The organism is Halorientalis marina, assembly GCF_023028345.1.
Taxonomy (GTDB): domain Archaea; phylum Halobacteriota; class Halobacteria; order Halobacteriales; family Haloarculaceae; genus Halorientalis; species Halorientalis marina.
In genome coordinates this window covers 3,251,865-3,306,734 of sequence record NZ_CP095487.1, presented here as the reverse complement: position 1 = coordinate 3,306,734, position 54,870 = coordinate 3,251,865, and the positions used below count along the sequence as shown (strand labels likewise).

58 protein-coding genes (1 of these 58 cut by a window edge) are annotated in these 54,870 nt (G+C 68.1%); 32 read left to right on the top strand and 26 right to left on the bottom strand.

Annotated features, from left to right (window positions below):
• Positions 1 to 8 carry the final stretch of an NADPH-dependent FMN reductase gene (locus MUG96_RS17080; RefSeq protein ID WP_246984685.1) on the top strand. Its footprint begins 571 nt before the window's first position, so only the last 8 of its 579 coding nucleotides appear in the window; the start codon falls outside the window, past its left edge; the stop codon is at positions 6 to 8.
• Between the two features lie 15 nt (positions 9 to 23).
• On the opposite strand, the gene MUG96_RS17075 is transcribed toward MUG96_RS17080, so the two are convergent.
• From MUG96_RS17075 to MUG96_RS17065, 3 genes are read right to left on the bottom strand one after another with little or no spacing between them, the layout of a single operon-like run.
• Complete coding sequence (locus tag MUG96_RS17075) at positions 24 to 935, bottom strand: DUF7351 domain-containing protein (protein WP_246984682.1); 912 nt, start codon at positions 933 to 935, stop codon at positions 24 to 26.
• 25 nt (positions 936 to 960) lie between these two features.
• Positions 961 to 1,785: a class I SAM-dependent methyltransferase gene (locus MUG96_RS17070; RefSeq protein WP_246984680.1), complete on the bottom strand. Its 825-nt coding sequence runs from the start codon at positions 1,783 to 1,785 to the stop codon at positions 961 to 963.
• 1 nt (position 1,786) lies between these two features.
• On the bottom strand, positions 1,787 to 3,064 hold the full coding sequence (locus MUG96_RS17065; protein ID WP_246984679.1) for an adenosylhomocysteinase: 1,278 nt from the start codon (positions 3,062 to 3,064) through the stop codon (positions 1,787 to 1,789).
• 108 nt (positions 3,065 to 3,172) lie between these two features.
• Between MUG96_RS17065 and MUG96_RS17060 the strand changes: the two genes are divergently transcribed.
• The gene (locus tag MUG96_RS17060) at positions 3,173 to 4,111 is read left to right on the top strand and encodes a type IV pilin N-terminal domain-containing protein (protein ID WP_246984677.1); all 939 of its coding nucleotides are present in this window, start codon (positions 3,173 to 3,175) and stop codon (positions 4,109 to 4,111) included.
• 9 nt (positions 4,112 to 4,120) lie between these two features.
• Here the strand turns inward: MUG96_RS17060 and MUG96_RS17055 are convergent, their stop codons facing one another.
• Both MUG96_RS17055 and MUG96_RS17050 read right to left on the bottom strand, forming a co-directional pair.
• On the bottom strand, positions 4,121 to 4,849 hold the full coding sequence (locus MUG96_RS17055; protein WP_246984675.1) for a hypothetical protein: 729 nt from the start codon (positions 4,847 to 4,849) through the stop codon (positions 4,121 to 4,123).
• Positions 4,850 to 5,036: 187 nt separating this feature from the next.
• Positions 5,037 to 6,341, bottom strand: coding sequence for an amidohydrolase (locus MUG96_RS17050; protein ID WP_246984673.1), 1,305 nt, complete (start codon positions 6,339 to 6,341; stop codon positions 5,037 to 5,039).
• A gap of 129 nt (positions 6,342 to 6,470) precedes the next feature.
• On the opposite strand from MUG96_RS17050, the gene hisG reads away from it, so the two are divergent.
• A complete protein-coding gene (hisG, locus tag MUG96_RS17045; RefSeq protein ID WP_246984671.1) occupies positions 6,471 to 7,319 on the top strand; it encodes an ATP phosphoribosyltransferase in 849 nt (282 codons plus the stop codon).
• A 205-nt stretch (positions 7,320 to 7,524) separates the two neighbouring features.
• On the opposite strand, the gene MUG96_RS17040 is transcribed toward hisG, so the two are convergent.
• Positions 7,525 to 7,911: a DUF7473 family protein gene (locus tag MUG96_RS17040; RefSeq protein ID WP_246984669.1), complete on the bottom strand. Its 387-nt coding sequence runs from the start codon at positions 7,909 to 7,911 to the stop codon at positions 7,525 to 7,527.
• Between the two features lie 55 nt (positions 7,912 to 7,966).
• Positions 7,967 to 8,530 (bottom strand): TATA-box-binding protein, encoded by a 564-nt coding sequence (locus MUG96_RS17035; protein ID WP_246984668.1) that lies wholly within the window; start codon positions 8,528 to 8,530, stop codon positions 7,967 to 7,969.
• A 163-nt stretch (positions 8,531 to 8,693) separates the two neighbouring features.
• On the opposite strand from MUG96_RS17035, the gene MUG96_RS17030 reads away from it, so the two are divergent.
• Together MUG96_RS17030 and MUG96_RS17025 are read left to right on the top strand one after the other, a co-directional pair.
• Positions 8,694 to 9,731, top strand: a complete 1,038-nt coding sequence (locus MUG96_RS17030; RefSeq protein ID WP_246984667.1) for a class I SAM-dependent methyltransferase — start codon at positions 8,694 to 8,696, stop codon at positions 9,729 to 9,731.
• A gap of 77 nt (positions 9,732 to 9,808) precedes the next feature.
• Positions 9,809 to 11,269 (top strand): ATPase domain-containing protein, encoded by a 1,461-nt coding sequence (locus MUG96_RS17025; RefSeq protein ID WP_246984666.1) that lies wholly within the window; start codon positions 9,809 to 9,811, stop codon positions 11,267 to 11,269.
• Between the two features lie 58 nt (positions 11,270 to 11,327).
• Here the strand turns inward: MUG96_RS17025 and MUG96_RS17020 are convergent, their stop codons facing one another.
• Together MUG96_RS17020 and MUG96_RS17015 are read right to left on the bottom strand one after the other, a co-directional pair.
• Positions 11,328 to 12,338, bottom strand: coding sequence for an AAA family ATPase (locus MUG96_RS17020; RefSeq protein WP_246984665.1), 1,011 nt, complete (start codon positions 12,336 to 12,338; stop codon positions 11,328 to 11,330).
• 94 nt (positions 12,339 to 12,432) lie between these two features.
• The gene (locus MUG96_RS17015) at positions 12,433 to 13,089 is read right to left on the bottom strand and encodes a DUF4382 domain-containing protein (RefSeq protein WP_246984664.1); all 657 of its coding nucleotides are present in this window, start codon (positions 13,087 to 13,089) and stop codon (positions 12,433 to 12,435) included.
• Positions 13,090 to 13,217: 128 nt separating this feature from the next.
• Here MUG96_RS17015 and rnz point away from each other — a divergent pair, with 128 nt between their 5' ends.
• Positions 13,218 to 14,147 carry a ribonuclease Z gene (gene rnz / locus MUG96_RS17010; protein WP_246984663.1) on the top strand — a complete coding sequence of 310 codons (930 nt, stop codon included), beginning with the start codon at positions 13,218 to 13,220 and terminating at the stop codon, positions 14,145 to 14,147.
• Positions 14,148 to 14,157: 10 nt separating this feature from the next.
• Here the strand turns inward: rnz and MUG96_RS17005 are convergent, their stop codons facing one another.
• Positions 14,158 to 15,615, bottom strand: coding sequence for a DUF7282 domain-containing protein (locus tag MUG96_RS17005; protein WP_246984661.1), 1,458 nt, complete (start codon positions 15,613 to 15,615; stop codon positions 14,158 to 14,160).
• Between the two features lie 81 nt (positions 15,616 to 15,696).
• Here MUG96_RS17005 and MUG96_RS17000 point away from each other — a divergent pair, with 81 nt between their 5' ends.
• Positions 15,697 to 16,113, top strand: a complete 417-nt coding sequence (locus tag MUG96_RS17000) for an HIT family protein (protein ID WP_246984659.1) — start codon at positions 15,697 to 15,699, stop codon at positions 16,111 to 16,113.
• Position 16,114: 1 nt separating this feature from the next.
• Here the strand turns inward: MUG96_RS17000 and MUG96_RS16995 are convergent, their stop codons facing one another.
• Positions 16,115 to 16,513 (bottom strand): hypothetical protein, encoded by a 399-nt coding sequence (locus MUG96_RS16995; RefSeq protein WP_246984657.1) that lies wholly within the window; start codon positions 16,511 to 16,513, stop codon positions 16,115 to 16,117.
• A 155-nt stretch (positions 16,514 to 16,668) separates the two neighbouring features.
• Here MUG96_RS16995 and MUG96_RS16990 point away from each other — a divergent pair, with 155 nt between their 5' ends.
• On the top strand, positions 16,669 to 18,651 hold the full coding sequence (locus MUG96_RS16990) for a DUF460 domain-containing protein (RefSeq protein WP_373221905.1): 1,983 nt from the start codon (positions 16,669 to 16,671) through the stop codon (positions 18,649 to 18,651).
• On the opposite strand, the gene MUG96_RS16985 is transcribed toward MUG96_RS16990, so the two are convergent.
• The 3 genes from MUG96_RS16985 to MUG96_RS16975 all read right to left on the bottom strand — a co-directional run bounded on the left by MUG96_RS16985 (position 18,648) and on the right by MUG96_RS16975 (position 20,863).
• Entirely contained in the window at positions 18,648 to 18,839 is a 192-nt protein-coding gene (locus MUG96_RS16985; RefSeq protein ID WP_246984654.1) for a DUF7470 family protein, read from the bottom strand. The genes MUG96_RS16990 and MUG96_RS16985 overlap by 4 nt on opposite strands.
• A 232-nt stretch (positions 18,840 to 19,071) precedes the next feature.
• Positions 19,072 to 19,503 (bottom strand): SCP2 sterol-binding domain-containing protein, encoded by a 432-nt coding sequence (locus MUG96_RS16980; RefSeq protein WP_246984652.1) that lies wholly within the window; start codon positions 19,501 to 19,503, stop codon positions 19,072 to 19,074.
• A 292-nt stretch (positions 19,504 to 19,795) separates the two neighbouring features.
• Positions 19,796 to 20,863 carry a zinc-dependent alcohol dehydrogenase family protein gene (locus tag MUG96_RS16975; RefSeq protein ID WP_246984651.1) on the bottom strand — a complete coding sequence of 356 codons (1,068 nt, stop codon included), beginning with the start codon at positions 20,861 to 20,863 and terminating at the stop codon, positions 19,796 to 19,798.
• A gap of 331 nt (positions 20,864 to 21,194) precedes the next feature.
• Between MUG96_RS16975 and proC the strand changes: the two genes are divergently transcribed.
• From proC to MUG96_RS16955, 4 genes are all read left to right on the top strand, one after another.
• Complete coding sequence (gene proC / locus MUG96_RS16970; RefSeq protein WP_246984648.1) at positions 21,195 to 21,971, top strand: pyrroline-5-carboxylate reductase; 777 nt, start codon at positions 21,195 to 21,197, stop codon at positions 21,969 to 21,971.
• Positions 21,964 to 22,800, top strand: a complete 837-nt coding sequence (gene proB, locus MUG96_RS16965; RefSeq protein ID WP_246984646.1) for a glutamate 5-kinase — start codon at positions 21,964 to 21,966, stop codon at positions 22,798 to 22,800. Before proC ends, proB begins: the two co-directional genes overlap by 8 nt.
• Positions 22,793 to 24,124, top strand: coding sequence for a glutamate-5-semialdehyde dehydrogenase (locus MUG96_RS16960; RefSeq protein ID WP_246984644.1), 1,332 nt, complete (start codon positions 22,793 to 22,795; stop codon positions 24,122 to 24,124). The genes proB and MUG96_RS16960 overlap by 8 nt, the downstream gene beginning before the upstream one ends.
• Before the next feature lie 98 nt (positions 24,125 to 24,222).
• Positions 24,223 to 25,803, top strand: a complete 1,581-nt coding sequence (locus MUG96_RS16955; protein ID WP_246984642.1) for an aldehyde dehydrogenase family protein — start codon at positions 24,223 to 24,225, stop codon at positions 25,801 to 25,803.
• A 32-nt stretch (positions 25,804 to 25,835) separates the two neighbouring features.
• Here the strand turns inward: MUG96_RS16955 and MUG96_RS16950 are convergent, their stop codons facing one another.
• On the bottom strand, positions 25,836 to 26,303 hold the full coding sequence (locus MUG96_RS16950; RefSeq protein ID WP_246984640.1) for an NUDIX hydrolase: 468 nt from the start codon (positions 26,301 to 26,303) through the stop codon (positions 25,836 to 25,838).
• 270 nt (positions 26,304 to 26,573) lie between these two features.
• On the opposite strand from MUG96_RS16950, the gene eif1A reads away from it, so the two are divergent.
• The 3 genes from eif1A to MUG96_RS16935 all read left to right on the top strand — a co-directional run bounded on the left by eif1A (position 26,574) and on the right by MUG96_RS16935 (position 28,755).
• On the top strand, positions 26,574 to 26,861 hold the full coding sequence (gene eif1A, locus MUG96_RS16945; protein ID WP_246984638.1) for a translation initiation factor eIF-1A: 288 nt from the start codon (positions 26,574 to 26,576) through the stop codon (positions 26,859 to 26,861).
• 91 nt (positions 26,862 to 26,952) lie between these two features.
• Complete coding sequence (gene rio1 / locus MUG96_RS16940; RefSeq protein WP_246984637.1) at positions 26,953 to 27,852, top strand: serine/threonine-protein kinase Rio1; 900 nt, start codon at positions 26,953 to 26,955, stop codon at positions 27,850 to 27,852.
• Between the two features lie 354 nt (positions 27,853 to 28,206).
• Entirely contained in the window at positions 28,207 to 28,755 is a 549-nt protein-coding gene (locus MUG96_RS16935) for a KH domain-containing protein (protein ID WP_246984636.1), read from the top strand.
• 9 nt (positions 28,756 to 28,764) lie between these two features.
• Here MUG96_RS16935 and MUG96_RS16930 read toward each other — a convergent pair whose 3' ends face one another.
• Complete coding sequence (locus MUG96_RS16930) at positions 28,765 to 29,295, bottom strand: hypothetical protein (protein ID WP_246984635.1); 531 nt, start codon at positions 29,293 to 29,295, stop codon at positions 28,765 to 28,767.
• Between the two features lie 218 nt (positions 29,296 to 29,513).
• On the opposite strand from MUG96_RS16930, the gene thsA reads away from it, so the two are divergent.
• The 5 genes from thsA to MUG96_RS16905 all read left to right on the top strand — a co-directional run bounded on the left by thsA (position 29,514) and on the right by MUG96_RS16905 (position 36,676).
• Complete coding sequence (gene thsA, locus MUG96_RS16925; RefSeq protein ID WP_246988702.1) at positions 29,514 to 31,205, top strand: thermosome subunit alpha; 1,692 nt, start codon at positions 29,514 to 29,516, stop codon at positions 31,203 to 31,205.
• Between the two features lie 344 nt (positions 31,206 to 31,549).
• Positions 31,550 to 31,966 carry a hypothetical protein gene (locus MUG96_RS16920; RefSeq protein WP_246984634.1) on the top strand — a complete coding sequence of 139 codons (417 nt, stop codon included), beginning with the start codon at positions 31,550 to 31,552 and terminating at the stop codon, positions 31,964 to 31,966.
• 223 nt (positions 31,967 to 32,189) lie between these two features.
• The gene (locus MUG96_RS16915) at positions 32,190 to 34,883 is read left to right on the top strand and encodes an alkaline phosphatase PhoX (protein ID WP_246984633.1); all 2,694 of its coding nucleotides are present in this window, start codon (positions 32,190 to 32,192) and stop codon (positions 34,881 to 34,883) included.
• A gap of 68 nt (positions 34,884 to 34,951) precedes the next feature.
• Positions 34,952 to 35,680: a PGF-CTERM sorting domain-containing protein gene (locus tag MUG96_RS16910; RefSeq protein WP_246984632.1), complete on the top strand. Its 729-nt coding sequence runs from the start codon at positions 34,952 to 34,954 to the stop codon at positions 35,678 to 35,680.
• Positions 35,681 to 35,728: 48 nt separating this feature from the next.
• A complete protein-coding gene (locus MUG96_RS16905) occupies positions 35,729 to 36,676 on the top strand; it encodes an AEC family transporter (RefSeq protein ID WP_246984630.1) in 948 nt (315 codons plus the stop codon).
• On the opposite strand, the gene MUG96_RS16900 is transcribed toward MUG96_RS16905, so the two are convergent.
• From MUG96_RS16900 to lrp, 4 genes are all read right to left on the bottom strand, one after another.
• A complete protein-coding gene (locus MUG96_RS16900; RefSeq protein WP_246984628.1) occupies positions 36,673 to 38,175 on the bottom strand; it encodes an MATE family efflux transporter in 1,503 nt (500 codons plus the stop codon). The two genes, MUG96_RS16905 and MUG96_RS16900, sit on opposite strands and share 4 nt — an antisense overlap.
• Positions 38,172 to 38,801 (bottom strand): TetR/AcrR family transcriptional regulator, encoded by a 630-nt coding sequence (locus tag MUG96_RS16895; RefSeq protein WP_246984626.1) that lies wholly within the window; start codon positions 38,799 to 38,801, stop codon positions 38,172 to 38,174. The genes MUG96_RS16900 and MUG96_RS16895 overlap by 4 nt, the downstream gene beginning before the upstream one ends.
• 151 nt (positions 38,802 to 38,952) lie before the next feature.
• Positions 38,953 to 39,432 carry a hypothetical protein gene (locus MUG96_RS16890; protein ID WP_246984624.1) on the bottom strand — a complete coding sequence of 160 codons (480 nt, stop codon included), beginning with the start codon at positions 39,430 to 39,432 and terminating at the stop codon, positions 38,953 to 38,955.
• 175 nt (positions 39,433 to 39,607) lie between these two features.
• Complete coding sequence (gene lrp / locus MUG96_RS16885) at positions 39,608 to 40,066, bottom strand: HTH-type transcriptional regulator Lrp (protein ID WP_246984622.1); 459 nt, start codon at positions 40,064 to 40,066, stop codon at positions 39,608 to 39,610.
• A gap of 126 nt (positions 40,067 to 40,192) precedes the next feature.
• Here lrp and glnA point away from each other — a divergent pair, with 126 nt between their 5' ends.
• The gene (gene glnA / locus MUG96_RS16880; protein ID WP_246984620.1) at positions 40,193 to 41,563 is read left to right on the top strand and encodes a type I glutamate--ammonia ligase; all 1,371 of its coding nucleotides are present in this window, start codon (positions 40,193 to 40,195) and stop codon (positions 41,561 to 41,563) included.
• A gap of 12 nt (positions 41,564 to 41,575) precedes the next feature.
• Here the strand turns inward: glnA and MUG96_RS16875 are convergent, their stop codons facing one another.
• A complete protein-coding gene (locus MUG96_RS16875; protein ID WP_246984618.1) occupies positions 41,576 to 42,466 on the bottom strand; it encodes a phosphatase PAP2 family protein in 891 nt (296 codons plus the stop codon).
• 3 nt (positions 42,467 to 42,469) lie between these two features.
• Entirely contained in the window at positions 42,470 to 43,729 is a 1,260-nt protein-coding gene (locus MUG96_RS16870; RefSeq protein ID WP_246984617.1) for a YihY/virulence factor BrkB family protein, read from the bottom strand.
• 124 nt (positions 43,730 to 43,853) lie between these two features.
• Here MUG96_RS16870 and MUG96_RS16865 point away from each other — a divergent pair, with 124 nt between their 5' ends.
• Positions 43,854 to 44,273, top strand: a complete 420-nt coding sequence (locus tag MUG96_RS16865) for a hypothetical protein (RefSeq protein WP_246984614.1) — start codon at positions 43,854 to 43,856, stop codon at positions 44,271 to 44,273.
• Here the strand turns inward: MUG96_RS16865 and MUG96_RS16860 are convergent, their stop codons facing one another.
• Entirely contained in the window at positions 44,274 to 45,374 is a 1,101-nt protein-coding gene (locus MUG96_RS16860; RefSeq protein WP_246984612.1) for a tRNA (guanine(26)-N(2))-dimethyltransferase, read from the bottom strand. It abuts the gene before it with no gap.
• A 162-nt stretch (positions 45,375 to 45,536) separates the two neighbouring features.
• Between MUG96_RS16860 and MUG96_RS16855 the strand changes: the two genes are divergently transcribed.
• Entirely contained in the window at positions 45,537 to 45,881 is a 345-nt protein-coding gene (locus MUG96_RS16855; protein WP_246984610.1) for a hypothetical protein, read from the top strand.
• A gap of 326 nt (positions 45,882 to 46,207) precedes the next feature.
• Here MUG96_RS16855 and MUG96_RS16850 read toward each other — a convergent pair whose 3' ends face one another.
• Positions 46,208 to 47,260, bottom strand: coding sequence for an aldo/keto reductase (locus MUG96_RS16850; protein WP_246984608.1), 1,053 nt, complete (start codon positions 47,258 to 47,260; stop codon positions 46,208 to 46,210).
• A 100-nt stretch (positions 47,261 to 47,360) separates the two neighbouring features.
• On the opposite strand from MUG96_RS16850, the gene MUG96_RS16845 reads away from it, so the two are divergent.
• A complete protein-coding gene (locus MUG96_RS16845) occupies positions 47,361 to 47,543 on the top strand; it encodes a hypothetical protein (protein WP_246984606.1) in 183 nt (60 codons plus the stop codon).
• 1 nt (position 47,544) lies between these two features.
• On the opposite strand, the gene MUG96_RS16840 is transcribed toward MUG96_RS16845, so the two are convergent.
• Positions 47,545 to 48,585: a CPBP family intramembrane glutamic endopeptidase gene (locus MUG96_RS16840; RefSeq protein WP_246984604.1), complete on the bottom strand. Its 1,041-nt coding sequence runs from the start codon at positions 48,583 to 48,585 to the stop codon at positions 47,545 to 47,547.
• Positions 48,586 to 48,734: 149 nt separating this feature from the next.
• On the opposite strand from MUG96_RS16840, the gene MUG96_RS16835 reads away from it, so the two are divergent.
• The 8 genes from MUG96_RS16835 to MUG96_RS16800 all read left to right on the top strand — a co-directional run bounded on the left by MUG96_RS16835 (position 48,735) and on the right by MUG96_RS16800 (position 53,468).
• On the top strand, positions 48,735 to 49,646 hold the full coding sequence (locus tag MUG96_RS16835; protein ID WP_246984602.1) for an acyltransferase: 912 nt from the start codon (positions 48,735 to 48,737) through the stop codon (positions 49,644 to 49,646).
• 102 nt (positions 49,647 to 49,748) lie between these two features.
• Positions 49,749 to 50,018 (top strand): DUF7577 domain-containing protein, encoded by a 270-nt coding sequence (locus MUG96_RS16830; protein WP_246984600.1) that lies wholly within the window; start codon positions 49,749 to 49,751, stop codon positions 50,016 to 50,018.
• Between the two features lie 36 nt (positions 50,019 to 50,054).
• Entirely contained in the window at positions 50,055 to 50,771 is a 717-nt protein-coding gene (locus MUG96_RS16825; RefSeq protein ID WP_246984597.1) for an Nmad3 family putative nucleotide modification protein, read from the top strand.
• A gap of 138 nt (positions 50,772 to 50,909) precedes the next feature.
• The gene (locus MUG96_RS16820; RefSeq protein WP_246984595.1) at positions 50,910 to 51,596 is read left to right on the top strand and encodes an RAD55 family ATPase; all 687 of its coding nucleotides are present in this window, start codon (positions 50,910 to 50,912) and stop codon (positions 51,594 to 51,596) included.
• Positions 51,593 to 52,021 carry a DUF8057 family protein gene (locus MUG96_RS16815; protein WP_246984593.1) on the top strand — a complete coding sequence of 143 codons (429 nt, stop codon included), beginning with the start codon at positions 51,593 to 51,595 and terminating at the stop codon, positions 52,019 to 52,021. Before MUG96_RS16820 ends, MUG96_RS16815 begins: the two co-directional genes overlap by 4 nt.
• Positions 52,022 to 52,194: 173 nt before the next feature.
• The gene (locus MUG96_RS16810; RefSeq protein WP_246984591.1) at positions 52,195 to 52,473 is read left to right on the top strand and encodes a hypothetical protein; all 279 of its coding nucleotides are present in this window, start codon (positions 52,195 to 52,197) and stop codon (positions 52,471 to 52,473) included.
• Positions 52,474 to 52,545: 72 nt separating this feature from the next.
• Positions 52,546 to 52,974 (top strand): universal stress protein, encoded by a 429-nt coding sequence (locus MUG96_RS16805; protein ID WP_246984589.1) that lies wholly within the window; start codon positions 52,546 to 52,548, stop codon positions 52,972 to 52,974.
• A gap of 71 nt (positions 52,975 to 53,045) precedes the next feature.
• Positions 53,046 to 53,468, top strand: coding sequence for a CBS domain-containing protein (locus MUG96_RS16800; protein ID WP_246984587.1), 423 nt, complete (start codon positions 53,046 to 53,048; stop codon positions 53,466 to 53,468).
• Between the two features lie 231 nt (positions 53,469 to 53,699).
• Here the strand turns inward: MUG96_RS16800 and MUG96_RS16795 are convergent, their stop codons facing one another.
• Positions 53,700 to 54,818, bottom strand: coding sequence for a transposase (locus MUG96_RS16795; protein WP_246984586.1), 1,119 nt, complete (start codon positions 54,816 to 54,818; stop codon positions 53,700 to 53,702).
• Between the last annotated feature and the right edge of the window lie 52 nt (positions 54,819 to 54,870).

Below are 54,870 nucleotides of genomic sequence, written 5' to 3'. Positions count from 1 at the left end.
GCGACTGAGGGGCCCGGGGGCGTTTACCCCACGAGTCCCTCGACCTCGGCGATGCTCGCGGTCTCGTCGACGGTCGCAGCCAGCTTTTCCGCGGGCGTCGCGGTCACCACGACACGTTTCGGGTCCGTCTCGGCGAGGGTCACCCGGTCGGCATCGACGACGAACGGGAGGTCCCAGAGGTGGCGGTCGCGCACGTCGAACCCTCGGCGAAAGAGCGAGCCGACGACGCCGGGGTGTCCGAGGAGGACGACGCCGACGGGGACGTAACTGTAGAAACTGCAGTGCTGACAGTCCACGGCGGCGACGACTGGCTGGTCGCTCGCGTAGTGGTCGTCGTAGCGGTCGAGTGCCTGCAACGTCGTCGCCTCGTCGACCAGCGCCACCTCGGTCGGGCCGGCACAGACCAGACAGACGCCGTCGGTCCCGGAGCGCCAGTAGCGCCGCGTCCGACGGTCGAACGCCCGGACGATAGCGGCCTCGTCGTCCCGTTCGGCGAACCCACCGGGGTCGAACGGGTACCCCAGCATCGTCTCCTCACAGTCCCGACAGCGGACCCGGCCGATGAACTCCCGGTAGGTGAACACGAGGTCGCCGTCACAGTCGCGGCAGGCCCCTGCGACCGCGATCTCGGTGTCTTCGATTTCGCGGTCGAACACGCCGCTCTGGACGGCATCGATCAGTCGGTGGCCGGGATACAGCAGTTCGTACCGGTCCTCGACGTGGGTGACGAACCGCCCCTCCAGTTTCGAGAGGTGGTAATTGAACTTGCCGGCGTCCCGGACGCCGACGGCCCGCCGCAGGTCGGAGAAGGGGAGCGCGTGATTTTCGGCCCGCCAGAGCGCCCTGAGGATGCCGAGACGAATCTCGTGGGCGGCGACGAGAAGTGCGTCTGCCGGATCACGCCCGGCGGTGGTCTCGTCGGCGTCGTCGGTCATGGCCGCCCCTTCGTGGTCGACCGACTTAGTTCTCGGTCGCGTCGGCGACCGCCTCGAACCGCAACCGTCGGTAGTCCGCCGTCCACGTTTCGCTCTCGGCGTCGTACAGCTCCTCGCGGAGGCGGTCCGCCACGCCGTCGACCACGGCAGTCCGCTCGACGTCGGGCAGGTCGGCCAGCAGGCTGTCGCCGAACATCCCGAGCCAGTTTCGCAGGCCGTCCGGCCCGTCGAGGTCGGTCGGCCGGTCGAACAGCCGTGCCAGCCGGACCTCGAACCCCGCGTTTTCCAGCCGTGTCGCGTACTCGCCGACGCTCGGGAAGTACCAGGGGTGGTCCCGGTCGTGCCCCCGTTCGGCGAGTTCGGCCAGCGTCGCCGTCACGACGCGGTCGACGTTCCCGACACCGCCCATCTCGGCGACGAAGCGGCCACCGGGCCGGAGGGCGTCGGCGACCTGGGCCAGCACGTCGGCCTGGTCGCTCCCGGGAACCCAGTGGAGCGCGGCGTTCGAGAGGACCGCATCGAAGGGGTCCTCGGTCCCGAACGTTCGGGCGTCCGCCTGGCGGAACGTGGGCGCGTCGTGCTCCTCGCGGGCGGCCGCGACCATCTCCGCGGACCGGTCGATGCCCACGACGGCACCGTCGTTCCCGACGGCGGCGGCGACCTCGGCGGTCAGGTGGCCGGTCCCACAGCCCAGGTCCAGCACCCGCTCCCCCGGTTTCGGGTCGAGCCGGTCGACGAGCGACCGGCCGTACTCGTGGACGAAGCCGTGGTCCGCGTCGTAGTCGGCCGCGTCCCAGCGGTTCGCGGTCTCCCGCCGGTTCGTGGCCTCGTCCCGTCCGTCGTCGCTCATCTCACGTGCCGTGCTGCCAGGTGCCCATGTACTCGGCCTGGTCGTCGGTGAGGTCGTCGTAGGCGACGCCCTCGGCGTCGAGTTTGATTTCGGCGACCTCGCGGTCGAGTTCGTCGGGCACGTCGTGGACGCCGGGCCCGTACTCGTCGCCGGATTCGACGAGTTCGCGGACACAGACGGCCTGTACGCCGAAGGACTGGTCCATCACCTCGACGGGGTGGCCGAGCGCGATGGGGGTCGCGAGGTTGACGAGGCGCCCCTCCGCCAGGACGTTCAGTTCGCGGCCGTCGGCCATCTCGTAGGCCCGGACGCCGTCGCGGGCCTCGAAGGTGTCGACGGCCAGGTCCGCGAGCGCGTCGAGGTCGACCTCCACGTCGAAGTGGCCGGCGTTGGCGAGCAACACCCCGTCTTTCATTACTTCGAAGTCCTCGCGGGTGATGACGTCGCGGTTGCCGGTGGTCGTGACGAACACGTCGCCCTCCTTCGCGGCCTCCTGCATGGGCATGACCTCGTAGCCCTCCATGTGGGCCTCAAGGGCGCGACGGGGTTCGACCTCGGTGACGATCACGCGGGCGTTCTGCCCGGCGGCCTTCTTCGCGAGCCCCTTCCCGCAGTCGCCATAGCCGCCGACGACGACGGTCTTGCCGGCGTAGGAGAGGTTCGTGGTCATGGCGATGGACGCGAGCACGGACTCGCCGGTGCCGTGGACGTTGTCGAACAGTCGCTTCATCGGCGTGTCGTTGACCGCGAAGACGGGGTACTCCAGTGCGCCGTCTTCGGCCATCGCGCGCAGACGGTGGACGCCGGTGGTCGTCTCCTCGCAGCCGCCGACGATGGTGTCGATGAGTTCGGGGTAGTCCTCGTGGATGGCGGCGACGAGGTCCATCCCGTCGTCGACGGTGATCGTCGGCTCGTGGCCGATGACGGCCTCGATGGCGGCGTAGTACGCCTCGTCGTCGACGCCGCGTTCGGCGTAGGAGACGACGTTCTCGTGGGCGTCCAGCGCCGCAGACACGTCGTCGTGCGTCGAGAGGGGGTTACAGCCGGTGATGGCGACCTCGGCGCCGCCCTCGGCGAGCAGTTCGGCAAGCACCGCGGTCTTGGCTTCGACGTGCATCGCCATCCCGATGCGCTCGCCGGCGAACGGCTGGTCGGCCTGGTACTCCTCGCGGAGGGCCGCGAGGATCGGCATGTGTTCCCGCGCCCAGTCCATCTTCTGGTGGCCCGACTCCCGGGCTGTCGCCGGGTCCGAGAGTCGCGCCGTGATCGTGTCGGTCATGACCGAACGGAGGGGCAGGCGACCCAAAACCCTGCCGAACCGTCAGCGCCCGATTCGGCCGTCGAAACCAACGAAACGGATTATTATCAGCTGTGAGTAGACACGCCCGTGTTCGACGTGTCCCACCGGAATCGCGCCCAGTCGGAGGTCGTCGGCTCGCTCCTGCTGGTCGGTGTCGGTATCGTCCTGATCGGTATCGTCGCCGTGTTCGCGCTCGGGTTCGCCGACGACGCGACCAGCGACCCGACGACGGTCGCCGTCGACGCCGACGTGACGGCGTCGAACCTGACCATCACGCACGAAAGCGGCGACGCGCTCCGCGTCGACGATATCGCTGTCGTCCTCAAGCGGCCCGACAGCTCGGACCGCGTCCCGCTCTCGTCGCTCCGAACCGTCACGAGCGACGGCGACGACCGCTTCACCGCCGGCGAGCGGTTCCGCCTCCGGCACGGCGTCGCCGACGGCGACCTCCGCGTCCGCGTGGTCCACGAACCGAACGGCGCGGTCCTCTACGACCGCGCGTTTCGGATCACCGACGGGCTGGCCGCCCGGTTCGTCGACTTCGACGACGCGTCGCTCGCGGCGTTCGAGAGCGGCCAGGACGGCTCGGGCACCGTGACGACCACCGACGACGGCATCACGCTCACCGGCAACCGCTGGCAGCGAATCCCCTTCGAGTACAACGTCACTCGCGATACCGTCATCTCCTTCGAGTTCGAGAGCGGTGCGGAGGGCGAAATCCACGGCATCGGCCTGGAGAACGACGACAGTCAGACTTCCGCGCGTATCATCAAACCCTTCGGCGGGCAGAACTGGGGCGTCCCGGTCGACAAACCCGACGGAACCGCTTACAGCGCCGGTGACGGGACCGTGACCTACGAGGTCCCCATCGGCGAGAAGTTCGCGGAAAACAACGTCGACCTCGACGCCGACATCCAGTACATGGTCTTCGTCATGGACTGTGACGGCAACGTCGACGGCGTCGACTGCAGTAGCTCCGACTCGACGTTCCGGAACGTCCGCGTCTACGAAGCCGAAAACGAGTGACTACGTCGGTTATCGACCGGGCGGGCCGCCACCGGGGTTGGCCGGCGGGCCGCCGCCGTTGCCGTTGCCATTACCGGCGTCGTTCTCGTCGTCGTCCTCGCCGTCATCCGAATCCTCGGTATCGGATTCGCTCTCGCTTTCCTCGCTGTCGGTGTCCTCACCGGGTTCGGGGCCGGCCCAGTCCGGAGGTCCCTGCCCGTCGTCACCGGGCGGGCCGCGTTCCCGGTCACCCGGTGGGCCGCGCTCGGTCTCGTTTTCGGTCTCGTTGCCGTCGTCACCGCCGGGGCCGGCGTGTGCCGGCGGTCCCGCGTGGTCCGGTGCGTTCCCGGGGTTGTTCGCGACGACCCACGTCGCGATCAGGATGCCACGCGGCTCGTCGGTCTCGTTCGCCGACTCGTTCGACGAGCTGTTGTCGAGCGTGGTCATGTACGCCTGTAACTGCTGGCCGAACGGCGACGAGACGTTCCCGTCGTCGGTTTCGTTCTCCGTCTCGTTGCCGTCATCGTCGGTCTCGTTCAGGTCGTCGTCGGTCTCGTTCAGGTCGTCGTCGGTCTCGTTCAGGTCGTCATCCGTCTCGTTCGTGTCCGTCTCGTTGTCCTGCAACGCGAACGAGACCGGGGACGAGTCGGCCGACGAATCGGCCGCGACCGACGGACCGGTCGCGGCCGCCGCCGGGCCGACGACCCCGATAGCCAGGATCGACGCCAGTGCGATTGCGAGTAGTTTCGTCCGTGTCATCACCTGCGACAACACGAGACTCCCGATTAAACCCCGACTCCCGTTCACTTCGTTCATTCCGTCCAAAACGGCTTCATAATCGAGAAGAACGTTCAAAAAGACCTCTCGGGGTTTAATATCGAATCGGGAATCCTCGGATGATAGAACCAGTGATAGGTTCTGGCGGCGCTCGTTCTCGGTCGCGATACTACTCCGCGGCGCGGTCGAGGAGTGCCGTCGCGTGCTCACGGGCCTCGGCGACGACCGTGTCGGCGTCGAGGGTCAGGACCTCGCGGTCGCGCATGAGGACCTGTCCGTCACAGACGGTGTGGCGCACGTCGCTGGCGCTCGCGGCGTAGACGAGGTGGCTGACCAGGTCGTGACGCGGCGTGAGGTGGGGGGCATCGAGGTCGAGGACGGCGAGGTCGGCCGTCGCGCCGGACTCGATCCGGCCGGCGTCGACGCCGAGGGCGGCGGCACTGCCCTGTGTCGCCATCTCGACGACGGTCGGGGCGTCGACGGCGGCGGCGTCGTCGGCGGCCAATTTACCGAGCATGGCAGCGTCGCGCATCTCGTCGAACATCGAGAGGTCGTTGTTCGAGGCCGCGCCGTCCGTGCCCAGCCCCACCGTCACTCCCCGGTCGAGCATGGCCTGGACCGGCGCCATCCCGCTCGCGAGTTTCATGTTCGAGGCCGGGCAGTGGACGACCGCCGTCCCGCGCTCGGCGAGCAGGTCGTGTTCGGTCGCGTCCGTGTGAACGCCGTGGGCGAGGAAACTCGTCTCCGCGAGCATCCCCACGTCGTCGGCGTATTCGAGGGGCCGATCGCCGTGGTTCTCGACGATGGGGTCGACCTCCTCTTCGGTCTCGTTGGCGTGGAAGTGGACGGGAATCCCCTCCTCGCGGGCCGTCGGGACGTATTCCCGGAGGTACTCCTCGCCGACGGTGGTGAGGCTGTGGGGCATGAACGCCGTCGAGACGCGACCGTCGGCGGCGCCGTCGTACTCCCGCGCGAACTCGAGCCCCGTTCGCATCTCCTCGCGGGCCGCCTCGTCGTCGTTGCCGACCGTAATCGCACCGTAGCCGAGGCGCGCACGGACGCCGGCCTCGTCGACGGCGGCGACCACCTCGGGCATGAAGAAGTACATATCCCCGAAACAGGTGGTGCCCGAGCGGATCATCTCCAGAATCCCGAGGCGGGCGCCGGCCCGCACGTCCTCGGCGGTGAGCTCCCCCTCGACGGGCCAGATGTCCTCCTGGAGCCAGGCGTCCAGCGGCTTGTCGTCGGCGTGGCCGCGCAACAGCGTCATCGCGACGTGCGTGTGGGCGTTCACGAGACCGGGGACCACCAGCCCGTCCGTCGCGTCGAGGGTCTCGTCGGCGGCGTCGACGGTCTCGTTCGGTGCTTCGACCGCGAGAACGTCGCCGGCGTCCCGGTCGACGAGGACATCCCCGCGCTCGACGTCCCCGTCCGGCCGGAGTACCTGCCCGCCCGCGATTCGGAGCGTCGTCATGGCCGCGGGTTGGCCCGCCCGGGTACTCAATCCACCGGGTCGCAGCGCCGTCGGTCGGCCGACCCGGACTCGCTCGCGGAACCGGCCGGAGGGGAAAGACAGTTGCCCGGGGGCCGTCCAGTAGTCCGTATGCGCATCGCCGTGCCCAACAAGGGGCGCCTGCACGATCCGTCGGTCGAACTGCTGGACCGGGCCGGCCTGCACGTCGTCGACGGGGCCGACCGGAAACTGTACGCCGACACCGTCGACCCCGACGTGACCGTCCTCTACGCCCGCGCCGCGGACATCCCCGAGTACGTCGCCGACGGCGCCGCCGACATCGGCATCACCGGCCTCGATCAGGTCGAGGAACACGCCAGCGGCGACCTCGTCGAACTGCTCGACCTCGGGTTCGGGCAGTGCAAGCTCGTCCTCGCCGCGCCCGAGGACGGCGACGTCCAGGGTGTCGAGGACCTCGAAGGGGGCACCGTCGCCACCGAGTTCCCGACGATCACCCGCGAGTTCTTCGACGAGCAGGGCGTCGACGTGACCATCACGGAGGTCTCGGGCGCGACCGAACTCACGCCCCACGTCGACATCGCCGACGCCATCGTCGACATCACCTCGACCGGGACGACCCTCCGGATGAACCGCCTGGGCGTCGTCGCCGACGTGCTCGAAAGCTCCGTCCGCCTGTTCGCCCGCCCGGACGTGGTCGACGACGAGAAAGTAGAGCAGGTGCGGATGGCACTGGAATCCGTCAAATCCGCCGAAGGCAAGCGCTACCTCATGATGAACGTGCCCGAGGACGACCTCGACGCGGTCGAGGACGTCATTCCCGGACTCGGGGGACCGACGGTCATGGACATCGCGGGGTCGGATATGGTGGCCGTCCACGTGGTCGTCGACGAAGACCAGGTGTTCGAGACGATCACCGACCTGAAAGCCGAGGGCGCGAGCGATATTCTGGTGACCGAGATCGAGCGGATGGTCGAGTAAATTTTCCTTCGAGGGACCGCCTACGGCGAACCCCCTCTGCTCACGGGCGCTCCGCGCCCGTTCGCACGGTACGCGGGACCCCCGGTCCCGCACTACTCGCAAAAATTTAGGACTGCTCGGCGCGACCGCCGGTCGCGCCGAGAGAACCGCCTCCGCCCTGCGGGCCTCGGCGGATGCCAGTGGCCGTCGCCGCACCGGTTTCCCCTCAGAAGAACCCGAAGATGTTGTTCAGGGCGAACCCGAGGACGGCCGCGAAGCCGAAGTGCAGGAGGGTCAGCGGGACCGTCGAGGACCACCGGAGCCGGTAGACGAAACTGATGGCGAAGGCGTCGGCGATCAGCGTCGCGAGGATGGCTATACCCGCGCCGATGCTCGGCGAGACGATGCCGGCGGTGGTCCCCCACCGCTGGAGCAGGAGTGAGACCAGCGCGGGCGCCGGCGCGACGTACGCGGCTCGCTGGCTCGGCACGTCGCCGATGAAGAAGGTCGCTGCCAGGTGGAGCGTGAACGCGTAAAAAAGCGCGACGAGCAGGAAGGTGACGACGAGTGCCAGCGGTCCGCCCCCGGTCGGGTCGGCCTGCAACGGGAACATAGCCGTCCTTCGGTCCCGCTTCGTTTGTACCCTGCGTTCGGCGGTCGTCGCGTCGTCAGCCTTCGAGGAGGCCCAGCTCTTCGAGCCGGGAGACGATCTTGTCGACGGCCTCCTCGGCGTCCTCGGGCTGTTTCCCGCCGGTGATGACGAGCTTCCCGGAGCCAAAGAGCAGCGCGACCACGTCCGGCTCGTCGAGCCGGTAGACCAGCCCGGGGAACTGCTCGGGCTCGTACTCGATGTTCTCCAGCCCGAGGCCGATGGCGATGGCGTTGAGGTTGAGATTGCGGCCCAGGTCCGCGGAGGTGACGATGTTCTGGACGACGATCTCGGGGTCGTCGTCGACCTGAATATTCAGATCACGGAGCTTGTCGAAGACGATCCGGAGGCTCTCGTGGACGTCGTCGGTGCTCTTGGCGCCGGTACAGACGATCTTGCCCGACCGGAAGATGAGCGCCGCGGATTTCGGTTCCTGCGTGCGGTAGACCAGCCCGGGGAACTGCTCGGGGTCGTAGTCCGCCCCTTCGAGGTCCATCGCTACGCTCTGGAGGTCCAGCTCCTGGCCGATACCCGTCGACGCGACGACGTTCTCGATATTGATTGTTTCCTTGGGGTCAACCATGTCTCGACTTAAAACTCGTATTTAAGGCTTATAAAGGTTGGTACCTGTCCGTGATAAGTCAGGGCGGCGAGTGGTTTCGAAACCGGCAACGGTTGTCGTTAAGTGGGGGCTGGAAGCGGCGGTGACCGGGAGGGTTAAACGTCGCGCGCGGTCAGCAACGGTCGTGTACCTGCTGGAACTGGCCGGCGAGGACGACGCCCTCGCCAGGCGGGAGGCGGAAAGCGCGGCGCGCGCCGTCGAGGCGCTCGCCCCCGGCCTCGCCACGGCGCGCGCGCCCACCGACCGCGCGGCCGGTCTCGCGCTCACGCACCGCGCGAGCGCCCTCCTCGGGACGACGGAACCCGACCGACCGAGCGCCCGCGCGCTCCTCGACGCCGCGAGTCTCGACCGCTCGGGGACCGTCGCCGTCCGCGCCCGGGACGTGCGGGGGCTGACCGGCGTCGATACGCAGGCCGTCGAGCGCGAACTCGGTCAAGTACTCGTCGACCGCGGGTTCGCCGTCGACCTCGACGACCCCGATCACGTCCTCCGGGCGGTCTTCTCGGGCGCGGCCGACACCGACGCCGAGGGCGTCTGCGCGCTCGGCTGGCTCGCCGCCGAGAGCGTCCGTGACTTCGGGACGCGCAAACCGACCGACCGCCCCTTCTTCCAGCCCGGGAGCATGGACCCGCTCCTGGCCCGCGCGCTCGCGAACGTCGCCGGTGCCCGACCCGGGCGGACGATCCTCGACCCGATGTGTGGGACCGGCGGCGTCCTCGTCGAGGCCGGCCTCGTCGGCGCGGACGTCCTCGGCATCGACGCCCAGCGGAAGATGGCAGCCGGCGCAGCGACGAACCTCGACCGCTATCTCGCGCCCGAGGGCGACACTGCCCCGACAGCCGACCCCCTGCCGGCACCGGGCCGCGCCCACACGATGGTTGGCGACGCCACGGCCCTCCCGCTCCCCGACGACGCCGTCGACGGCGTGGTCTTCGACGCCCCCTACGGCCGGCAGTCCAAGATCGCGAACCAGCCCCTCTCCGAGCTGGTCGCCGGCGCCCTCGCGGATGCCCGCCGGGTCGCGCCGCGGGCGGTCGTCGTCGCGGACCGTCCGTGGGGTGACGCCGCGCGAGCGGCCGGCTGGCGAGTGACGGACCGGTTCGAGCGCCGCGTCCACCGGTCGCTGACCCGCCACCTGCTCGTGCTGGCGCGGGAGGCGTGACCGCTTTCGGTCCGACCGCTATCAGTCCTGAATCCTGGGCGACAACGTATAACAACCGATGGCGTCTTCCCGACCGTATGTCCGAGACCACCCTGGAGCGCGTGTCGACTGGGATCGACGGCCTCGACGACGTGCTGTGTGGTGGGTTGGTTCGCGGCCGGAACTACCTCGTTCGTGGCGCGCCCGGGTCCGGAAAGACGGTGCTCGGGTATCACTTCCTGACGGCCGGGCTCGACGACGAGTCGGGGCTGTGCATCACGCTCGAAGAGTCCCGTGCCGACGCCGAGCGAAACGCCGCGCAGCTGGGCCTCGACCTCGGGGGCCTCCACTGGCTGGACCTGAGCCCCGACTCGTCGTTTTTCGTCGACGAGCAGTCCGACGATATCTTCGCCCCGAGCGACGTGGAGGGGGCGTCGCTGACCGAGACCATCGTCGACCGCATCGACGAGGTCGACCCCGACCGGGTGTTCGTCGACCCGCTGACGCGGCTCCGGCACATCGTACCCGACGACCACCCGTTCCACAAGCAGGTGCTCGCGTTCGTGCGGTACCTCGGTGAGCGGGGTGCGACGGTGCTGTACACCGCACAGGACACGCCGTCGAGTCCCGACGCCGACATCCAGTACCCGAGTGACGGTATCGTGACGCTCGAACGCGAGGGCGACCGCCGCTCGCTCTCGGTGCCGAAGTTCCGCGGTTCGGACCGGCAGGGCGGCACGCACGCCATGCGGATCACCGACGACGGCGTCTCGGTGTTCCCGCGGCTCGTCCCGGACGAACACTCCGAGGTGTTCGACACGGAGCCGATCCCGTCGGGGACGCTCGGCTTCGACGCCCTCCTCGATGGCGGGATCGAGCGCGGGACCGTGACCGTCGTCAGCGGCCCGACCGGCGTCGGCAAGACGACGACTGGATCGCTGTTCGTTACCGAGGCCGCTCGCCGCGAGGAACGGGCGGCCGTCTACCTCTTCGAGGAGTCGCGGGCCACCTACACCCACCGCGCCGACTCCATCGGCCTCCCCGTCAGCGACCTCGCCGACGGGGACCACCTCACGGTCGAACAGATCGAGTCGCTCGCCCGCTCACCCGAGGAGTTCGCGGCGATGGTCCGCGAAGAGGTCGAGCGCCGGGGGGCCCAGGTCGTGATGATCGACGGCATCGCCGGCTATCGACTCGCGATCCAGGGGGACGAGCAGGACCCCGCCCGGAAGCTCCACGCGCTGTGTCGGTACCTGACCAACGTCGGCGTGACGGTCCTCCTCGTCGACGAGGTCGACGAGATGCTCGGCAGTGTCGGCCCGACGGCGACCGGCATCAGCTACCTCGCCGACAACATCGTCTTCATGCGGTACGCGGAGGTGGACGGCGAACTCCGGAAGGTCGTCGGTGTCCTGAAAAAGCGTGTCAGCGACTTCGAGCGGACGATGCACGAGTTCGAAATCACCGACGAGGGCGTCCAGGTCGGCGAACCGCTCACCGGCCTCAAGAGGATCCTCGACGGCCAACCAGGGTGGGGCGACGACGCGGAGCGACCCTGATCGAGAGCGGCGAGGAGGTGCGCGATGTGCAATCGGTCGTTCGCTCACGCCGACCGCGTCACGACCCCTCGCCGAGGGTGGCGAGGAGGTGCGCGATGTGCAGTCGGTCGTTCGTCCCCGACTGCAGGTCCATATCGATTTCACCCGCGACTCGGTGGACCTCCGCCAGCCGGTCGCTGTCGTACCGCGAGCGGGCGACGCGGAGGACGTCCTCCAGCACTTCCTCGCCGCTGAACCCCTCGTCGACGAGCAGGTCGTCGAGCGTCGAGCGGGCGTCCGTGAACGCGCCGGCCTCGGCGTCGTCGAGCATCGCCTCGACGCGGTCGTCGGTGCCGACCTCGCCGAGCGCCTCGTAGGCCGCATCCATCGTGATCTCGCCTTCCCCCTCGGCGGTCGTCTGTGCGCCGAGGATGGCCTTCCGAAGATCGCCGTCGGCGTAGCCGGCGACGTACTCGATTCCCTCGCTGTCGGACTCGACGCCTTCGGCCTCGACGATGTCCCCGAGGACGCCCACAATCTCGTCGTGGGTGGGTGCCCGGACGGGAATCGGGAAACACCGCGAGCGGATCGGCGGGATGAGCGCGGAGGGCTGGCGCGTGGCGATGACGAACTGCGTCGCCTCGTAGTACTGCTCCATCACGCGACGCAGCGCCTGCTGGAAGTCCTCGCGCATCGACTCGGCGTTGTCGAGCAGGATCGTCTTGTACTCGCCCGACACCGGCGAGTAACTGGCCGACTCCTTGAGGACGTGGTTGATGAGGTCGGCCTTCGAGGACTCCCGGCGGCGCTTGGGCGTGATGAACGACGCGAAGCGCGGGTCCTCGCCGAGTTCCTTTTTCGTCAGCCCGAAGAAGTCGTCGACGTTGATCTCGATGAAGTCGTTGTCGGGGTCGGTGTGGGTCTCCTCGGCCAGCGCCCGGACGGCCGCCGTCTTCCCGCTGCCCTTTGGGCCGTGGACGACGAGATTCAGCGGTTCGTCGACGGCGCCCCACAGCGACTCGCGGACCCCCTCCTGTGGGAGGTCGTCGATGTCCGGCGCGTGTGCGTCGGTCCACAGCGGCGTCTCCATCGAGCGCGGCTACGCGTCGGCCCTGTAAGAATCGGTCGGTCGCGGTCTCACCCCGGACGCACGCTCACCCGTGGGGCGGGACCGTCTCCCCCGGTCAGTTCCCGCCGTTCCCGTTCCCGCGGTCGTCCGGCGGGCCGCCATCGTCGTCCCCGTCGTCCTCGGCGTCGACGTCACGGATCGGCTGGTCGGTCCCGGACTCGCTGATGACCGGTCGGATGATGTACTGGCCGCTGTTGCCGGCCCTGGTCACCTGGATGTCGAACACGAAGTCGACGGACTCGTTCGCGGCGGCCGTGAACTCGGTGTTCAACTGGAGGCGCTCGCTCGGCAGTTTCACGTCCGGCTGAGCCCCGTCGGTCGTCGTCCCCTCGACCTCGCTGACGTACATGACCGTCTTCGTGTACGTGCCGTTGGGGACCGCGACGCTGTCGAGGAGCGAGGCGTTGTCGCCCGCCAGTCGCGTCAGGTCGACCGTCGTCTCGTTGATGTCTCGTTCGACCCAGTCGCTCTCGCTTTCCGATTCGTTGGCCGACGCGTTGGTTCCGTTCGCCGGCTTGAAGTCGACGCGGGTGACCGTGACGTTCAGCGTCTCGAAGTCCTCGAGGGCGCCGGGCTGGTCGCTCACCCAGAAGTTGATCGTCGCGGTCCCGCTGCGGTCGATGGCGTCGTCGCTCGCTCCCGGCCCGTCACCACTGCACCCCGCCAGTGCGATGAGTACCACGCAGAGAACGACTGCAAGCGTTCGTCGCATACACTAACGGCGGAGAGCCACGCACTGATAAGCCGACTGGCCGAACCGTCGCCGTGTTCGGCGACCGCGCGGCCGCCACCCGTCCCGGACCGAAGCGGGTTTAGGCGTCGCCGGCCCTCGCTTCCGGTATGCACGTCACCTTTCTCGGAACCAGTGGGGCCGTGCCGACGACGGCGCGGAACCCGAGTTCGCTGCTGGTCCGCCGGGAAGGCGAACGCTTCCTCTTCGACGCCGGTGAAGGGACCCAGCGCCAGATGATGCGCTTCTCGACCGGGTTCAACGTCTCCCACCTGTTCGTCACTCACATCCACGGCGACCACGTCCTCGGGATCCCCGGTCTGGTCCAGACGTGGGACTTCAACGACCGCGAGGACCCCCTCGCGATCCACGTCCCCGCCGGCACCCGCGGGGAAATCAGGGACCTGGTCACGGCCGCTGGCGCGAGCCCCTCCTACCCGGTTCGCATCAACGAAGTCGCGCCCGGCGACACCGCGCTCGACCGCGAGGACTTCGCGATTCGGGCCTTCGAGGTCGACCACCGTACCACCGCCGTCGGCTACGCCCTCGTCGAGGACGACCGCAAGGGCCGGTTCGACCGGCAGAAGGCCGAGGAGGAACTCGGCATTCCGCCGGGGCCGGCGTACGGCAAACTCCACGGGGGCGAACCGGTGGAACTCGACGACGGGCGCGTCATCCAGCCGGACCAGGTCGTCGGCCCGCCCCGCCCCGGCCGGACGGTCGTCTACACCGGCGACACCCGCCCCGTCGACAGCACGGTCGAGGCGGCCACGGACGCCGACCTCCTCGTTCACGACGCGACCTTCGCGGAGGACCGGGCCGAGCGGGCCGGACAGACCGGCCACAGCACGGCGAGACAGGCGGCCGAAATCGCGAACCGCGCCGGCGCGAAACGGCTGGCGCTCACCCACATCTCGACGCGGTACGCCGGGCAGGCCGACCGGCTCGCAGAGGAGGCCCGCGCGGTCTTCGGCGGCGAGGCGTTCGTGCCCGACGACGGCGACGAACTGGACGTTCCCTTCCCCGACGCCGAAGGGTAGCGTCTTCGATTCAATCCCGCAGAGCGAACGCGACCACCGCGAGGACCGCTCCAAGGGCCGCCAGGGAGCTGAAGCCAGCGCCGGTCGTGACCGAAACGGTCGTCCCCGGTGCCACTGTGGGGGTCGACCGCGCAGTCGTTTGCGTCGTTGATCGGTCCGGAGCCGGATCGGGGTCGATGACGGTCAGGTTGGCGGTCGCCGTGACCGGCCGGCCACCGACGCGGTACGGTTCGTCGGCCGCGTCGTACGTCTCGTTGCCGTTCACGTCCCGGTAGACCGTCGCCGTGAGCGTCCCGTTCCGACGGACTGGCCTGTCGAGCAGGAGGCCAGACGACACCCGGCCCGGCGTCCACAGGATCGACGTCCCCACCACCGCGCCGGTCTCGTTCCGGAAGACAACGAACCCCCCGTCGGTCGACGTCAACTCGTACGTGATCCGTTCGACCCGCGCGAGCTCCCGGACGTCCGCCACGTCGAGCGCCGCGACGCTCACGTTCCCGACGACGAGCAGTGTCCGTGGGTCCGCTGTCGAGAGGTTCCGTCCACCGAGGATGTACGCACCGGGTGCCGTTCCGGACAGGTTCAAAGTTCCAGTGAAAGAATACGAATCGCGTACGGTCGCTGTGCCGACGGTCCGGAGCGGCCCGCCGTCGAGCGACCGGTAACCGACCGTGATCTCGCTGCCCGGAGCGACGGTAGTGGCGCCACAGACCGACTGTGCTGGCGCGGTTGCACGCTCGAACTGGTCGTCTTCGCCGCCGAAAAACCGCACCTCGCGAGGCACGACCTCGTACTCGGTCGTTAGCAGTGCTGGCCCGTCGGCCGATCCGTTTTCGGAGGTGATCGACAGGCGAAGTCCGCGACGGCCCAGCCCCTCGGTCTGGCTCGATTCTCGATCCTGCTCGAACAGGAGGGCACCGCTCTCGACGACCATGTACAGCACTCCGGACTCCCGGTCCGGCACGACTCCGAACCTCTCGGCGGCGATGCTCGCGGAGAGGTTCAGCGCCGGCGGGTTGCCGCCCGGACCCACGTACTCGAAACCGACCCCGTCTGCGCTGACGAGCGACGCGAACCGCGTCGTGGGCGTGGACCCGTTCGCGGCCGCGAGTCGGTCGAGGAGCGCGCCCGATTCATTCGAGACGATCTGGTAGACGACGGTGTCCCCCAGCGCGACGCTGGCGCGGGGAGCATCGTCGACCCTGATAGTCCCGGATCGCCGCGGAGCGGTGAGCCGCCCGGTCCGTACGGCACGGCGGATCGCGGTCGGACTCGTCAGTTCGTCCTGGGTGCCGGCCGGAGCGACGAGGAGTTCGGAGCGGTCGGTATCCGTCGGCGCGTCGGGGAGTTCACACTCGGTCTGCGTGTCCCGGGCGTCGCTCGCGGGTGGCTGTGCCGTCGCGGCGGGAGCGACGAGCGTCGCACAGAGGAGGGGGACAACCACGAGCAGTGGGCGGCGACCAGGCATCAGCGAACCCGGTTCGGCCACGGGAATAAACCTTCCGTGGAGCGCCGGACCGTTTTTGTCCTGGCCGGTCGATTCCCAGCCATGGCCGAGGATTGTCTGTTCTGTGCCATCGTCGACGGCGACGCGCCGGCCAGCGTCGTCGACGAGACCGACGACCTGCTCGCGTTCATGGACTTGAACCCCATCACTGAGGGACACGCGCTGGTAATCCCCAAAGAACACGCCGCGGGCCTCACGCCACTCGACCCCGAGATCGGCGGGCGGATGTTCGAGGAGGCGATGGCCGTCGCGGGGGCCATGCGCGACTCGGACCTGGACCCGGACGGTATCGACCTCTTTCTCGCCGACGGCGAGGCCGCGGGCCAGGAGGTGTTTCACGTTCACCTGCACGTGATTCCGCGCTACGAGGGCGACGGCGTGGTCCTGCCGGTCGGCGAGGGGCCGGCGGACCGCGAGGAACTGGACGCGCTGGCGGTCGACCTCGCCGACGCGCTGTGAGTCAACGCCGGGCGACGAGCAACATGGTGATCCAGACGACGAACAGGGCGCCGACGAACCAGGCCATCCGGGTGAGCCAGGCGGGCCACTCGTAGAGGCCGAGCGAGTAGAGGATCGTCAGCGTCGGGAAGACGACCGCGGCGGTGATGCCCAGCACGGCGATGGTGTTGGTGCTGGCGGCCCGGAGGTCACTGGTGGCGTCGTCGAACAGTTCCCCCTCGAAGACCTGGTGGGCGCCGACCCCGACGACGACCGCCGCGCCGAAGGCGACGGACCCGACGAGCGGCAACCCCGCCGCGATGAGACCGACGAACGCGGCCGAGCCGACACCCCAGGCCGCGACGTACGAGCGACGATACGCGGTCTCCGGCTCCACTGTCGCCGTGTCAGTTCCGCCCATGACTTTTGGTAACACCCAGTAGTGTTGGACGGAACGAACAGCTAGTTGAAAAAACCACATGGCGAACGGGTCCGTCGGTCGCCGCCCGCGACCGTGCCGTGGCCGTGCGGTGACCCCCCACGGAATTTATGCCCGTCAGGGCCGTACCCGTGACCGTGAGCGCCCGCACGAGTGCCCTCGACGCAGTCGTCTTCGGGGTCGACGTACAGAGCGGGGACGTGAGGGGGGACGCGCCGTCGTACGCGGTTGTTGCCTTCGACGGCGAGTCACTCGACCGCGACGTCGTCTCCCGCCGGAAACTCCGCCGCCTCATCGACCGCGAGGAACCGGCCATCGTCGCCACGGACAACCGCTACGAACTCGCGGCCGACAAGGACGGGCTCATCCACTTCCTCCGGGAGCTCCCCGACGAGACGAAACTCGTCCAGGTCACGGGGGCGGAGCGCCCGGAACCGCTCTCGCGGGTCGCCTCCAGACACGGCGTGCCCTACGGCAAGGACCCGATGCAGGAGGCCGAAGCCGCCGCACGTCTCGCCGCGATGAACGTCGGTCAGGAGGTCACGGCCTTTACCGACACCACGGAGGTGAAGGTCGCACGCGGCCGCTCGACGGGCAAGGGCGGCTGGTCGGAGGATCGCTACACCCGGCGCATCCACGGCGCGGTAAAAAAGCGCGCCCGCGAGGTCGAGTCCGAACTCGACGAGGCCGGCCTCGACTACGAACGCGATGTCACGGAGAAGTACGGCGGATTCACGAACGCGATCTTCGAGGTCGAGGGCCGGCCCGCTGACATCCCCGTTTCCAGCCACCGCTCGGGCGACGTGCGGGTCGAAATCGAGCGCGAGCAACGCGACGGTATCGAGTTCCGCCCGCTCGCCAAGCGTCGCGACCACGTCATCGTCGGTATCGACCCCGGAACGACCACCGCCGCGGCCGTCGTCGGCGTCGACGGCTCCGTACTCGACGTCTACAGCACGCGGACCGACGACGTGGCCGCCGTCATCGAGTGGATCATCGAGCGGGGGCGCCCCATCATCGTCGCCGCCGACGTGACGCCGATGCCCGCGACCGTCGAGAAGATACGCCGAAGCTTCGAGGCCGCCGGCTGGGTTCCCGAGTCGGACCTGCCCGTCGACGAGAAGAAACACCGGACGCGGGAGGTGAGTTACGACAACGACCACGAGCGCGACGCCGTCGCAGCCGCGCTGGAGGCGTTCGATTCCCACGAGGGCCAGTTCGACCGCGTCGCCGAGAAGGTGCCCCCACAGCACGACCTCGGGGACGTGCTCTCGCGGGTCGTCGCCGGCGAGGAGTCCGTCGAGACCGTCCTCGCCGACCTCGATCCCGACGAGGACGAAGATGAGGACGAGCACGAACACACCGAGCGGGAACTCACCGAGGAGGAGAAGACGATCAAGCGGCTCCGGGCGCGGGTCGACCGCCTGGAGTCCCACACGGAGGACCTCAAAGACACCATCGCCGAGAAGGACGACCGCATCGCGGAGTACGAGGACGAACTCTCCGATGCCCGGCGGGAGGAACGGCGCGAGGCCCGCGAGCGCCGCGAGGTCACGCGGCTCGAACGCGAGAACGAACGGCTCGAACGCGAGCGCGACGAGGCCGTCGAGCGCGCGGAGGAACTGGAGTCCAAACTGGAGCGGCTCAAGGCGCTCTGGAAGCTCGACCACTCGAACTTCGCGGACGTCTCGGCGAAACAGGAGGACCTCGTCCCGGTGAAGGTCGTCACGGAGTTCACGAAGGGTGCGATCGAGGAGGCCGACGAGCAGTACGGGCTGGCGTCCGGTGACGTCGTCTACCTCAAGGACGGGAGCGGGGCCGGCCGGAGCACGGCCGAACGCCTCGCCGAGACCGAGCCCCGGGCCGTGCTCCGCAGCGGCGGTCGGCTCACGGAGGTGGCCGACGACGTGCTCTTCGAGCACGACGTGCCGGTGGGGCCGGCCGACGACGTGACCATTCAGGTGGTCGACGAACTGGCGGTCGCCCGCGAGAGTGAGATCGAGGGCGTCATCGAGGACTGGGAGGACAGGGCCCGCGAGCGGGAACTGGAGCAAAATCAGGAGATGGTCGACGAACTCATCAGCGAACACCGCGCCTCCGACCGGGCCGCGGACTTCTAGAAGTCGCCCATGCCCATCCCCATGCTCCGCAGCAGGCTGGAGACGAGCCCGTAGAGCATCAGTCCGAGGCCGGCGACGACGGCCGCGACGCCGCCGCCGACGACCAGGTCGTACCACGCGAGCAGGGCGATACCGCTCGTCAACAGGAGGAAGCCGACGATCCCGCCAGCACCGAGTGCCTTCAGCATACCCGGCCCGTCGACCGAGGCAGGGATAAACCCCAAGAAATCGTCACGGTGTAAATTGTGGCCGGCGGTGCGGCAGAGCATCCGCCGAGCGCCGACGGCGCGAGGCGGTTCACTCCACGCGAGCGGCGGGACCGACCGCAGGGAGGTCCCAGCCCGAGCGTGAAGCTGGTTTTTCGCCCACGTTTTTGCGAGAGGGGTGCGCCACGCGCACCCCTCGAAACAAAAAGGTGGTCTAGTACTGGAACTCGGTGTCGATCTCGGCGGCGTTTTCGGTCATGACGGTGGCAGCGTCGGAGTACTGCAGCACTTTCTGCATATCGCCGTCCAGCTCGAATTTCCCGGACATGAGGCCATCGATGGCGCCGATATCGCCCTGGATGAGGCCCTTCCAGTTCTCGTAGGGGCCGCGGTAGGCGAAGCCCCAGTCGACGGCGTCCTCGTCGTCGATTTCGGTGGCCTCGTGGCAGGTGCCGTCTTCGAGTTCGATGTAGAACTGCAGCGGTTCGCCGTCGTAGGTGCCGTCGGGCTGGATGTCGAAGAGGAAGGAGCCGTCGAAGTCGACCCCCCATCCCTCGCCGGCCTCGGTGTACCGCTCGCTCTCGTTGAGCAACTCCTTCCACTCGTCGATCCACTCCTGTCCGTTCTCCGGTAGCGTGATCCCCATTGCACCCGATTCGTCGCAGTCCGGGGGCTAACGCGTTGTCCCTCGCCCTCTCGGCTCTTTATACGGCCGGTGTGTGTGGGTGGTGTAGTGGCGGTGGCTGAGCGGTACGAGCATCCGCGCGCCGCAGGCGCGCGGTTCACCGAAACCGAACGAAGTGAGGTTTCGGCGGTTTTTCCCCACGTTTTTACGAGGTTCACGAGACGCTCTGCGTCTCGTGAGCAAACCAGAAATCTTCGATTTCTGGTGTGAGCGGTGCGCCGCAGGCGCACCCGACGAAGTAAAAAGTGGGGGCCTAGAATTCGTTACAGACCGGAATCCCCACCGTCTGGTAGTCGCCCATGCCCTCGATCATGTCGGGGACTTCGTCGAGCGAGACGGTCTCGGTGACGATCTTCCCGGGGTCGATCTTGCCGCGTTCCATCATGCGGAAGATCTCGTCGTACTCGTTCGGGGGCATCCCGAAGGAGCCGTAGAACTCGCGCTCGTCCATGACCATGGTGTCGACGGGCAGTGAGACCTCGCCGCCCTCCTCGGAGGTGGTGAGGCCGATCTGGAGGTGCTGGCCGCCCTTCCCGAGGGAGTTGATGGCGTTCTGGCAGGTCTCGGCGACGCCCAGCGCGTCGACGGCGATGTCACAGCCCCGCGAGGACTCGGTGAACTTCTTGACGGCCTGGGGGACGTCCTTGACGTTGTTGGCGTTGAGGGTCTCGTCGGCGCCGAGTTCTTCTGCCTTGTCGAGTTTCTCGTCCATGATGTCGACGCCGATGACGTTGGCGCCGAGGGCGTCGGCGATGTGGACCGAGGAGAGGCCGACGCCGCCGAGGCCGTGGACGACGACCCAGTCGCCGGGGGTCACGTCGACGCGGTGGACGAGGCCGTGGAAGGCGGTGGCGAACCGACAGCCCAGGCCGGCGACGTGGACGGGATCGACGTTGTCGGGCAGTTTGACGATGTTGTGGTCGGCCTGGCGGACGGGGAACTGTTCGGCGAAGGCGCCGGGGGCCATCTTCAGGAAGCCGAGCGGCACCATCTGCTCGCAGATGTTCCCGCGCCCGCTACGGCAGTGCTGGCAGGTGCCGTCGGAGAGGTTGAACGGAACGGTGACCTGATCCCCCTCGCGGACGCGCTCGACGTTGTCGCCGACCTCGACGACGGTGCCGGCGGGCTCGTGGCCGAAGACGAGGCCGTCGGTCGGCATGACGCCGATCCACGACCAGTCCCCCTTCCAGGCGTGCCAGTCCGAACGACAGATGCCACACGCCTCGGTCTCGACGACGACCTGGTCCTCGTCGGCCGCCGGCTTCTCTACGTCCTCGATCTGGAGTGGTTCCCCAGCCCCGTGAAAGACTGCTGCTCTCATGCAGGCTCACACTGCAAATACTCCCTATTAAATCATTGGTGGGGTATATCATACACCTGTGCTTTGGGGTGCATGCCGTTATATGGGGAATCGACACTGTCCCCGCCGGCCGCGATTCTGTGGGAAAGAATTGCTGGTAGTCGGCCGGCCGGCCTGGATCGAGCGCGCTCGGGCGCGGACGGCCGACTCACTGCTTCCGTCGAAGGAAATGCTGCGGTCTGGGTCGTGGACCGACGGTGCGGGCGGGTGCGTCCGGTGGTCCGTGGCGGGGGGACGGGCCACGCCGAAACCGTAGCCGGTATGTTCGTGTCCACTCGTTAGGTCAGACACAATGGTCGACACGAGCGTCATCGGTTGTGGAAACATGGGGAGTGCCTTCGTCAAGGGCCTCGCCGGGTCCGGAGATCACCGGATCACGGCGATCGATCTGGACCCGGACGCGCGGGCGGCGGTCGCGGAGTTCGTCGCGGAGACGAGCGAGGACCTCGCGGCGGCGGCCGACAGCGAGGTGGTCATCGTCGCGGTCGAACCGGACACGGTCGGCGTCGTCCTCGACGACCTCGACCTCTCCGCGGACCAGACACTGGTCACGCTGGCGGCGGGCGTCACGACGGACTACGTGGCGGCCCGAACCGACGCCCGCGTGGTCCGGGTCATGCCGAACCTCGCGGCGGAGTTCGGCGACGCGGCGGTGGCCGTGGCTTGGGCCGACGAGCCGGACGACGACGTACGCACGCTTCTGGACGAGATCGGCACGTTCGTCGAGGTCGAGGAGTCGCTGATGAACCTCGCGACGGCGGTCAACGGGAGCGGCCCGGCCTTCGTCTTCTATCTCCTGCAGGCGATGAAGCAGGCGGGCGTCGAGGGGGGGTTCGAACCGGACCAGGCCGAGGCGCTCGCGGCTCAGACGTTCAAGGGGGCCGCCGAGACGGTCCTCCGGTCGGAGCAGTCCGTCGGGGACCTGATCGACGCCGTCGCCACCGAGGGTGGCACCACCATCGAGGGGATGGAACTGCTGTGGGACAGCGACGTCCAGGAACAGGTCGCCGGCGCTATCGAGGCGGCCGACGAGCGCGCCGAGGAGCTATCCAGTGAGTTCCATGAGTGAGGCTGTCGACGCCGACGAGGTGGCGGAGACCCGCCGGCTGGCCGCCGCGGCCGAGCGCGTGGTCGTCAAGATCGGGACCAACTCCCTGACGGACGAGGACTCGAATCTGGACGACGAGAAACTCGACAAGCTCGTCGACGACATCGAGGACCTGCTCGCGGCCGACCGCGAGGTAATTTTGGTCTCCTCCGGCGCCATCGGCGCGGGGCGGGGCCGGATCGCTCCCGACGACGGCGAGACGGTCGAGGCCTCGCAGGCGCTCTCGACGGTCGGGCAGAGCCTCCTGATGCACCGCTACTCCGAGAGCTTCGACCGCCACGGTCGGAAGGTCGCACAACTTCTCCTCACCCAGCAGGACCTCGAGAACCCCGAGCGGTTCACGAACGTCCGGAACACGGTCGAGACGTTGCTCTCGTGGGGCGTCGTCCCTATCGTCAACGAGAACGACGCCGTCGCCACCGAGGAGATCGAGATCGGGGACAACGACATGCTCTCGGCGTCGGTGTCAATCGGCGTCGACGCGGACCTGCAGGTGACGCTGACGGACGTCGACGGCGTCTACACCGGGAACCCGAAACACGACGCCGACGCGGAGCGGATCGAGGCCGTCGGCCGCAACTACGCCGACGTCCAAGAGATCGTCGACGACAGCGCAGCCGCCGAGTTCGGCGGCATCCAGACGAAAGTCGAGGGCGCACGCGACGTGAGCGAACACGGCATCCCGGCCGTCATCGCGGGGTCGACGGAGCCCGACGTGCTGGCACGAATCGTTGCCGAAAAGCCCGTGGGGACGATATTCGTCCCCGTGAACGGAGCCACCGATGACTGAGCAAGACACAGAGACCAAAGTGGAGGAGGCACAGACCGCCGCACTGGAGCTGGCGAAACTGTCCGACGACCGCCGGAGTGCGGCGCTACACGACATCGCGGACGCCATCGACGACTCCCACGAGGAGATCCTCGAGGCCAACGCGAAAGACGTCGCGGAGGCCGAGGAGATGCTGGAGGCCGGCGAGTACACGCAGGCCCTCGTCGACCGGCTGAAACTCGACGAAGCGAAACTGGAGAGCATTACCGAGATGGTCCGCTCGGTCGCGGGCCAGGACGACCCCCTCGGGAAGACCCTCGCGGCGCGGAAACTGGACGAGGACATGGAGCTGTACAAGCTCTCGGTGCCCATCGGCGTCATCGGGACCGTCTTCGAGTCCCGGCCGGACGCGCTGGTCCAGATCGCCGCGCTGAGCATGAAGTCGGGCAACGCCGTCATCCTCAAGGGCGGCAGCGAGGCGCTGCACTCCAACCGCGTCCTGTACGACATCATCCGCGACGCGACGGCGGATATGCCCGCGGGCTGGGCCCACCTCATCGAGGCCCACGAGGAGGTCGACACCCTCCTCGGGATGGACGACGCGGTCGATCTGCTGATGCCCCGCGGGAGTTCGGAGTTCGTGGGCTACATCGAGGACAACACCTCCATCCCCGTGCTGGGCCACACCGAGGGCATCTGTCACGTCTACGTCGACAGCGAGGCGGACCTGGAGATGGCGACGGACATCGCCTACGACGCGAAGGTGCAGTACCCGGCGGTCTGTAACGCCGTCGAGACGCTGCTGGTCCACGAGTCGGTGGCCGCCGACTTCCTGCCCGACATCGCCGCGCGGTACGCGGATGCGGGTGTGGAGGTGCGCGGCGACGAGCGCACCCGCGAACTCATCGACGCCGAGGAAGCGACCGACGCGGACTGGGAGACGGAGTACGGGGACCTCATCGTCGCCGTCCGCGTCGTCGACTCGCTCTCTGCCGCTATCGACCACGTCACGGCGCACGGCTCGAAACACACCGAGTCCATCGTGACCGAGGACGCGGACCGCGCGAGCACGTTCATGCGGAGTCTCGATTCCGCGAGCGTGTTCCACAACGTCTCCACGCGGTTCAGCGACGGTTACCGCTACGGCCTCGGCGCCGAGGTCGGCATCAGCACGGGCAAGACCCACGCCCGCGGCCCCGTCGGCCTCGAAGGGTTGACGACCTACAGGTGGCACATCGAGGGCGACGGCAACCTCGTCGGGACCTACGCCGGCGAGGACGCCAAGCCCTTCCTCCACGAGGACTTCGACGGCGAGTGGAACCCCGGCCACCGCTCCGGGGAGTGACCGTCGCCCCTCCTCCGTTCACCCCGTAGTCCGCCGGTTTCGCGCGACCCTCCGCCGTCGGGGACGGACTTTTGCCCTCTGAACTGCTACCGTGTGACATGGCAACGACAAGCAAACAAGAGTACGGCCACTACGTCGGTGGCGAGTGGATCGACGGCGACGGCTCGGCGACGTTCGTGAGCGAGAACCCGGCGACGGGCGCGGAACTGGCGACGTTCCGGCGTGGCACGGACGCGGACGTCGAGCGGGCGGTCGCGGCCGCGGACGAGGCGTTCGAGGCGTGGCGCGCACTGTCCTACATCGACCGCGCGGAGTACCTCTGGGACATCTACCACGAACTCCGCGAGCGCACCGACGAACTCGGTGAAATCGTCACCAAGGAGTGTGGGAAAGAGATCAGCGAGGGCCGCGCGGACGTGGTCGAGGCCGCCCACATGGTCGAGTGGGCGGCCGGCAACGCCCGCCACCCACACGGCGACGTGGTGCCGAGCGAGATCGCCGGGAAGGACTCGTTCATGCGGCGAAAACCCCGGGGCGTGGTGGGGTGTATCACGCCGTGGAACTTCCCGGTCGCCATCCCCTTCTGGCACATGGCGGTCGCGCTGGTCGAGGGCAACACGGTCGTCTGGAAGCCCGCCGAGCAGACCCCGTGGTGCGGGCAGGTCGTCGCCGAGATGTTCGAGGACGCCGGCGTCCCCGACGGCGTGTTCAACATGGTCCAGGGCTACGGCGACGCCGGGAGCGCAATCGTCCACTCGCCGGACGTGGACACCGTCCTCTTCACCGGGTCCGCCGAGGTGGGTCACGACATCGCCGACACCGTCGGCGGCGAACCGGGAAAGCTCGCAGCCTGCGAGATGGGTGGAAAGAACGCCGTCGTCGTGACCGAACACGCCGATCTCGACATCGCCGTCCACGCGGCGGTGCTGTCCTCGTTCAAGACCACGGGCCAGCGGTGTGTCTCCAGCGAGCGCCTGATCGTCCACGCCGACGTCTACGACGAATTCAAATCCCGGTTCGTCGACGTGGCCGAGGGGGTCGCGGTCGGCGACCCACTGGCGGCGGACACCTTCATGGGACCGCTGGTCGACGCCGACGCCGTCGAGAAGGTGACCGGCTACAACGAGCTCGCCCGCGAAGCGGGCGTCGATGTCCTCGTCGACCGGGCGGACCTCGACCCCGGGGCGATCCCCAGCGGTCACGAAGGCGGGGCGGCTTCGGCCGCCGATGGTGAGCGTAGCGGCAGCTACGCGAACGGCCACTGGGTCGGCCCGTTCGTCTACGAGGTCGACCCAGACGCGGACCTGCGGACGCTCCGCGAGGAGGTCTTCGGCCCCCACGTGGCCCTGCTCGAGTACGACGGCGGCGTCGAGCGGGCCGTCGAGATTCAGAACGACACCGAGTACGGCCTGGCGGGGGCGATCATCTCGGAGGACTACCGCCAACTCCACTACTACCGCGACCACGCGGACCTGGGGCTCGCGTACGCGAACCTGCCGTGTATCGGCGCCGAAGTGCAGTTGCCCTTCGGCGGGGTCAAGAAGTCCGGGAACGGCTACCCATCGGCGCGGGAAGTCATCGAGGCCGTCACCGAGCGGACGGCGTGGACGATGAACAACGACGCGGACATCGAGATGGCACAGGGGCTCTCCGCGGCCATCACGACCGACGAGGAGTAACGCGGCGGTCTCCGGTGCTCGCGCCCGCGGGGTCAGTCGGTGGTCGTATCGACGGGCGCGGTTCCGCCGGAGCCGTGGGGCAGGACGTGGACGTAATCGTCGAGGTCGAGCGCGAACGTGGCGTCCGTCGGGAGCGTGAGCCAGGAGAACTCGAACTCGACGCCCTGCTCCTCGCCCGACCCGGTGACGGTGTGGGTCCACGCGTCCCGTGACTCGTACACCGGGACGTGGTAGAAACTCCGGACGTACCGCTTCGGCGGGGAGTCGCGGCGTTTCCAGACGTCGGTCACGAGGTGTCGCGGCCGCTCGAACGTGGCGAGCCCGCTCTCTTCTATCGCTTCCCGAAACAGGGCATCACGCGGCGTTTCGCCGGGTTCGACCGTCCCCTTGGGTATCTGGAGTCCGTCGTGTCCGGGGCCACGAAACACCAGCAGTTCGGACGTGTCTCTGGTAATGTACGCGCAGGCTTTCCGGACGTGCGTCACACCCTCCTTCCCCATACCGTTTCCTGTTGCGCATCCAACGTGAAAACAGTATCTACAGCGTCGATATCCGCACGAACCGGGTCGGGCGGGCCTGGAGCGCGCCGAGACGGGGCGAGCCATGCAGCGAGCGCCACTTGCCCGGCCGACCCTGCCGTGGCCGCCTCGCCACGCGCGTTCGATACGTCCTATCCGGTGGCGCGGTCCGTGCGAATCGCCGGCACCGAGCGGTGCCAGGCGGTGCAGAATGTGCAAACCTTAAACCGTCTCCCGGTCGAATGGCCGGATATGAGCGACAACGAGGGGCGCAAGGACCTTCGCATGCCCGACGACGACGAGGTGTTCGCCGTCGTCACCGAGATGCTCGGCGCGAACCGCGTCCGTGTCCGGTGCATGGACGGGCAGACACGCACTGCTCGTATCCCGGGGAAGATGCAGAAGCGAATCTGGATCCGGGAGGACGACGTGGTCCTCGTCGAGCCGTGGGACTGGCAAGACGAGAAGGGGGACATCGCCTGGCGCTACGAGAAACAGGAGGCGGACCAGTTACGACAGGAGGGTCACATCCAAGAGTGACGCTATCGTGATGCCCTCCACCAGCCCGCACGCCGGCCGCTCGCGGTCCCCACAGCGAACCGCCCTCCGACTACTGGTGGGGGTGTAACCGGTGGCTGACTTCGACCTCGTCGAGACCGATGACGTCGAGTCGCCCGGCGACGAGTGGGAGGAGATCGACGTCGCCGATACCGAGGCCGACCGCATCGCCCGCGAGCGGGACCGCGAGTTCAGCGAGTTCCGCGAGCGAATCAAGGACGCCGACCAGTTCAAGGTCGAGGACTCCGTTTTCGACGACGCCACCTACGGCGCGCTCTACAAACTCGTACAGGACGGCTACATCCAGGCCTTCGGCGGCCCGCTCTCGACGGGCAAGGAGGCGAACGTCTATCAGGCGCTGGGCGGCTCGGCAGCGATGGACATCGTCGAGGGGGAGACGGCGACGGACCCGGAGGTCGCCGTCAAGGTCTACCGCATCAACGCCTCCGACTTCCGGGATATGCGCGGGTATCTGGAGGGGGACCCCCGCTTCGAGGGCATCGGCTCCGACAAGAGCGAGGTCGTCAAAGCGTGGGTCCGCAAGGAGTTCGCCAATCTCTCGCGGGCGCGAAGCGCCGGCGTCCGCGTCCCGACGCCCGTCGCCGTCGAGCGCAACGTCATGGTGATGGAGTTCATCGGGACGGAGACGGGGCGGGCGAAGCGGCTCTCGGAGGTCGAAATCGAGAACCCGCAGACGGCCTACGAGGTCATCCGGGAGTACATGCGCCGCCTGCAGGACGCCGGCCTCGTCCACGGCGACTTCTCGGAGTACAACGTCGTCTTCCACGAGGGCCAGTTGGTCGTCATCGACCTCGGACAGGCCGTGACGGTCCACCACCCCAACAGCCGCGAGTTCCTCGAACGGGACTGTCACAACGTCGCGTCCTTCTTCCGCCGGCAGGGGATGGACGTGGCCGACGAGGACCTGCTCGCGTTCGTCACCGGCGAGAACGACGAGGGCGAGGCGGACTGACGCCGACGGTGGTTGGAGCGGAACCGGACTCGCGGCGTCAGCAGGCCGGTAGTATATAAATGCCCCTCCATATCCGGCAGTGGCTACAGTGGGGGGGCTCTCGAGGGTACAGATAGCCCGATGCGAGGGACGACCGACGGTCGTCCGGACGACGTCGGGTGACGGACCGCTGGCGGTGCTCCGGGGGGTGTACCGCCGCGGTCCGGTCTGTGGGGTCCACTGGGGGGTGGCACCGCACGATTTCGCCGTCGCGTTCTCCGACGCTTTCGCTTCCCGAGCGGCGTCTCCGGCCCGGTTTCGCCGTCGCTTCGCGTGTGCGAAGGGTTAAACGGTCGGCCGGCCAAACAGTCGCACATGCAGCACGTGAAGATTCCGCAGGACCGCATTGGCGTGCTGATCGGCGAAGGCGGGGAGACGATGCGCGAGATCGAACGCCGGGCCGAGGTCAGACTCGACATCGACTCCGAGACCGGGTCCGTCCGCATCGAGAAGGTGGGCGACCCCATCGTCGGTCTGAAGGGTCCGGACATCGTCAAGGCCATCGGCCGCGGGTTCGCGCCCGAGGACGCGCTGACGCTCCTGGAAGACGACCTGATGATGTTCGACGTCATCGACGTCAAAGCGGCCTCCCGCAACAAGTCCGACCTCCGGCGCAACAAGGGCCGGCTCATCGGCGAGGACGGCCGCACGCGCGAGCTGATGGAAGAACTATCCGGCGCGTCGGTCGTCGTCTACGGCTCGACACTGTCGATGATCGGCCAGCCGGAACAGGTCGACACCGTCCGGGAAGCCGCGGAGATGATCCTCGACGGCGCCCCGCACGGCTCGGTCTACTCGTTCCTCGAACGCCGCCACAACGAGATGAAACACAAGGGTATGGAGTACCACCAGCGAACCGACTGACCGCGCCGCTCAGTCGCCGTCCACGCCGTCTCCGCCGTCCTCACCTTCGTCGTCTTCGATTTCGACGTCCCCGATAGCTTCCGCGATGTCGTCGTCGCCGGCCTCCATCTCGTCGTCGTCCCCGCCGGCGTCCTCGGGTTCGGCGAGGTCCATCGACTCCGTCGACGTGTCCACGTCGTCGAGGCTCGCTCCACCGGACTCCGCGCTTCCGTCGAGCCCGCCGGCCGACGACTCGCTACCGAGACCGCCACTGGCCGACCCGCCGCCGAGGCTCCCGCCGCCCGACGACCCGCTTCCGAGGTCGGCGTCGGGGTCGACCGGTTCGTCGAGGTCGAGCTGTCGTTCCAGGAGCTTGACGCGCTCTTCGAGCTCCGAGACGCGGCTCGCCACCGCCGGCGCCTGCGTCGTCGCCAGCTCCGACATCGGACGGTGGGAGACGATCCAGCGCAGGTACGCCGCGCGGTCGTCGAACCCCTGCAGCCGTGCCTCCTCGTCCAGTTCGTCGACCAGCTCCTCGTCGAGATCGACGCGAATCTCCATTGTACGCTCTCATGTGAACGACTCACGTAAATCTGGGGGCCGGTTCGATCCTGGAGCCTCGTTCGGCCGTCCCCGCGCCCCTCTCGGGGTTATAAACCACTGCGTGACACGTCGTACCACAGACGGGGGCGGCGGCGACATGGGGCGATTCCTCGCCCGCCGTACACAAGCCTTATATAGAATGGCAATACAACTTCTGCGTGACTATGGCTCAGCAGATGGGTAACCAACCCCTCATCGTACTCTCCGAGGAGAGTCAGCGGACCTCGGGCAAAGACGCCCAGTCCATGAACATCACGGCCGGGAAGGCCGTCGCGGAGTCCGTTCGGACCACACTCGGTCCGAAAGGGATGGACAAGATGCTCGTCGACTCCACGGGCAACGTCGTCGTGACGAACGACGGCGTGACCATCCTCGACGAGATGGACATCGAACACCCGGCGGCCAACATGATCGTCGAGGTCGCCCAGACCCAGGAGGACGAGGTCGGCGACGGCACCACGACGGCCGTCGTCATCTCCGGCGAACTCCTCACGAAGGCCGAGGACCTGCTGGACCAGGACATCCACGCCACCATCCTCGCGCAGGGGTACCGACAGGCCGCAGAGAAGGCCAAGGACATCCTCGAGGACATGGCTATCGAGGTCGGCGAGGACGACACCGACCTCCTCGAACAGATCGCCGCGACGGCGATGACCGGCAAGGGCGCCGAGTCCGCCAAGGACACCCTCGCCGCCCTCGTCGTCCAGGCCGTGAGCGCCGTCGCCGACGAGGAAGGCGTCGACACGGACAACGTCAGCGTCGAGAAGGTCGTCGGCGGCTCCATCGACGAGTCCGAACTCGTCGAGGGCGTCATCGTCGACAAGGAGCGCGTCCACGACAACATGCCCTACGCCGTCGAGGACGCCGACGTCGCCCTCCTCGACACCGCCATCGAGGTGCCCGAGACCGAGCTCGACACCGAGGTCAACGTCACTGACCCCGACCAGCTCCAGCAGTTCCTCGACCAGGAGGAAAAGCAGCTCAAGGAGATGGTCGACAACATCGTCGAGGCCGGCGCCGACGTCGTCTTCTGTCAGAAGGGCATCGACGACATGGCCCAGCACTACCTCGCACAGGAGGGCGTGCTCGCGGTCCGCCGCGCCAAGAAGTCCGACATCAAGGCCCTCTCCCGGGCGACCGGCGCCCGTGTCGTCTCCAACATCGACGACATCACCGAAGAGGACCTGGGCTTCGCCGGCTCCGTCGCCGAGAAGGACATCGGCGGCGACCAGCGTATCTTCGTCGAGGACGTCGAGGACGCCAAGGCCGTCACGATGATCCTCCGCGGCGGCACCGACCACGTCGTCGACGAGGTCGAACGCGCCATCGAGGACTCGCTCGGCGTCGTCTCCGTCACGCTGGAGGACGGTCAGGTCCTCCCCGGCGGCGGTGCCCCCGAGACCGAACTCGCGCTGGGTCTCCGTGAGTACGCCGACTCCGTCGGTGGCCGCGAACAGCTGGCCGTCGAGGCCTTCGCCGACGCCATCGACGTCGTCCCGCGCACGCTGGCCGAGAACGCCGGGCTGGACCCCATCGACTCGCTCGTCGACCTGCGCTCGAAGCACGCCGACGGCGAGACGACCGCCGGGCTGGACGCCTACACCGGTGAGGTCGTCGACATGGAGGAGGACGGCGTCGTCGAGCCCCTCCGCGTCAAGACCCAGGCCGTCGAGTCAGCGACCGAGGCTGCCGTGATGATCCTCCGCATCGACGACGTCATCGCCGCTGGCGACCTCAAGGGTGGTCAGAGCGACGACGACGACGAGGACGCCGGCGGACCCGGCGGCCCGGGCGGCGCGCCCGGCGGTATGGGCGGCGGCATGGGCGGCATGGGCGGTATGGGCGGCGGCATGGGCGGCATGATGTAAAACTAAATTTTGCACCTCTCTCGGGCGCTTTCGCGCCCTCGGTCGGGCAAAATTTAGTATAAAATCTCGGCGCCCTCCCGCTCACGGGCCGCTCCGCTCTCCGTTCGCGCAAACCGAGGCCTCCCTTCGGTCGGCCTCGCGCCGCTCGTCGGGCGCCGAGGTTCCGCGCGCTCGGGCCTCCGGCCCTCGCGTGCGGTGCTCCCGCTTGCCCCTCGCCGCTTCCGCCTCGCACCGTCTGCTGACCGACGCTTTTCTTTCGACGGCTATGTAGCACTACCGACCCTCGGGAGTCCGACGTACCGCAATTATGTAGATTCAAGCCCGCGTTCCGCGGACGGTCGGACATGTCCACCTCAGAGGACTCGAACGGCGCCGACGAGCGCGTCCACCGCGAGTACATCATGAACGTCCGCATCGTCGAACTGCCGGGAGAGGACGGCCCGCGGTACCGGTTCGGGGCGTCAGAACACGCGGGGCGAACGTTCGCCGAGGCCGACACGGCCGAACTGTACGCCGACGTCTACTTCGACGTGAACGGCTTCGAGGAGGCGGGTACCGGCGAGCGCGGCATCCCGCCGGTCATGCTCCAGGCCGGCCGTGACACGCTCGCGGCGTACATGCTCACGATGCCCTACGCCGACCGGCAGTGGGTCGGCTCCTTTTTCGGCGTCAAACCCGGCAAGGTCGAACGCTACGAGTCCCGTGTGCGGAAGCGCGCGAGGAACATCCGCCGGCGAGCGAAAGAGGAAGGCTACGCCTGAGCTGGGCGCCCTCGACTTTCCCACGCCGACGCCACTCCCGTCGCCTCCACTCGCCGATACACCGTTCTCGTCCGACTGATTCCTGCAACGTGACTACGCTTCGCTGCCGACCGTTTCCGGACCGGATTCGTCTATATTCGGTATATACCCTCTCGTAAACTTATGTCTCGGACGTACTGATATTATAAACGCGCTTTATGCAACGATACGCCGATCCACCCGCATGGTGGGATTCGATAGACGCAGTCTGATGAAAACGTCAGTGGCAGCCGCGGTCGGTGCTGGCGTGACAGGCATCGCGAGTGCACAGGACGACAAGGACAGGGACGCACGCGAGACCGACGATAGCGACGGGCAGACCGCCGGTGCGCCGAGCGTCGAAGGCAGCCTCAAGCGCTTCTCCACGACGGCGTTCGGCGCCGAGATGACCGGCCCGTTCGTCTTCGCCGACGGGACGCTGCTGCACAGTATCCAGCACCCGGACCGGCGCAACCCCGAACCCTACGACAGGGCCGGCGTGGGCTACTACTCCGGATTCGCCTTCGAGTTCGACGGCGACAACGACGATTTCGCGGAGCCGTCGCCGCCGGAGGGCGAACAGCAGGACTACGCCCGCGCGGCGAACGCCGACTTCGAGTACCTGATCCGGGAGGGCGACGAGATCAACGGCGGCGAGGAACGGTGGGGCATCACGCAGACGCCCGACGGCACGGACGTGACCACGGACAACTTCGCGGGCACCACGTACGGCCCGTCGGGCTACAACCCCGACTGTAACCAGTTCGTCCCCACGAACGACGCGGGGACCGAGGGCTACCTGTTCACGAACGACGAGAACAGCCCCGGCAACGTCATGCGGACCCCGATCAGGAAGACCGACGACGGCGAGTGGGTGGCCGACGCGGAGAACGCCATCAACACGGTCAACACGGAGCCGTTCCGGGAGATCGGCGGGACCCGGATCAACTGTTACGGCGACCTCAGCCCGTGGGAGACGATGATCTCCTCGGAGGAGAACTACGCACACCCACGCGTCAGCCTCAGGTCGACGGTGAGCGACGCCGTCGAGGCGGGAACCGGTGAGGGCATCTACGGTGCGAACCACTTCTGGAACCGGCCGAACCCGAATGAGATCAACAGCGCAGTCAACGACAGCTACGACGAGGTCGACGGCTGGTACGTCCAGGGCTACTGGGCCACCGACGGCGTCGAACACCTCGCGTACTACCTCGGTGCCGATCCCGTCGAGGCCGGGGACGGCAACCCCATCGAGCCTATCGGTGACATCTACCCCAACCCCTACCGGTACGGCTATCACGTCGACATCCGGGAGCCGACCGCCGACCCGCCACAGCCCGTCAAGTACTACGTGATGGGCCGTGCCTCCTGGGAGGCGCCGGACCTCCTGCCCGACGAGAAGACCGTCTACGGCTGTTCCGACGGGGACAGCAAGGGTATCTACAAGTTCGTCGCCGACGAGCCGATTCCCAGTTACGACGACCCGATGGACGTCGAGGGGACGCTCTACGCCCCGAAGATCACGAACGACGCGGCGTCCTCCGGTCGGTCGCCCGCCGAGGTCCCGCTCGACGTCGAGTGGATGCCGCTCGGCCACGCGAGCAACCGCGAGGTCGAGTCCTGGATCGCCGAGTACGACGACGTCACGCAGGTCGACTACCTGGAGAGTCACACCGACTGGACCGAGGGCGACGCGGTCACCGAGGACGTCCTCAAACAGGCCGACCTCGAAGTCATCGAGAACGGCAACCAGGACTACATCAGCGACGAGGAGATCGTCGAGTGGGCCGACCAGTACGAGGCCGAGGGGCCGGACGGCGTCGACGACGAACTCCGGAAGGTTCCGTTCCTCGAGACCCGCGCGGCGGCCAAGGAAATCGGCGCCTCCATCGAGTTCAACAAGGCCGAGGGCGTCGACAGCATGGACGACGCCGCGCCCGGTGACTTCATCTACTTCGGTATCTCCGAGTTCAACGACGCCCTGGACGACCAGCCATCGAACGACGGCGGCGACATCGCGCTGGACCGCGTCGACGGCGGCGTCGTCTACCGTGCGGAACTGGACTCGGATTACGACGTCTCGCGGCTGGAGCCGGTCATCGTCGGCCCGGACTTCACCGAAGAGGAGGCGATGGCCGACGTCGACGGCGCGCTCCGTAACGTCGACAACGTCTACACGATGCGGGACGGCCGCGTCCTCTGCTGTGAGGACGGCTGGCGCGGCGCGAACCGCTCGTACCCCAACGACGGGCTGTTCGTCTACCAGCCGCCGGTCTCGGTCGACGTGGAGTCGGCGGCGATCCGGAACGGCGAGAGCGCCGAGCTGGAGCTGACCGCCCACACGCTCCCGGCGGGCTTCTCGGGGGCGCGCGTCACCGTCGAGGTGACCCAGCCCGACGTGGCCGAAATCGCGGACGCGAGCTACGCCGACGCCCTCGGCGTCAGCGCCGAACCCGAAGTCGCCGGTGACGGCTCCGCGATCACCGTCCGGGCGGCCGACATCGAGAACGCCGTCGAGCCCGGTGACATGAACGTCACGCTGGCGACCCTCGAAGTCGAGGGGACCGGCGCCGGCACGACCGACCTTCGAGTCAACGTCGAGGACATGGACGACGAGGCCGGCGCGGACATCGAGGCACAGGAACGCTCCGGCATCGTGATCACGGGCCCGCCGGCCATCGGCGGCGCTCCCGGCGGCCGCCCCCCGACCGACCCGGACGGCGACGGCTTCTACGAGGACGTCAACGGCAACGGGCGGATGGACTACGACGACGTGACGCTGCTGTTCGAGGAGTTCGAGTCCGACGCCGTCACGATGAACGTCGACGCATACGACTTCAACGAGAACGGCCAGCTCGACTACGACGACGTGGTCGACCTCTACGAGGAGATCAACTGACGCCGTCGCGACTCCCGAACGATCCGCGGACGGGCGACCCGACGCTCCGCCCGCCGCCTTTCGGACACATGACACGACACACACCCTACGGCCGGATCGCGCTACTCGCGGTCGGCTGTCTCGCCGTCGGTCTCGCGCTCGTCCCGGCGGGCGCCGGAGCGACGGGGACGCAGGCCGCAAACGACAGCACGCTCGCCGTCGCCGACGCGACGGTCGAACCGAACGAAAAGACCCGCGCCCGCGTGACCCTCGACGAGGTGCCCGCGGGACTGGCCGGCTACGAGGTGACGCTGGAACTCCGCTCGACGGGCGTCGCGAACGTGACCGGTGCGAGCTACCCCGACGCCTACCAGCCGACGACTGACCCCGACATCGGCCCCGACGGTCGCACGATCACGCTCGAAGCCGCCGACCTCTCCGGGCAGGTCGAACCCGGCGCGACCAACGTCACGCTCGCGACGGTCAACGTCAGCGGCGTCGAACCGGGCGCGACGGAGTTCGTCGTCAGCGACCTGCAGGTCGACGCCGACGACGGGAGCCGCGTCGCCCCCTCGTTCGACCCCGGTGCCGTCAGGGTCGACGGGGTTGGCGGCGCGACGGTGACGGCGAACGGCGGCGACGCGACGCCGACCGAGGGAAGTTCGGCGGCGACCGAGGCGTCGACCGGCGACGGGGCCGACCCGGCCGCCGACACCGGGAGGCCCGCGTCCACGACGACCGGGAGCGGTCCCGGCTTCGGTCCGGTCGCGGCGCTGGTCGCGCTGGCCGCCCTCGCACTGCTGGCCCGGCGGGACTGAGCGTCCGCTTTCGCAAGAATTGTTTTTTCGCGTGGTGTCGTCGGTCGCGTGTCCCTCCTCTCTGTCCTTGGCTCCGCCGTGTTGCCGGTCATCGCGGTCGCCGGCGTGGGTGCCGTCCTCGGGCGGTACCGCGGGGTCGACGTGAAGCCCCTCTCGGACGTGACGCTGTACGTCCTCGCGCCGGCGCTCGTCTTCTACAGCCTCGTGACGACGCCGATCACGGGCGCGACCGCGGCGCGGCTGTTCGCCGGCGTCGCCGCGTTCACGGTCGTACTCGTCGGCATCGCCGAGGGTGCCGGCCGGGCGCTCGGGGAGGAAGACCCCGTCCTCGGGGGGTTCGTCCTCTCCTCGACGTTCGCGAACGCCGGCAACTACGGGATCCCGCTGTCGGCGTTCGCGTTCGGCGCGCTGGGCCGGAGCACGGCGGTGCTGTACATCGCCGCCCAGTCGGTGCTGATGTACACGGTCGGCGTCTACGTGGCCGCTCGCGGCGAGGCGGTCTCCGCCCGCACTGCCGTCCGCCGGGTGTTCGGACTGCCGCTGATCTACGCCGTCCTCGCGGCCGGCGTCGTCCGGACGTTCGACCTCGCGCCGCCGACGGACACGGCGCTGATGGAGACCATCCGGCTGACCGGCGACGCCGCGATTCCCGTGATGTTGCTCATGCTCGGTATCCAGCTCGCGGACGCGACGAGCGGGAGCTCGGTCCGGCGGGTTCTGCCCGCCAGCGGCCTCAAACTGTTCGTCGCGCCGGTGGTCGCCGTCGGCATCGCGCTGGTGCTGGGGCTCGACGGGACCGTCGGTCGCGTGTTCGTCCTCGAGTGTGCCATGCCGGCGGCGGTGACGCCCCTGATGCTCACCATCGAGTTCGGCGGCACGGATGAGGGACTCTCCGCGGCGGACTTCGTGAGTACGACCATCCTCGTCAGCACGCTCGCGAGCCTGGTGACGCTGACGGGCCTCGTGGCGCTGCTGCAGGCCGGTGTCGTCCTCTAGTCGTCGGTCGGAACCGTCGGACCGTCGTCGTCGGCCGTCGCAGTCGGGTCGTCGTCGGCCGTCGCAGTGGGCTCCGTGCCCTCGTCGGTGAGGTCGGCGTCGCGCCAGGTCCCACGGAGGAACCACGCCACGCCGATCGCCGCGGCGACGACGTTCGAGACGGCGAACGACAGCCAGATGCCCCGTGCGTCACGGGTCCCGAGGAACCACCAGTCGACGGGGAGCAGTCCCTGGGAGGCGACCCAGGCGACGGACAGGCGGACGGCGCCGAACGCGAAGATGGTGATGGCGGCGACGGTCAGGGTCTTGCCGGCCCCGCGGAACGCGCCGGTGTAGGCGCGGAACACGCCCATAAAGCCGAAGACGGGCGCGACCCAGCGGAGGAAGGTCGCCCCCTCGCGGATGACGCCGGGGTCGTCGGTGAACAGGCCGATGACTTGGGGCGCGGCCGCGAAGATGAGCACGCCGAGCGCGGCGAGGATGAGGAACGTGATCTTCGCCGCGAAGTGGGCGGTCTTGGCGGCCCGCTCCTGTTTGCCGGCGCCGATGTTCTGCCCGGAGATGGTCTCGACGCCGCGGTCGACGGCGATGGCGGGCATGAAGATCAGCGAGAACACCCGAATCCCGACGCCGAAGGCCGCCACGACCGTCGTCGAGAACAGCCCGACGATGAAGAGCATCGCGTTGACCGACAGCGCCCGGGACGTGTTCTCGACGGAGGCCGGCACGCCGATGCGCAGGAGCTTCCCGGCGTAGGAGAGGTCGGGAACCATCTCCGAGAGGCGGATGCGAACGCCGCGACGCCCGCGGAGCATGATCGCCATGCCGACGACCATCGCCGAGCCGCGGGAGAACACGGTGGCGATGGCCGCCCCCTCGACGCCCAGGCGGGGGAAGGGCCCCCAGCCGAAGATGAGGAACGGGTCGAGCGCGATGTTGAGTACGACCGTTCCGAACATCACGAGCATCGGCGTGACGGTGTCGCCCGAACCACGCATCAGCGAGATGAACACGAAGAAGCCGAACATGAAGGGGAGGCCGAGGGTGATCACCTCCATGTACTCCGTGGCGAGACCGAGCACCTGCTGGCTGGCCCCGAACAGGCCGAGGATGTCGCCGACGACGAAAAACCCGATGGCGCCCATGATCGCCGACCCGATAAAGGAGAACGTCACGGTCTGGGAGGCCGCGAACTCGGCTTTCCGGGTCTGGTCCGCGCCGGTGTGCTGGGCGACGAGGACGCTGCCCGCCACCGAGAGGCCCATCCCCAGGGAGATGAGCAGATAGACCATCGGGAACCCGAAGCTGATCGCCGCCAGCGCGGGCGTGCTGAACTGCCCGAGCCAGAAGGTGTCGGCGAGGTTGTACGCCACCTGGAGGAGGTTGGTGATGACGATGGGCAGGGAGAGGAAAAAGAGGGGCCTGCCGATGCCGCCGCTCGTCAGGTCCAGTTCGTCGGGGCCCTTGAACAGCGCCCCGACGCGCTCGCGGAGGCTCATTCCGAGACCTCCGTCGGCGGCGTCCGGGTCGCGTCAGCCCCTCTCCCGCCCGCGACGAGGTGCGTCTCGACGTAGGCGTGGAGCATCCGGCGGGCGCAGTCGATGTCCTGTCCGACGGCGACCTGTTTCGTGCCCGCCCCGTCCAGCGCGGTCACGATGAACTGCGCCGTGTCGTCGGGATCGACCGCGCGGAACGTCCCGTCATCGATGCCCTCGGCGACGAGCGTGCGCACGCGCTCGCGAAGGGACGCGTCGAACCGCTGGAGTCGCTCGCGTATCCCCTCGTCGTACGGGGCCTGTGCTTTGAGTTCGAGCAGTGCGGTCCGGAACGCGATGCGGTCGTCGGCGTCGGAGTCCGTCGGCCGCAACACGTCGTCGATCAGCCCCTCCAGCCGTTCGGCCGGGGTCTCGCCCGCCGGCTCGGCGACGCGAGCGGTGAACTCCTCGTAGAGGTGATCGAGGAAGGCGTGGAGGAGGTCGCGTTTGCTGTCGTAGTGGTAGTGGAGGGCGGCCTTCGACTTGTCAGTCTCGTCGGCGATATCCTGCATCGTCAGGTCGGCGTAGCCGTGGTCGCAGAGCGCGCGATAGGTCGCGCGCATGATCGTCTCGGAGGTGTCGTCGCTCACTACCGTAACTTACTGACTGGTCAGTCAAGAGTCTTCGGCAGGTGCGTTATCGTGACACACGAAGCTTTGCCGGCACCCGTTTCTGTGGCGGTTCGCTCTCGACGGTAGTTGCCGTTGTGCGACTCCGCCAGCGTCGGTGATGCGTTCGGCGTCAGTGCCCCTCGCGGCGCGCCGTGAGCTTGAACCGTAGCGTGCCGAGGGCGCCGACGAGGGTACAGGTCCCGAAGATTGCGAGGCTAGCGTAGAACAGTCCCTCGGTCGGGAGGCCGGCGCCGTAGCCGGCGAGCCACCGGCCGAGGACGGCGGCGAGGTCGTCCAGTACCACGAGCGGGAAGACGAGCGAGCACGCGAGCACCGCACAGAGGCCGGTCCCGGCGCGGTGATACATCCGCTCGGTCGTCACGCCCGCCCGCTCCATCCAGTAGGTGTAGACGATGACGCCGAGGCCGGTCAGGAAGGCAAGGACGGCGCTGGCGACGAACAGCACCCGCAACAGGAGGCTCACGTAGGGTGCGAGCCACGCGACGCTCTCGGGGTTGGTCTCGATGGCCCCGGCGACGAGGGTGACGAGGACGCCGACGACGCCGACGAGGCCGAGCCGACGGCTCCGGCGGCGGGTTGCGACGCTCACGGGGGGCTCCCCTCCGACGCCGTGCCGCCCGACGCGCGTCTCGCCATGCAGTGCCCCCAGTTGGAACTCGGGCTTTGAAAACTTACCGCGGCGTCGGACGGCCGGCCGACGCGGCCGGTGGTCGACCCGCGGTTGCTCCGCCGAGGCCGCCGGTCGGTCCGCCCGGGCTGACGGCTTACTCCTTGACGTCGAGGGTGAACTGCTCGTGCTCGCTGGCGGCGTTGAGCACGACGCTCGTGTTCGACTCCTTGATCTCCGGATCGGTGAGCAGTTCCTTGATCTGGTCGTTCATGCCGTCGGTGTCGGTGAACTTCCCGATGGCGATGATGTCGTAGTCGCCGGTGACCTCGTAGACCGAGATCATCTGCTTGTGCTCTTTCAGGTCCTCCGTGACCTCGACGAGGGCCGACCCCTCGACTTTGAGCTGGAGGATCGCGGTCACGTCGTAGCCCAGCGCGTCGTAGTCTACTTTCGGGGTGTACCCCGAGATGATCCCCTCCTCCTCGAGGTCTTTGAGGTGATTCGAGACGGTCGTCACGGACACGTCCAGATCCTCGCCGAGGCTTCGCAAACTGGCGCGTCCGTCCCCGAGCAGGGCATTCACTAACTTTCGGTCCAGATTTTCGTACGTCATTACTGTCACAGAGACACCCCTCCCTTTAGAATTTTACGAATATCCAATTCTCTGTTTTGGAAGGAATACTTGCGCAAATCAGTAGGGTTTTAGTATCTCGGGTATTGCTGTTCGGTGACGAGAAAAATGACAAACCCGAACGTCAAGGCGGATGGTGGTCTGACGGAAGCAGCACAGGACGTAATCGACGAGATTGACGAGGAGGACGTCGACTTCCTCCGGCTCCAGTTCACCGACATCCTGGGGACGGTCAAGAACGTGAGCGTTCCGGCCGACCAGGCCGAGAAGGCGTTTACCGAGGGGATTTACTTCGACGGGTCCTCCATCGAGGGGTTCGTCCGGATCCAGGAGTCCGACATGCGTCTCGTCCCGGACCCGGATACGTTCGCCATCCTGCCGTGGCGCAACAGCGACGAGCACGCCAGTGCCCGTCTCATCTGTGACGTCATCAACACGTCGACGGGCGAGCCCTTCGAGGGCGACCCCCGCTACGTGCTGAAGCAGGCGCTCGAACGCGCCGAGGAACTGGGCTATACGGTCAACGCCGCGCCCGAACCCGAGTTCTTCCTCTTCGAGGAGGACGAGGACGGCCGTGCGACGACCAAGACCAGCGACGCCGGCGGCTACTTCGACGTCGCGCCCAAGGACCTCGCCTCCGACGTGCGCCGTGACATCATCTACGGCCTGGAGGAGATGGGCTTCGAGATCGAGGCCAGCCACCACGAGGTCGCCCAGGGGCAACACGAGATCAACTTCGAGTACGACGACGCGCTCTCGACGGCCGACAACGTCGGGACGTTCCGGACGGTCGTCCGCGCCATCGCGGCCCAGCACGACCTCCACGCGACGTTCATGCCCAAGCCGATCCCGCGGATCAACGGCTCGGGGATGCACACGCACATCTCGCTGTTCAAGGACGGCGAGAACGCCTTCCACGACGAGGACGACGAGTTCGACCTCAGCGACGAGGCCCACAGTTTCATCGCCGGCATCCTCGAGCACGCGCCGGCGCTCGCGGCCGTCACGAACCCGACGGTGAACTCCTACAAGCGCCTGGTGCCCGGCTACGAGGCACCCGTCTACGTCGCCTGGTCCGACCGGAACCGCTCGGCGCTCATCCGCAAGCCCGCCGCGCGAATCCCGGCCGCCTCCCGTATCGAGGCGCGCTTCCCCGACCCGTCGTGTAACCCCTACCTCGCCTTCGCGGTTCTCATCCACGCCGGACTCGACGGCATCGAGCGCGACCTCGACTGTCCGGACCCCGTTCGGGAGAACATCTACGAGTTCGACGAGGAGAAACGCGAGGAGTACGGCATCGACACCCTCCCCGAGAACCTCGGCGAGGCAATCGACGAACTCGAAGCCGACGAGACCGTCTACGGCGCGCTCGGCGAGCACATCGGGCCGAAGTTCGTCCAGGCCAAGAGCCAGGAACACCAGGACTACCTCGTCGACGTCTCCGACTGGGAGATCGACCGCTACCTCGAGAAGTTCTGAGGGCCACAGCGTTCACTTTTTTGTGGTGCGCGCGACCGCCAGCGGCAGCGCCAGCAGGACGGCGAGCAAGACTCCGTACCCGCCGAACGCGACCCACAGCGGCACCTGCAACGTCTCCAGCGCGACGAAGGCAGCGCCTGTAACCGGGAGGCCGACGGCCGCGAGCAGCCGGCGTCGGTCGGCGGACGGCCCCTCCCGGACCGCCTCGCCGACGACGTACCAGGTGCCCACTGCACCCAGCGTCGCACCCAGCAACCGCGTCCCGTCGGGCGTGAACCCGTTTACGAGCGTACTCAGCACCGCCACGACTGCGGCGACGGCGAACGCCCGGCCCGGCGTCCCGGCGTACCGGAGGACGCCGGCGAGGTAGAACGCCCCGACGAGGACCCCGGCGAGCACGTCCACGGCGTAGTGGACGCCGAGAACGAGCCGCGAGAGGCTCACCAGAGCGACGACGCCGGCCGCGAACCCGAGCCGGCGCCGCCGGTTGTTCCCGTCCACGAGCCAGGCCAGGCCGCCCCAGACGACCGTCGTGCCGACCGCGTGTCCGCTCGGGAAGCCGAAGCCGTCCCCCGTCGCGGCCGACTCGTAGACCGGGCGAACGACCGCTGGGACGAGTTCGGCGGCGACGGCGGTGTCGGCGCCGGGCGGCCGCGGGACTGCCAGCAGTTCTTTCAGGCCGGTCGTGACGGCGAGGGCGCCGAGCGCGAGCGCAACGAGGACGGCCCCGCGCTGCCGGTCGAGTCGGTCGCCGACGACCGGCGTGCGGTCCCCGAACCAGTACAGGAGCGTGACGGCCGCGAGGAGAAACCAGACGTCTCCCAACTGGGTGACGAGCGCGAAGACCGGCGCGGCCGGACCGACGGCGGATTGCAGGAACTCGATCTCACCGGCGCCGCGCATCGGTTAGCCGCGGAACTCCTGTACCCAGTCCCGCAGGCGCCCGGGCAGGCCGACGGCGGAGACGGTGACGCCGACCAGCACCATGAGGGTGTAGAGGCCGAGCACCGACAGCCAGATGACGAGCATCGCGAGAATCGCCCAGCCGCCGCCGAGGAAGTAGAAGGCACCGAGCGTCATCACGGTGCCATAGAGGAGGACGAGGTAGGGGCCCCAGCCGCGGGCGTGGCCCCGGCGGACCCGCCGGCGGACGTACCGCTTCAGGTCGGACTCGATCTCCTCGCGGTGGACCGTCCGGTCGTCGATCTCGGACTCGAACTCGTCGATGCGGTCCCTGAGCGCGTCGAGTTCCTCGTCCCGGGCGTCTCCGTCCCCGGGCGTCTCGTCGTCGGACGCCGTCGTGCCCCCGTGTTCGTCCGTCATGCTCGCTCGTTGTCCGGTCTCTCGGAGGGGTTCCTGTTGTAGTTGCCGGTTGACGTCGTCCGGTGCGGCCCGGTCGGCCAGCACGGCGTTCAGGACGCCGCCCAAAAGGAGGACGATACCGCCGAAGTAAAACCAGGTGACCAGCAGCAAAACGCCGCCGATGACGCCGTACAGCTGGAAACTCCCGGCGTTGGCGGCGTAGATCCGGAATCCAGACGCCAGCACCGTCCACCCGGTCGCCGCCAGTACGGCGCCGGGGAGCCCCTCGCGGGGGGTCACGTTCGGCTGGGGCAGGACCACGTACAGCGGCAGGAAGGCGATGACCAGCGCGACGATCATCGCCGGCGTCCCGAGGAGGCCGGCGAACGCGACCCCGGAGCGAGCGATGAGCGCGCCGACGAGGACGGCGATCCCGATGCCGCCGCCGACGGCCGCCAGCGCCACCGCCGCGTCTTTCACCTGCGTGAGCAACGAGTCCGGACCGCCAGTGCCGTAGACCTGTGCGAACGCCACGTCGAGACCGCGGAACACCTTGAGCGCTCCCCACACGAGGACGGCGACGCCGACGATGGTCGCCCCGCCCCGCCCCTCGCCGCTCGTCAGTGCCGTTTCGAGGACGTCCTCGCCGCCCGGCGAGAGTACGCCCCCGGCCCGCTCGACGACCGCGGTCGCGACTCCCTCACCGCCGAGGGCCGTCGCGACGACGATGCCGAGGAGGAGCAGCGGCATCAGCGAGACGAACGTGTAGTAGGCGAGACTCGCCGCGAGGAAGGTGATCTGTTCGGACCGTGCGGCCGCCACCAGTGACTTCACGACCGATATCGTGTTCCCCGAGTAGCTCACGGGCCTAGTTGGCTGCCCCGGCGCAAAAGAGGGCGTGGCTCTCCTCGGCGAGCCGTGACACGGAAAATCGGTTCGCGGATCCGGCTGTGACACCGAAAACTGGTTAGGTGATGGGCGGCCACTGATGGGTATGCAGGACAAGTACGAGCGGGGAATCCTGCGAATCTCCGCCGTGTTCATCCTCGCCGGCCTGTTCCTGATCCCGCTGCCGCTGATCGGGATGGGGCCGTCCCTGATCATGCTTCTGGCACTGCCGGGGGCCGCCTGGGCGCTCTACGAGGCGTGGCAACGCGCCGAGGGCCGGACTCGCAAGTACCTCTCGGGACTCTGGCTCGCGCCGGTCGTCGCCGCCCTGCTCACCGTCTACGGCTTCGTCATCGGCGCGAGCCCGGGCGAGATGCAGGCGCTCGGGGGTCTCGCCGGCATCGTCGGCGTCATCAATCTCCTGCTTCGTCCGGTCTATCGGCTGCTCCACTACGTCCTCGCGGGTGCGATCCAGATCGGCCGGGAGATGCAAGAAGAGGGCGACGAACGCTCCTCGTGATCACGCGACGGCCGCCCTGATCTCGGTCACGTCGGCGGTCGTCTTGAACGTCGTCCCGCCGTAGTGGGTTCGCGACGCCTCGTGGCCGGCCGCGCGCAGGCGGTCGAGGAACTCGTCCATCGCCATCGCGGACTCGTTCCACCGCTTGGTCAGCCGGTGCTGGTCGTAGTGGGTCGGTTCGTGGAGTTCGTCCGCGACCGTCGCACAGAGGTCCCGCGCCCGGCCTGCGGTCCCGCAGTCCTCGGGCACCCGCTCGCGGACGGCAGCGACGAACTCGGGGTCGTGGGCCGCCCCGAGCCAGATCGGGCCGGCGGTCTGGAGGTGCTCGCCGCACTCGGGACACGCCTCCGGCGCGTCGGCGAGCAGGCCTCGCTCGTGGGTCCGAAAGAGACAGTGCTGACAGTGGTAGACGTGGCCGAGGTCGTCGATGCGGGCGTCGGCGGCCTGCGCGCCCTCCTCGACGCGGAGGTACGTGCGGGCGTAGTGGTCGGAGACGTGGCTGAAGACGGGCGTCGCGGCCACGTCGTAGCGGGCGGCGGTGCGCACGAGGGCGGAGAGCAGGACGCGAAGCCCCATCTCGGCGTGGTACTCGGTGTTGCGCGGGACACAGCCGTATTTGCGGACGCCGCTCTCGAAGTGGGCGCCACACAGCGGCGCGGTGTCGGTGGCGGTCACACAGAGCAGGCCGCGCGCGCTCCGGACGGCGGCGTCGGCGAAGGGGACGGGCGTGCCGAACGGGTCGACGTCGACCACGTCGTACCGTCGGCGGTGCATCTCGACGTTTGCGTCCTCGTGGCGGACCGTCCCCTCGCAGCCGTTGCGGTCGAGGTTGCTCTCACAGAGGGCAACGGCGTCGGGGTCCACGTCGCACATGGTCACGTCCCAGCCGTCGGCGGCGGCGCGGACCCCGCGGGCCCCGCTGGCGGCGGTGGCGTCGAGGTAGCTCTCGGCCGGGGCCGCGCGGTCGCGGTAGGCCCGCAGGGTCGCGACGGTGAGGTCGCGGTTGAGTTCCATCTCGGGGTTGAAAAACACCCCCTCCTGCTTCCCGTCGGTCGCTTCCCCGGGGACTTCGAGTTCGACATCGCCCTCCTCGACGAGCATACGCCACCTCGACGGGCCGGGGCCGTAAGGGGTTCGCTCCGCCGCGACGGGGCCCCGACAGTCCGCGCCCCTGCCCGCCCGTCGGCCGACACCTGCGACCGCTCGCCGCCCGCGGCCGCCGGCATCGAACCTGTTTTGACGCTGGTGCCCGAATATCGCGTCGTGACAGCGGCCGAGTGGGTCCGACTCCTCGAGGACGCCGGCGAACTCACCCCCGAGGCAGTCGACCGTCTGGTCTCGACCCACGGCGACCGCGGCCGCCGCGCCATCGACGCCGTCGGCGAGGAGCGCGTCAAGGAGTACCGAGATTTCACCGTCGTCGTCGGCCACGAAGACGAGTACATTATCGAGGAAGGGTCCTGCCACTGCGCCGACGCGGAGTACAACCTCGACCCCGACGACCCCACCGAGCGGTGCTGGCACGCGCTGGCCGTCGAGATCGCCCGCGCCGTCGACACCGTCGACCACCACGACATGTGGTACTCCGACGTCCGGGACTTCCTCTAGGTCGCGGATTATTTTCCCCCGTCCGGAACTGGAACGAGCCACTACGGGCGTTTACAGAGCGTGAAAAGACCTCTCAGCCGGATGAACCGTCGTGAACGGTCGGGCGCCTTTTTTGTGCTCCCCCGAGTCCGGTCGAGCGGGCGACCGTTCCCTCGACGGATCGGGGGACCGGGGGAGCCCACGCAATCCCTTCCCCTTCCACTTTCCGACGACCGCGAGCGACGCGGCTGGTGGTCGATGTGAAGGCGAAACACGCCAGTTTCTCACCGATCAATCGCCGACTCGCTGCCGGTGACCGCGGTTCGAGCCCGTCAGGCTCTCACCGGTCAATCGCCGGCAGCCTGCTTGTCGAGCCCTTCGAGGTCCGCCCCGCCGACCGACGAGCGCAGCGCGTCCATGCCGTCGTCGCGGTCGATGCCGAAGTTGTCCTCGTAGAGGTCGTCGACCCGCTCCCGTTCCTCGTCGGAGAGGGCGGGCGTATCCGACGCGGCCGCCCACTCGTCGATGTCGTCGGTCGTCCGGAAGGTCGGCGTCACCGAGGCCACCTCGTCGAACGAGAGGAGGTACTGGATGGCGGCCTGGCCCATCGTCCGCTCCCCATCCCGTTCGAGGAAGCGCAGGGACTCGACCTTCTCCCAGCCGGTCTCGTACCACTCGTCGGGGCGGTGGGCGCGGTGGTCACCCTCGCCCAGTTCCGTCTCGGGGGTGACCTGCTCGTTCAGCAGGCCCGAGGAGTGGGGGACACGCGGGAGGACGGAGGTGTCGGCGTCGAGCCGGCGGACCTCCTCGACGGCGTGGCGACCCGGCGTCTGCTCGAAGACGTTCCAGACGAGCTGGAGCGCGTCGAAGCCCTCCTCGACGGCCTCGGTGGCCTCGGCGAGCCAGCCGATAGAGGGGCCGAGCGCCCAGCCGATGGCCTCGACCTTGCCCTCCTCGCGGAGTTCGTCGAGCGCCTCCAGCACGTCGGGCGTGACCTCGTCGACGTTGGCGTTGTGGAGCATCAGCACGTCGACGTAGTCCATGTCGAGCCGGTCGAGCGAGCGATCGAGGGCGGTCCGAATCCACTCGGGGTCGACCCGCTTGGGGAGTTCGCCGTGGCCGGCCTGTGGGTTGTTGTAGAAATCGTAACCGACCTTCGTGGAGACGGTCACTTCCTCGCGGTGTTCGCCGAGTGCCTCGCCGACGAGTTCCTCGCTGTCGCCGTGGCCGTACACGTCGCCGGTGTCGAAGAACGTGACGCCCCGGTCGAGGGCGTGCTGGACCATGTCGACGGCCTGTTCGCGGGAGCGGTCGCCCCACCAGTCCGTGCCGACGACCCAGGCACCGAAGCCGACTTCGCTGACCTCGACGCCCGAGGAACCGAGTTCGCGGTAGTTCATACCCGGCGGTTGGCACGCGGGCCACTTAGCGAGTGCGGTCCGGCCCCGACCCCGCGGTCGGTGGTCAAGCTTCTTGACGCCGGGCGTCCCACCGGCGGGTATGGACGCCGAACACGCCGCACGCCTCGACCAGGCAAACGCCCTCCGCGGCGCGGTCCTCGGTGCCCTCGTCGGCATCGCGTTCCTGCAGTGGGGCGTCGAGGGACTGATCGTCACCGCTCCCGCGGCGGCCGTCTTCGCCGCCGCCGCCGGCATGGTCTCCGGGACCGTCACAGAGCCCTGAGTCACTCCCGCAGGTCGGGCGTGGAGACGCCGGGGTCGAGCGCCAGCCCCCCGTACTCCCGGCGGACCCACCAGCCCAGCAGGCCGAGGCCGACGACGAGCGCGACGAGCGCGACGAGACCGCCCTCCGGGCCGAAGGCGCCGCCGGTGTAGAGGTCCGGGCCGGTCGTCGCCGTCTCGACGACGGTCACGCTCACCGTGATGCCGCTGACGGGGAAGCCGAAGCCGGCGCCGACGGTCGCGTTCCAGGTGAGGTGCATCCCGACGGGGACGGCCAGCCGGTCGGTCAGGCCGTAGCCGAGTCCCAGCAGGACACCGAACAGCGAGATGTTCGTGACCGACAGCGCCGTCGCCGAGGGGTTCGTGGCGTGGAGGACGCCGAAGACGGCGGCCGTCGCGAGGACCGCGAGCCCGACCGCGTGGCGGTGGTCCAGCCGCCACCAGCCGTCCAGCCCCTCCGCGAGGTTGGTCATGAGGTAGCCCCGGACGAGGACCTCCTCGAAGAGGCTGACGCCGACGAAAAAGAGGACGACGAGGGCGAGCGCGACGGGCACGGGCGTCGCGGGGCCGACGGAGAGCAGGGCCTCGGGGTCGGTCCGGAACAGGCCGGTGACGGTCACCCACCCCGCGGCGAGTTCGACGAGGAAGACGACGGCGGGGAGGGCGACGCCGAGCGCCAGCCCGAAGGCGCAGTCGCGCCACCACTGCCGGTCGAGTCGGAGGCCGAGGTCGGTCGGGTGGCGGCGGTCGACGACGTAACTGATGCCGAGCAGCCCCGCGAGCAGGACGGCCGTGAACGCGAGGTAGCGCCCGGTGGCGTAGAGGCCCGAGAGGACCGGGCCGGCGAAGGCGTCGGCGGCCAGGAGGGCGGTGGTGGCAACACCCGCGACCGCCGCGAGGACGGCGAAGGCGACGAGGCCCACGAGCAGGCGCCAGGGCGCTCGGAGTCGTCGCTCCCGGCCGTTGAGGAACGTCCGGGACAGAGTGCCGCGCGAACCCTCGGCGGGGTCGCCGTCCGGGCGCTGTGCGGGCTCGTCGTCCATACGCGACCGTCGGTGTCGGAGCCGTTGAAACCCGGGGTTCGGCCCGGACTCGGCACGGCGATGGTGGTGGTCGAACACGCCGGTTACCGGCCGGTAACGGCGGCGGGCGTAAGGACAACCCATATCAACGCGGATGCCGATGGGGGGGTATGACGAAGCGACACGTCTCGCTGCCACCCCTCGCCGAGGAGGGGTTGCGGTCGTTCATCTCGGAGGTCGACGAACGGCTCTCGGGCGACGAGGACACCTGTGAGGTCGTCAAGGACGTGCTCATCGACCTCCACGGCGACCGGGAGGCCTACGAGCGCTGGCAGGACGGCGGCGACGTTTCCCCCGCCGAACGGGTCCGACTCCAGGGGTACGACCCGTGCAACGCCACGCTCGAGAGCGAGTACTACGCCGAGGTCGCGACCATGGAGGAGGAGTACGAGCGCTCGAAGTACCTCCAGTGGCTCTGGCGACAGTTCGACGCCACACAGATGGCCGACAACATTGCGTTCGCCCTGCGGTTCCGGCAGATGCTCGCCGACCACCTCTTCGCCGAGGCGGGCGACGATCTCCGCCTGTTCAAGAACATCTCCTTTACTTACGGCCACAACATCGAGATGGGCGACAACGTGGTCGTCCACGACGACGTCCACCTCGACGACCGCGGGAAACTCACCATCGGCGACCGCGTCTCCATCTCCGACGACGCCCACGTCTACAGCCACGACCACGACGTCAACGACCAGACCCACGTCGACAACTACCACACCATCATCGAGGACGACGTACGCGTCACCTACGACTCGATGGTCCGCGCTGGCGTGAAGATGGGCGAGAACTCCATCCTCGCGGCCAAGTCCATCGCCGGCACGGACGTGCCCGCTCACCACGTCGCGGCCGGCCAGCCCGCGAAATCCGTCGCCGTCAAGGACGGCTGGGAGAGCGTCGCCGCCCCGCTGGAGGGCGCGAACGAGGACCGCCGCGAGGAGCGCCGACTCGAGTACGACATCCCCGACGACCTCGAGGTCTTCGACGAGTTCGAGCGGGACCTGACGCCCCCGGACGCCGACTGAGACGCGCCACCTTCCTGCGGACTCGTTGCCCACCCGACCAGTCGCGACTCGGTGCGGCGAACCACGGAAAACTCCAAGTACTGTGACAACGTACCACATGACATGGAGGTCTGGGCCTGGATCGCGGCCTACATCGTCGGGTTCAGCCTGCTCCAGTTGCTGGTCTATCGGTACGTCCGGGACGAGGAGGCGTCGGTCGAGGGGTCGTCGGCGCCCGGTGTCGAGAGCTACTCCGCACCGGTCGACCAGCCCGAGCGGGCCCCGGCGGTACGGTCCGACGGCGGCGAGGGCACGCACTGTCCGCAGTGTGGGACGTTCAACGAGGGCGATACCTTCCGGTACTGTCGGGAGTGTGTCTCGCCCCTCCGGTAACACACGCTTTTTGCGCGGGGCCGCCCGAGACCGGGTATGCGGAGCGTCGCCATCAACGTCGCCGCCAACACCAACGAGCCGGGAGTCCGCGGCCCGCTGTACGCCGACGGGAGCTTCGAGTACGTGCCGATCCCCGAGTCGGAACCCACTGCCGACCCGGTTCCGACCTACGCCGACCTCGCCCTCGACACGGCGATCCCCGAGCGCCACCGCGACTCGCCGGTCCACCTCGACCCCGAGTTCCCCGAATACCCCTGCTGTGAGCGATACACCTACGGCGACGAACACGGCGTGAAGGCCGGCCCGCTCTCCGAACTGGCCCCGGGCGACTACGTCTTCTTCTACGCGACGCTCGCCACCGGCGACGACCGGCCCGACTGGGCACCGCCCGACTGGGGCGCGTTCGTCATCGGGCAGTTCCGCCTCGCGCGGGTCCTGACCGGCGAGGAGTACGAGGCAGCGACGGACGCTGAACGCGCTCCGTTCCGGAACAACGCCCACGTCAAACGCGACCCCTTCGATGCCCGCGTCCTGCTCGAAGGCGACCCCGACGGCTCCGGGCTCTACGATACGGCCGTCCCACTGAGCGCCCGCACGGGCGGCACGTCGGCCAACCGCGTCGTGACCGCCCTCTCGAACGACTCCGGGAAGGGACCGTGGTGGCGCCGGCCACTCCGGTTCGAGGCCGACGCCACCGAATCCCTGCTCGCCATCCACGAGACCGGGGACTTCGACCGCTGTTCCGACGACTGAGTGGGCGCACCAGCACGCAGGTCGGTGTCCCCGTCACCGCCCCCCACGGCGCCGCCCCACCCCGGCCCAACCCTTCTGTTCTCAGTAATGAAAATCGAAAGGGAACACCTATGTCCGGCGGTGGGCCTTCTGGAAGACATGAGGGTTTCGAGTGGCGTGCCCGGATTCGACGACCTCGTCGAGGGTGGGCTCCCGGGACACCGGCTGTACGTCGTGAGCGGGCCGCCCGGTAGCGGGAAGACGACGTTCTCCTCGCAGTTCATTACCCAGGGTGCCCGCAGCGGCGAGAACTGTCTCTACGTGACGATGCACGAGTCGAAAGAGGAACTCATCAACGATATGTCGAACTTCGAGTTCGGCTTCTCAAAGGTGATGCGGTCGGACCGCGTGCAGTTTCTCAATCTCGTCACCGAGTCCGGCAAGCGCACCATCACCCAGTTCGGCACCGACGGCGGACTGACGAGCCGGTTGAAAGCGTTCATCGAGAAAAACGACATCGACCGCGCGGTCATCGACTCGACGATGCTCCTCCAGCACTTCTTCGCGGATATGTCAGAGGAGATCACGGGCTTTCTCTCCACGCTGAAACAGACCGACACGACGACGCTGCTCATCTCGGAGATGACCGACCCGACCTCCTATGCGGACGAGCACTACCTCGCCCACGGCGTGATCTTCTTCCACAACTTCATGGAGTCGGGCGGGATGACACGCGGCGTCCAGATCATCAAGATGCGGGGGACGAAAATCGACTGTGACATCCACAAGATCGGCTTCTCCGACCGCGGTCTCCGGGTCTTCCCCGACGAGAAAGTGAAACGATGAGCCTCTACGAGGACCGCTTCGACACCGACTGGGACACGCTCGACCGCGAGGAGGCCATGGAGCGTGCCTTCGCCCTCGGTGTCGCGGCGGCCCTCGGTGAGCGCAACGAGGAGGAGTTCGAGGCCGTCCACGAGACGATGGGCTCGAACTACGACGCCAGCATCGTCGAACTCGCCTACCAGGAGGGGAAAAACGAGGCGACGAAAGGCCAGCGCGAGATCGACGGCGACGACGCCGACGTCTTCGAGTTCGTCGTCAACGAGGAACTGGAAGACGTCGAGCAACCCGACCGCGACGACGGGGACGGCGACGACGAACCGGCCGAGCGCGCGACCGACCTCCCGTCCGCGGTGAACGAGACCGAGGCGACCGACCCGCCCGATCTCGACCCCGAACAGACCGAATACCCCGATTTCCTGGAGTGAACGGTCGCGTCGTGACGCCCCTCCCGCCCGAGCCGCCGGCACTGATATACCACCCGGCAGCGACGGCCCAAGCCTTACAAGGCCGAACGGCCAAAAGGCATTTACGTCGAAACAGTTCCGCTGGGGGGCCGTCGGGGGATGGCCGTGAACGGGACCGGTTTCAGGGGTGAACGATGGAGGCACCAGATTCACGGACGGCTGGGGATGGGATCGCTCGACTGACTACGCTCGCACGCGTTACACTGCTTGTACTCGTCGTCGCCGGCGCCGTCGCCGGTCTCGGGACGGCCGCGGCCGAGAACGTCACGAGCGCCGACAGCGCCGGCGACGTGCCGCCCGCCGAGGCCGGCGGGCTGCAACTGCCGGGCGGGACCGTTCCCGTCGCCTTCGCCGGCGTCCTCGTCGGTCTGCTCGTCACCGTCGCCGTGATCTCGTATCGGGAGCGGTCGTGATACGGCAGCGGTCGGGTCCGCTCGGGGATAGCTTGAAGCGTGTCGCGAACGCAGGCCGCGAGACGGTGTGGAATGTACGAGACGATTCTGGTCCCGACTGACGGAAGCGACGGGTCGATAGCCGCTGCGGAGGAGGCGATCACCCTCGCCACGCCGGGCGAGACCACGCTGCACGCCCTCTACGTCGTCGACGTTCGGATGAGTCCGATCACCGAACAGACCGCCCACGACGACCTGATGGCCCTGTTCGAGGCGTCCGACGCCGACCCGACGGAACCCGTCCTCCGCCGGGCCACTGACGCGGACGTTCCCGCGGTCGAGGCGATCCGCGTCGGCGTCCCACACGATGTCATCACCGAGTACGCCGCCGAACACGACGCGGACCTCGTCGTGATGGGGACCCGTGGCCGCACCGGCCTGGAACACGACCTCCTCGGGAGCGTCACCGAACGGGTCGTGCGGCTCGCCGACGTACCGGTGTTGACCGTCCAGCCCGACTGACGAGCATTTTCATGGGGTGGGAACGCTGCCGCCGTTATTTGTCCGTCGGCGGTGACGTTCCCCGTGGGGCCATGACAGTCAGCAAACTCCTGATCGAAGGGATCGAGACGGCAGGCCCGAGCGCGACAGCGGAAGCGCTCGCCATGCGGCTCGCGGAAGTCGGCATCGGGAGCATCGTCATCGAGGAAGAGATGCGGCCGGTCGGGATCGTCACCGACCGTGACATCGCCGTCCGGGTGGCCGCGCGCGACCGCCCGGCCGACGAGGTGACCGCCGCCGAGATTATGACCGAGGACCCGGTCACCGTCCGGGACGACGCGGGCCTGTTCGCGGTCACCGAGACGATGCGTGAGCACGGCGTCCGCCGAATGCCAGTCGTGAACGACGAGGGGACACTGGTCGGTATCATCACTCTCGACGACGTGATGCAACTGCTCGCCACGGAACTGGATAACCTCGCGGCCGTCATCGAAGCCGAGTCGCCACCGTACTGACACGTAGCAAGCGGAAGCCCACCCCTTTACAGTAGTTGCTGATTCGACTGCGAGAGCTGCTGCAGCGGAGTTGCGTCTTTGGCTTTGTTCGAGATCGACGGTACCGTCTGAGGAGAGCGGTTGCTGACTGCCGGCCAAGAACCTCCGACGAGGAGTGTTCTGGCAGTCTCGCCAGTAGCCAGCGGCGTTCTGACTCGGGCGGACGGCCCGAGTCAACCGCCGAGTGACACGCTATCCGTCTGGAATAGGGCCGAGAAACTGCCGGAACAGGGTGGTCGGGAGGACGGGTGTGCTCCCGACCGCCCGATCCGATGTGAGTAGCAGGTTCGTCACCACCCACAGATTGTAGAGTGCCACGGCAAACAGAAAGTAGAATAGCCGAACAGAGAACGTCGGTGACGACGTTCTCGGGAGAAACTCCGTGACCTTTCGATAGGATGTTTCGATGCCCCACCGACGGCGGTAGGCTTCTGCCAGCGGTTGAGCGAGGTCACGCGTGACCTCGCGGTTGGTGATTAGGCAGAAGTGATCGTCGTCTCGAGAACGATGGGGAACGACGACGAGTCGGACTGTCGTCCGACCCGTCGGTGGGTTCGACCGCGCCATCTCGTACTCTGTGACGAATGTGTCGTCGTCGTGGTCAGCGATGAATCGCTGTACCTTCCGTGTCTGTGGCGCACGCATCACGAACTCGGCGCCAAGTTCTTCCAGCGTCAACGCGAGATGGACGCGGTAGAAACCGCGATCAAGGTAGACGCGATTGATCTCGACGTACTCCCGCGCCTGGGAGACGAGTTGGCGGAGTGCGTCCGCCAACTCGTCGGTATCATCGCCGTCCAGCGCTACCCAGCCAAGCGTGAATCGGACGCTCGGATCGACAATACAGATGGTGGCGAATTTGTAGGCACAGTCGGTTCCCTGGTCGGGATCAGTCCGTGAAACGTGCGGTGTCTCTGTGTCGCCGTAGTACAGCCAGTCGTGAACGTCGATCGCAACGTCGACTGGCTGTGTGAACAGGCGGTTGCGGGCTGCTTCGGCGAGGACAGCCTCGCGGACGCGGTCGAACTGATCGTCGACCGCGTCCGCATCAAGTCCACGAAGATGGTACAACAGTGCTCTCGCTAGCGGATTCCGTGACTCGGCACCGACGTCGACATCGTCACCACGAGCGAGTTGGTAGGCTTTCGCGCCAGCGTTGGCAAACTCGTTGTCGAAGGCAATCCGAGCGAGGACTCGCTGGAAGTCCTCGCTCGGATAGGTGCCGTTGTCCGCAACATCGAAATCAAGCTCCGGAAACAGCATCGACGAGGCGGCACGACTCACCTGTTTTGCTTCAGCTGTCTCAACCATACCGAGACAACGAACCCGACGACAATCGGCTCTCTCCTACTTCAGCAACTAC

Excerpts from the sequence above, each read along its gene's own strand:
- MUG96_RS17075 (WP_246984682.1), bottom strand. The coding sequence starts at position 935 with ATGACCGACGACGCCGACGAGACCACCGCCGGGCGTGATCCGGCAGAC.
- MUG96_RS17070 (WP_246984680.1), bottom strand. The coding sequence starts at position 1,785 with ATGAGCGACGACGGACGGGACGAGGCCACGAACCGGCGGGAGACCGCG.
- MUG96_RS17065 (WP_246984679.1), bottom strand. The coding sequence starts at position 3,064 with ATGACCGACACGATCACGGCGCGACTCTCGGACCCGGCGACAGCCCGG.
- MUG96_RS17055 (WP_246984675.1), bottom strand. The coding sequence starts at position 4,849 with ATGACACGGACGAAACTACTCGCAATCGCACTGGCGTCGATCCTGGCT.
- MUG96_RS17050 (WP_246984673.1), bottom strand. The coding sequence starts at position 6,341 with ATGACGACGCTCCGAATCGCGGGCGGGCAGGTACTCCGGCCGGACGGG.
- hisG (WP_246984671.1), top strand. The coding sequence starts at position 6,471 with ATGCGCATCGCCGTGCCCAACAAGGGGCGCCTGCACGATCCGTCGGTC.
- MUG96_RS17040 (WP_246984669.1), bottom strand. The coding sequence starts at position 7,911 with ATGTTCCCGTTGCAGGCCGACCCGACCGGGGGCGGACCGCTGGCACTC.
- MUG96_RS17035 (WP_246984668.1), bottom strand. The coding sequence starts at position 8,530 with ATGGTTGACCCCAAGGAAACAATCAATATCGAGAACGTCGTCGCGTCG.
- MUG96_RS17025 (WP_246984666.1), top strand. The coding sequence starts at position 9,809 with ATGTCCGAGACCACCCTGGAGCGCGTGTCGACTGGGATCGACGGCCTC.
- MUG96_RS17020 (WP_246984665.1), bottom strand. The coding sequence starts at position 12,338 with ATGGAGACGCCGCTGTGGACCGACGCACACGCGCCGGACATCGACGAC.
- MUG96_RS17015 (WP_246984664.1), bottom strand. The coding sequence starts at position 13,089 with ATGCGACGAACGCTTGCAGTCGTTCTCTGCGTGGTACTCATCGCACTG.
- rnz (WP_246984663.1), top strand. The coding sequence starts at position 13,218 with ATGCACGTCACCTTTCTCGGAACCAGTGGGGCCGTGCCGACGACGGCG.
- MUG96_RS17005 (WP_246984661.1), bottom strand. The coding sequence starts at position 15,615 with ATGCCTGGTCGCCGCCCACTGCTCGTGGTTGTCCCCCTCCTCTGTGCG.
- MUG96_RS17000 (WP_246984659.1), top strand. The coding sequence starts at position 15,697 with ATGGCCGAGGATTGTCTGTTCTGTGCCATCGTCGACGGCGACGCGCCG.
- MUG96_RS16995 (WP_246984657.1), bottom strand. The coding sequence starts at position 16,513 with ATGGGCGGAACTGACACGGCGACAGTGGAGCCGGAGACCGCGTATCGT.
- MUG96_RS16985 (WP_246984654.1), bottom strand. The coding sequence starts at position 18,839 with ATGCTGAAGGCACTCGGTGCTGGCGGGATCGTCGGCTTCCTCCTGTTG.
- MUG96_RS16980 (WP_246984652.1), bottom strand. The coding sequence starts at position 19,503 with ATGGGGATCACGCTACCGGAGAACGGACAGGAGTGGATCGACGAGTGG.
- MUG96_RS16975 (WP_246984651.1), bottom strand. The coding sequence starts at position 20,863 with ATGAGAGCAGCAGTCTTTCACGGGGCTGGGGAACCACTCCAGATCGAG.
- proC (WP_246984648.1), top strand. The coding sequence starts at position 21,195 with ATGGTCGACACGAGCGTCATCGGTTGTGGAAACATGGGGAGTGCCTTC.
- proB (WP_246984646.1), top strand. The coding sequence starts at position 21,964 with ATGAGTGAGGCTGTCGACGCCGACGAGGTGGCGGAGACCCGCCGGCTG.
- MUG96_RS16960 (WP_246984644.1), top strand. The coding sequence starts at position 22,793 with ATGACTGAGCAAGACACAGAGACCAAAGTGGAGGAGGCACAGACCGCC.
- MUG96_RS16955 (WP_246984642.1), top strand. The coding sequence starts at position 24,223 with ATGGCAACGACAAGCAAACAAGAGTACGGCCACTACGTCGGTGGCGAG.
- MUG96_RS16950 (WP_246984640.1), bottom strand. The coding sequence starts at position 26,303 with ATGGGGAAGGAGGGTGTGACGCACGTCCGGAAAGCCTGCGCGTACATT.
- eif1A (WP_246984638.1), top strand. The coding sequence starts at position 26,574 with ATGAGCGACAACGAGGGGCGCAAGGACCTTCGCATGCCCGACGACGAC.
- MUG96_RS16935 (WP_246984636.1), top strand. The coding sequence starts at position 28,207 with ATGCAGCACGTGAAGATTCCGCAGGACCGCATTGGCGTGCTGATCGGC.
- MUG96_RS16930 (WP_246984635.1), bottom strand. The coding sequence starts at position 29,295 with ATGGAGATTCGCGTCGATCTCGACGAGGAGCTGGTCGACGAACTGGAC.
- thsA (WP_246988702.1), top strand. The coding sequence starts at position 29,514 with ATGGGTAACCAACCCCTCATCGTACTCTCCGAGGAGAGTCAGCGGACC.
- MUG96_RS16920 (WP_246984634.1), top strand. The coding sequence starts at position 31,550 with ATGTCCACCTCAGAGGACTCGAACGGCGCCGACGAGCGCGTCCACCGC.
- MUG96_RS16915 (WP_246984633.1), top strand. The coding sequence starts at position 32,190 with ATGGTGGGATTCGATAGACGCAGTCTGATGAAAACGTCAGTGGCAGCC.
- MUG96_RS16910 (WP_246984632.1), top strand. The coding sequence starts at position 34,952 with ATGACACGACACACACCCTACGGCCGGATCGCGCTACTCGCGGTCGGC.
- MUG96_RS16900 (WP_246984628.1), bottom strand. The coding sequence starts at position 38,175 with ATGAGCCTCCGCGAGCGCGTCGGGGCGCTGTTCAAGGGCCCCGACGAA.
- lrp (WP_246984622.1), bottom strand. The coding sequence starts at position 40,066 with ATGACGTACGAAAATCTGGACCGAAAGTTAGTGAATGCCCTGCTCGGG.
- glnA (WP_246984620.1), top strand. The coding sequence starts at position 40,193 with ATGACAAACCCGAACGTCAAGGCGGATGGTGGTCTGACGGAAGCAGCA.
- MUG96_RS16875 (WP_246984618.1), bottom strand. The coding sequence starts at position 42,466 with ATGCGCGGCGCCGGTGAGATCGAGTTCCTGCAATCCGCCGTCGGTCCG.
- MUG96_RS16865 (WP_246984614.1), top strand. The coding sequence starts at position 43,854 with ATGGGTATGCAGGACAAGTACGAGCGGGGAATCCTGCGAATCTCCGCC.
- MUG96_RS16860 (WP_246984612.1), bottom strand. The coding sequence starts at position 45,374 with ATGCTCGTCGAGGAGGGCGATGTCGAACTCGAAGTCCCCGGGGAAGCG.
- MUG96_RS16850 (WP_246984608.1), bottom strand. The coding sequence starts at position 47,260 with ATGAACTACCGCGAACTCGGTTCCTCGGGCGTCGAGGTCAGCGAAGTC.
- MUG96_RS16845 (WP_246984606.1), top strand. The coding sequence starts at position 47,361 with ATGGACGCCGAACACGCCGCACGCCTCGACCAGGCAAACGCCCTCCGC.
- MUG96_RS16840 (WP_246984604.1), bottom strand. The coding sequence starts at position 48,585 with ATGGACGACGAGCCCGCACAGCGCCCGGACGGCGACCCCGCCGAGGGT.
- MUG96_RS16835 (WP_246984602.1), top strand. The coding sequence starts at position 48,735 with ATGACGAAGCGACACGTCTCGCTGCCACCCCTCGCCGAGGAGGGGTTG.
- MUG96_RS16830 (WP_246984600.1), top strand. The coding sequence starts at position 49,749 with ATGGAGGTCTGGGCCTGGATCGCGGCCTACATCGTCGGGTTCAGCCTG.
- MUG96_RS16825 (WP_246984597.1), top strand. The coding sequence starts at position 50,055 with ATGCGGAGCGTCGCCATCAACGTCGCCGCCAACACCAACGAGCCGGGA.
- MUG96_RS16820 (WP_246984595.1), top strand. The coding sequence starts at position 50,910 with ATGAGGGTTTCGAGTGGCGTGCCCGGATTCGACGACCTCGTCGAGGGT.
- MUG96_RS16815 (WP_246984593.1), top strand. The coding sequence starts at position 51,593 with ATGAGCCTCTACGAGGACCGCTTCGACACCGACTGGGACACGCTCGAC.
- MUG96_RS16810 (WP_246984591.1), top strand. The coding sequence starts at position 52,195 with ATGGAGGCACCAGATTCACGGACGGCTGGGGATGGGATCGCTCGACTG.
- MUG96_RS16805 (WP_246984589.1), top strand. The coding sequence starts at position 52,546 with ATGTACGAGACGATTCTGGTCCCGACTGACGGAAGCGACGGGTCGATA.
- MUG96_RS16800 (WP_246984587.1), top strand. The coding sequence starts at position 53,046 with ATGACAGTCAGCAAACTCCTGATCGAAGGGATCGAGACGGCAGGCCCG.
- MUG96_RS16795 (WP_246984586.1), bottom strand. The coding sequence starts at position 54,818 with ATGGTTGAGACAGCTGAAGCAAAACAGGTGAGTCGTGCCGCCTCGTCG.